The sequence below is a fragment of the Marinobacterium marisflavi genome (assembly GCF_982447095.1).
Map to the genome: position 1 here is coordinate 1,198,860 of NZ_OZ457898.1, position 56,568 is coordinate 1,255,427.

General features: G+C 52.9%; 55 protein-coding genes and 1 tRNA gene (1 of these 56 cut by a window edge). 38 read left to right on the forward strand and 18 right to left on the reverse strand.

Annotated features, from left to right (window positions below; all coding sequences use genetic code 11):
* Window positions 1–391 carry the 3' portion of a homoprotocatechuate degradation operon regulator HpaR gene (gene hpaR, locus AC1WNR_RS05930; RefSeq protein ID WP_481643602.1) on the forward strand. 38 nt of this gene lie to the left of the window's left edge, so only the last 391 of its 429 coding nucleotides appear in the window; the start codon falls outside the window, past its left edge; its stop codon occupies window positions 389–391.
* An 89-nt stretch (window positions 392–480) separates the two neighbouring features.
* Complete coding sequence (gene hpaD, locus AC1WNR_RS05935; RefSeq protein ID WP_481643603.1) at window positions 481–1,404, forward strand: 3,4-dihydroxyphenylacetate 2,3-dioxygenase; 924 nt, start codon at window positions 481–483, stop codon at window positions 1,402–1,404.
* Between the two features lie 90 nt (window positions 1,405–1,494).
* Here the strand turns inward: hpaD and pfkA are convergent, their stop codons facing one another.
* The 3 genes from pfkA to AC1WNR_RS05950 are packed head-to-tail and all read right to left on the reverse strand — an operon-like array spanning window position 1,495 to window position 4,781.
* Entirely contained in the window at window positions 1,495–2,505 is a 1,011-nt protein-coding gene (pfkA, locus tag AC1WNR_RS05940; protein ID WP_481643604.1) for a 6-phosphofructokinase, read from the reverse strand.
* Between the two features lies 1 nt (window position 2,506).
* On the reverse strand, window positions 2,507–3,220 hold the full coding sequence (locus tag AC1WNR_RS05945; RefSeq protein ID WP_481643605.1) for a response regulator: 714 nt from the start codon (window positions 3,218–3,220) through the stop codon (window positions 2,507–2,509).
* A complete protein-coding gene (locus AC1WNR_RS05950; RefSeq protein WP_481643606.1) occupies window positions 3,213–4,781 on the reverse strand; it encodes an ATP-binding protein in 1,569 nt (522 codons plus the stop codon). Before AC1WNR_RS05950 ends, AC1WNR_RS05945 begins: the two co-directional genes overlap by 8 nt.
* 253 nt (window positions 4,782–5,034) lie before the next feature.
* On the opposite strand from AC1WNR_RS05950, the gene AC1WNR_RS05955 reads away from it, so the two are divergent.
* From AC1WNR_RS05955 to AC1WNR_RS06020, 14 genes are all read left to right on the forward strand, one after another.
* A complete protein-coding gene (locus AC1WNR_RS05955; protein ID WP_481643607.1) occupies window positions 5,035–6,309 on the forward strand; it encodes a flavin-dependent oxidoreductase in 1,275 nt (424 codons plus the stop codon).
* A gap of 1 nt (window position 6,310) precedes the next feature.
* Window positions 6,311–6,610, forward strand: coding sequence for a Dabb family protein (locus AC1WNR_RS05960; RefSeq protein WP_481643608.1), 300 nt, complete (start codon window positions 6,311–6,313; stop codon window positions 6,608–6,610).
* Between the two features lie 335 nt (window positions 6,611–6,945).
* Window positions 6,946–8,862: a threonine--tRNA ligase gene (gene thrS / locus AC1WNR_RS05965; protein ID WP_481643609.1), complete on the forward strand. Its 1,917-nt coding sequence runs from the start codon at window positions 6,946–6,948 to the stop codon at window positions 8,860–8,862.
* A gap of 67 nt (window positions 8,863–8,929) precedes the next feature.
* Window positions 8,930–9,421, forward strand: coding sequence for a translation initiation factor IF-3 (infC, locus tag AC1WNR_RS05970; RefSeq protein ID WP_481645366.1), 492 nt, complete (start codon window positions 8,930–8,932; stop codon window positions 9,419–9,421).
* Window positions 9,422–9,516: 95 nt separating this feature from the next.
* The gene (gene rpmI, locus AC1WNR_RS05975; protein ID WP_169450407.1) at window positions 9,517–9,711 is read left to right on the forward strand and encodes a 50S ribosomal protein L35; all 195 of its coding nucleotides are present in this window, start codon (window positions 9,517–9,519) and stop codon (window positions 9,709–9,711) included.
* 35 nt (window positions 9,712–9,746) lie between these two features.
* The gene (gene rplT, locus AC1WNR_RS05980) at window positions 9,747–10,103 is read left to right on the forward strand and encodes a 50S ribosomal protein L20 (protein WP_481643610.1); all 357 of its coding nucleotides are present in this window, start codon (window positions 9,747–9,749) and stop codon (window positions 10,101–10,103) included.
* Window positions 10,104–10,230: 127 nt separating this feature from the next.
* On the forward strand, window positions 10,231–11,214 hold the full coding sequence (pheS, locus tag AC1WNR_RS05985) for a phenylalanine--tRNA ligase subunit alpha (protein ID WP_481643611.1): 984 nt from the start codon (window positions 10,231–10,233) through the stop codon (window positions 11,212–11,214).
* A gap of 19 nt (window positions 11,215–11,233) precedes the next feature.
* Window positions 11,234–13,612: a phenylalanine--tRNA ligase subunit beta gene (gene pheT / locus AC1WNR_RS05990; protein WP_481643612.1), complete on the forward strand. Its 2,379-nt coding sequence runs from the start codon at window positions 11,234–11,236 to the stop codon at window positions 13,610–13,612.
* Window positions 13,613–13,626: 14 nt separating this feature from the next.
* Complete coding sequence (gene ihfA, locus AC1WNR_RS05995; protein ID WP_481643613.1) at window positions 13,627–13,938, forward strand: integration host factor subunit alpha; 312 nt, start codon at window positions 13,627–13,629, stop codon at window positions 13,936–13,938.
* On the forward strand, window positions 13,910–14,269 hold the full coding sequence (locus tag AC1WNR_RS06000; RefSeq protein WP_481643614.1) for a MerR family transcriptional regulator: 360 nt from the start codon (window positions 13,910–13,912) through the stop codon (window positions 14,267–14,269). The genes ihfA and AC1WNR_RS06000 overlap by 29 nt, the downstream gene beginning before the upstream one ends.
* A gap of 73 nt (window positions 14,270–14,342) precedes the next feature.
* Window positions 14,343–14,419, forward strand: a tRNA-Pro gene (locus tag AC1WNR_RS06005).
* Window positions 14,420–14,655: 236 nt separating this feature from the next.
* Window positions 14,656–15,273, forward strand: a complete 618-nt coding sequence (locus AC1WNR_RS06010) for a LysE family translocator (RefSeq protein ID WP_481643615.1) — start codon at window positions 14,656–14,658, stop codon at window positions 15,271–15,273.
* A gap of 522 nt (window positions 15,274–15,795) precedes the next feature.
* Complete coding sequence (locus AC1WNR_RS06015) at window positions 15,796–16,026, forward strand: hypothetical protein (RefSeq protein WP_481643616.1); 231 nt, start codon at window positions 15,796–15,798, stop codon at window positions 16,024–16,026.
* Window positions 16,026–16,916, forward strand: a complete 891-nt coding sequence (locus AC1WNR_RS06020; RefSeq protein WP_481643617.1) for a DMT family transporter — start codon at window positions 16,026–16,028, stop codon at window positions 16,914–16,916. The genes AC1WNR_RS06015 and AC1WNR_RS06020 overlap by 1 nt, the downstream gene beginning before the upstream one ends.
* Before the next feature lie 254 nt (window positions 16,917–17,170).
* Here AC1WNR_RS06020 and AC1WNR_RS06025 read toward each other — a convergent pair whose 3' ends face one another.
* Together AC1WNR_RS06025 and AC1WNR_RS06030 are read right to left on the reverse strand one after the other, a co-directional pair.
* A complete protein-coding gene (locus tag AC1WNR_RS06025; protein ID WP_481643618.1) occupies window positions 17,171–17,974 on the reverse strand; it encodes a DODA-type extradiol aromatic ring-opening family dioxygenase in 804 nt (267 codons plus the stop codon).
* 15 nt (window positions 17,975–17,989) lie between these two features.
* Window positions 17,990–18,433 (reverse strand): DoxX family protein, encoded by a 444-nt coding sequence (locus AC1WNR_RS06030; protein ID WP_481643619.1) that lies wholly within the window; start codon window positions 18,431–18,433, stop codon window positions 17,990–17,992.
* Window positions 18,434–18,564: 131 nt separating this feature from the next.
* Here AC1WNR_RS06030 and AC1WNR_RS06035 point away from each other — a divergent pair, with 131 nt between their 5' ends.
* Window positions 18,565–19,425, forward strand: a complete 861-nt coding sequence (locus tag AC1WNR_RS06035; RefSeq protein ID WP_481643620.1) for a LysR family transcriptional regulator — start codon at window positions 18,565–18,567, stop codon at window positions 19,423–19,425.
* A gap of 6 nt (window positions 19,426–19,431) precedes the next feature.
* Here AC1WNR_RS06035 and AC1WNR_RS06040 read toward each other — a convergent pair whose 3' ends face one another.
* Window positions 19,432–19,812 (reverse strand): rhodanese-like domain-containing protein, encoded by a 381-nt coding sequence (locus AC1WNR_RS06040; protein WP_481643621.1) that lies wholly within the window; start codon window positions 19,810–19,812, stop codon window positions 19,432–19,434.
* An 82-nt stretch (window positions 19,813–19,894) separates the two neighbouring features.
* Here AC1WNR_RS06040 and AC1WNR_RS06045 point away from each other — a divergent pair, with 82 nt between their 5' ends.
* From AC1WNR_RS06045 to AC1WNR_RS06055, 3 genes are read left to right on the forward strand one after another with little or no spacing between them, the layout of a single operon-like run.
* The gene (locus AC1WNR_RS06045) at window positions 19,895–20,845 is read left to right on the forward strand and encodes an SLAC1 anion channel family protein (protein WP_481643622.1); all 951 of its coding nucleotides are present in this window, start codon (window positions 19,895–19,897) and stop codon (window positions 20,843–20,845) included.
* Between the two features lie 12 nt (window positions 20,846–20,857).
* The gene (locus AC1WNR_RS06050; protein WP_481643623.1) at window positions 20,858–21,451 is read left to right on the forward strand and encodes a YhgN family NAAT transporter; all 594 of its coding nucleotides are present in this window, start codon (window positions 20,858–20,860) and stop codon (window positions 21,449–21,451) included.
* A 19-nt stretch (window positions 21,452–21,470) separates the two neighbouring features.
* The gene (locus AC1WNR_RS06055; RefSeq protein ID WP_481643624.1) at window positions 21,471–21,632 is read left to right on the forward strand and encodes a hypothetical protein; all 162 of its coding nucleotides are present in this window, start codon (window positions 21,471–21,473) and stop codon (window positions 21,630–21,632) included.
* Window positions 21,633–21,643: 11 nt separating this feature from the next.
* Here AC1WNR_RS06055 and AC1WNR_RS06060 read toward each other — a convergent pair whose 3' ends face one another.
* The gene (locus AC1WNR_RS06060; RefSeq protein WP_481643625.1) at window positions 21,644–22,873 is read right to left on the reverse strand and encodes an EAL and HDOD domain-containing protein; all 1,230 of its coding nucleotides are present in this window, start codon (window positions 22,871–22,873) and stop codon (window positions 21,644–21,646) included.
* 303 nt (window positions 22,874–23,176) lie between these two features.
* Window positions 23,177–23,317, reverse strand: a complete 141-nt coding sequence (locus AC1WNR_RS06065; protein ID WP_481643626.1) for a hypothetical protein — start codon at window positions 23,315–23,317, stop codon at window positions 23,177–23,179.
* A 408-nt stretch (window positions 23,318–23,725) separates the two neighbouring features.
* Here AC1WNR_RS06065 and AC1WNR_RS06070 point away from each other — a divergent pair, with 408 nt between their 5' ends.
* Window positions 23,726–24,049, forward strand: a complete 324-nt coding sequence (locus tag AC1WNR_RS06070) for a hypothetical protein (protein ID WP_481643627.1) — start codon at window positions 23,726–23,728, stop codon at window positions 24,047–24,049.
* Window positions 24,050–24,123: 74 nt separating this feature from the next.
* On the opposite strand, the gene AC1WNR_RS06075 is transcribed toward AC1WNR_RS06070, so the two are convergent.
* Complete coding sequence (locus AC1WNR_RS06075) at window positions 24,124–26,118, reverse strand: putative bifunctional diguanylate cyclase/phosphodiesterase (RefSeq protein WP_481643628.1); 1,995 nt, start codon at window positions 26,116–26,118, stop codon at window positions 24,124–24,126.
* 240 nt (window positions 26,119–26,358) lie between these two features.
* Between AC1WNR_RS06075 and AC1WNR_RS06080 the strand changes: the two genes are divergently transcribed.
* The 4 genes from AC1WNR_RS06080 to AC1WNR_RS06095 are packed head-to-tail and all read left to right on the forward strand — an operon-like array spanning window position 26,359 to window position 28,757.
* Window positions 26,359–26,652 carry a BufA1 family periplasmic bufferin-type metallophore gene (locus AC1WNR_RS06080; RefSeq protein ID WP_481643629.1) on the forward strand — a complete coding sequence of 98 codons (294 nt, stop codon included), beginning with the start codon at window positions 26,359–26,361 and terminating at the stop codon, window positions 26,650–26,652.
* 38 nt (window positions 26,653–26,690) lie between these two features.
* A complete protein-coding gene (gene bufB, locus AC1WNR_RS06085) occupies window positions 26,691–27,557 on the forward strand; it encodes an MNIO family bufferin maturase (RefSeq protein ID WP_481643630.1) in 867 nt (288 codons plus the stop codon).
* Window positions 27,547–28,299 (forward strand): HvfC/BufC family peptide modification chaperone, encoded by a 753-nt coding sequence (locus AC1WNR_RS06090; protein ID WP_481643631.1) that lies wholly within the window; start codon window positions 27,547–27,549, stop codon window positions 28,297–28,299. The genes bufB and AC1WNR_RS06090 overlap by 11 nt, the downstream gene beginning before the upstream one ends.
* Complete coding sequence (locus AC1WNR_RS06095) at window positions 28,293–28,757, forward strand: DoxX family protein (protein WP_481643632.1); 465 nt, start codon at window positions 28,293–28,295, stop codon at window positions 28,755–28,757. The genes AC1WNR_RS06090 and AC1WNR_RS06095 overlap by 7 nt, the downstream gene beginning before the upstream one ends.
* Window positions 28,758–28,776: 19 nt before the next feature.
* Here the strand turns inward: AC1WNR_RS06095 and AC1WNR_RS06100 are convergent, their stop codons facing one another.
* Both AC1WNR_RS06100 and AC1WNR_RS06105 read right to left on the reverse strand, forming a co-directional pair.
* Window positions 28,777–29,184 carry a hypothetical protein gene (locus tag AC1WNR_RS06100; protein WP_481643633.1) on the reverse strand — a complete coding sequence of 136 codons (408 nt, stop codon included), beginning with the start codon at window positions 29,182–29,184 and terminating at the stop codon, window positions 28,777–28,779.
* Window positions 29,185–29,554: 370 nt separating this feature from the next.
* Entirely contained in the window at window positions 29,555–30,421 is an 867-nt protein-coding gene (locus tag AC1WNR_RS06105) for a prephenate dehydratase (protein WP_481643634.1), read from the reverse strand.
* Between the two features lie 125 nt (window positions 30,422–30,546).
* On the opposite strand from AC1WNR_RS06105, the gene trmH reads away from it, so the two are divergent.
* From trmH to AC1WNR_RS06125, 4 genes are all read left to right on the forward strand, one after another.
* Window positions 30,547–31,284, forward strand: a complete 738-nt coding sequence (gene trmH, locus AC1WNR_RS06110) for a tRNA (guanosine(18)-2'-O)-methyltransferase TrmH (RefSeq protein ID WP_481643635.1) — start codon at window positions 30,547–30,549, stop codon at window positions 31,282–31,284.
* 1 nt (window position 31,285) lies between these two features.
* Complete coding sequence (gene rapA, locus AC1WNR_RS06115) at window positions 31,286–34,132, forward strand: RNA polymerase-associated protein RapA (RefSeq protein ID WP_481643636.1); 2,847 nt, start codon at window positions 31,286–31,288, stop codon at window positions 34,130–34,132.
* Window positions 34,125–34,586 carry a paraquat-inducible protein A gene (locus AC1WNR_RS06120; RefSeq protein WP_481643637.1) on the forward strand — a complete coding sequence of 154 codons (462 nt, stop codon included), beginning with the start codon at window positions 34,125–34,127 and terminating at the stop codon, window positions 34,584–34,586. The genes rapA and AC1WNR_RS06120 overlap by 8 nt, the downstream gene beginning before the upstream one ends.
* A 65-nt stretch (window positions 34,587–34,651) precedes the next feature.
* Window positions 34,652–36,745, forward strand: a complete 2,094-nt coding sequence (locus AC1WNR_RS06125) for a putative bifunctional diguanylate cyclase/phosphodiesterase (RefSeq protein WP_481643638.1) — start codon at window positions 34,652–34,654, stop codon at window positions 36,743–36,745.
* On the opposite strand, the gene nhaB is transcribed toward AC1WNR_RS06125, so the two are convergent.
* Window positions 36,742–38,244, reverse strand: coding sequence for a sodium/proton antiporter NhaB (nhaB, locus tag AC1WNR_RS06130; protein ID WP_481643639.1), 1,503 nt, complete (start codon window positions 38,242–38,244; stop codon window positions 36,742–36,744). The two genes, AC1WNR_RS06125 and nhaB, sit on opposite strands and share 4 nt — an antisense overlap.
* A gap of 124 nt (window positions 38,245–38,368) precedes the next feature.
* Between nhaB and nudC the strand changes: the two genes are divergently transcribed.
* Complete coding sequence (gene nudC, locus AC1WNR_RS06135) at window positions 38,369–39,139, forward strand: NAD(+) diphosphatase (RefSeq protein ID WP_481643640.1); 771 nt, start codon at window positions 38,369–38,371, stop codon at window positions 39,137–39,139.
* Here the strand turns inward: nudC and AC1WNR_RS06140 are convergent.
* Window positions 39,129–39,452: an SCP2 sterol-binding domain-containing protein gene (locus tag AC1WNR_RS06140; protein ID WP_481643641.1), complete on the reverse strand. Its 324-nt coding sequence runs from the start codon at window positions 39,450–39,452 to the stop codon at window positions 39,129–39,131. The two genes, nudC and AC1WNR_RS06140, sit on opposite strands and share 11 nt — an antisense overlap.
* A gap of 84 nt (window positions 39,453–39,536) precedes the next feature.
* Between AC1WNR_RS06140 and sohB the strand changes: the two genes are divergently transcribed.
* The 5 genes from sohB (at window position 39,537) to AC1WNR_RS06165 (ending at window position 43,769) form a co-directional block, all read left to right on the forward strand.
* On the forward strand, window positions 39,537–40,598 hold the full coding sequence (sohB, locus tag AC1WNR_RS06145) for a protease SohB (protein WP_481643642.1): 1,062 nt from the start codon (window positions 39,537–39,539) through the stop codon (window positions 40,596–40,598).
* Window positions 40,598–41,083, forward strand: a complete 486-nt coding sequence (locus AC1WNR_RS06150; RefSeq protein ID WP_481643643.1) for a L,D-transpeptidase family protein — start codon at window positions 40,598–40,600, stop codon at window positions 41,081–41,083. The genes sohB and AC1WNR_RS06150 overlap by 1 nt, the downstream gene beginning before the upstream one ends.
* Window positions 41,080–42,102, forward strand: coding sequence for a beta-N-acetylhexosaminidase (gene nagZ / locus AC1WNR_RS06155; protein ID WP_481643644.1), 1,023 nt, complete (start codon window positions 41,080–41,082; stop codon window positions 42,100–42,102). The genes AC1WNR_RS06150 and nagZ overlap by 4 nt, the downstream gene beginning before the upstream one ends.
* The gene (locus tag AC1WNR_RS06160; RefSeq protein WP_481643645.1) at window positions 42,099–43,205 is read left to right on the forward strand and encodes a mechanosensitive ion channel family protein; all 1,107 of its coding nucleotides are present in this window, start codon (window positions 42,099–42,101) and stop codon (window positions 43,203–43,205) included. Before nagZ ends, AC1WNR_RS06160 begins: the two co-directional genes overlap by 4 nt.
* Window positions 43,206–43,271: 66 nt before the next feature.
* The gene (locus tag AC1WNR_RS06165; RefSeq protein ID WP_481643646.1) at window positions 43,272–43,769 is read left to right on the forward strand and encodes a M48 metallopeptidase family protein; all 498 of its coding nucleotides are present in this window, start codon (window positions 43,272–43,274) and stop codon (window positions 43,767–43,769) included.
* A 195-nt stretch (window positions 43,770–43,964) separates the two neighbouring features.
* On the opposite strand, the gene AC1WNR_RS06170 is transcribed toward AC1WNR_RS06165, so the two are convergent.
* The 4 genes from AC1WNR_RS06170 to AC1WNR_RS06185 form a co-directional block, all read right to left on the reverse strand.
* Entirely contained in the window at window positions 43,965–44,591 is a 627-nt protein-coding gene (locus AC1WNR_RS06170; protein WP_481643647.1) for a CsiV family protein, read from the reverse strand.
* An 80-nt stretch (window positions 44,592–44,671) separates the two neighbouring features.
* Entirely contained in the window at window positions 44,672–48,127 is a 3,456-nt protein-coding gene (gene mfd, locus AC1WNR_RS06175) for a transcription-repair coupling factor (protein ID WP_481645367.1), read from the reverse strand.
* A gap of 42 nt (window positions 48,128–48,169) precedes the next feature.
* On the reverse strand, window positions 48,170–49,387 hold the full coding sequence (gene arsJ / locus AC1WNR_RS06180; RefSeq protein ID WP_481643648.1) for an organoarsenical effux MFS transporter ArsJ: 1,218 nt from the start codon (window positions 49,385–49,387) through the stop codon (window positions 48,170–48,172).
* A 2-nt stretch (window positions 49,388–49,389) separates the two neighbouring features.
* Window positions 49,390–50,397: an ArsJ-associated glyceraldehyde-3-phosphate dehydrogenase gene (locus tag AC1WNR_RS06185; RefSeq protein WP_481643649.1), complete on the reverse strand. Its 1,008-nt coding sequence runs from the start codon at window positions 50,395–50,397 to the stop codon at window positions 49,390–49,392.
* A 212-nt stretch (window positions 50,398–50,609) separates the two neighbouring features.
* Between AC1WNR_RS06185 and AC1WNR_RS06190 the strand changes: the two genes are divergently transcribed.
* The 3 genes from AC1WNR_RS06190 to AC1WNR_RS06200 all read left to right on the forward strand — a co-directional run bounded on the left by AC1WNR_RS06190 (window position 50,610) and on the right by AC1WNR_RS06200 (window position 55,764).
* Window positions 50,610–51,377: a hypothetical protein gene (locus AC1WNR_RS06190; RefSeq protein WP_481643650.1), complete on the forward strand. Its 768-nt coding sequence runs from the start codon at window positions 50,610–50,612 to the stop codon at window positions 51,375–51,377.
* Window positions 51,374–54,022, forward strand: coding sequence for a response regulator (locus AC1WNR_RS06195; protein WP_481643651.1), 2,649 nt, complete (start codon window positions 51,374–51,376; stop codon window positions 54,020–54,022). Before AC1WNR_RS06190 ends, AC1WNR_RS06195 begins: the two co-directional genes overlap by 4 nt.
* Window positions 54,023–54,333: 311 nt before the next feature.
* A complete protein-coding gene (locus AC1WNR_RS06200) occupies window positions 54,334–55,764 on the forward strand; it encodes a glyceraldehyde-3-phosphate dehydrogenase (RefSeq protein WP_481643652.1) in 1,431 nt (476 codons plus the stop codon).
* On the opposite strand, the gene AC1WNR_RS06205 is transcribed toward AC1WNR_RS06200, so the two are convergent.
* Complete coding sequence (locus AC1WNR_RS06205; RefSeq protein WP_481643653.1) at window positions 55,765–56,553, reverse strand: response regulator; 789 nt, start codon at window positions 56,551–56,553, stop codon at window positions 55,765–55,767.
* Between the last annotated feature and the right edge of the window lie 15 nt (window positions 56,554–56,568).

The following is a 56,568-nucleotide window of genomic DNA, read 5'->3' on the forward strand; positions in this document are numbered from 1 at the left end:
AAAGGCCCGCGAAGTAACCATGAGTTACTTTCGGCCAGTGCTGCAGCAGGTGGCGTTGACGGAGCAACAGTGGCGGGTGATCCGTGCGCTGCGTCAGTACCCGGACTCGGAGGCCAAGGAGCTGGCGAAACGCTGCGCCATTCTCAGCCCAAGTCTGACTGGGATACTGAGTCGTCTGGAGCAGCAGGAGCTGATATCACGCCGTAAATCGACAGAGGACCAGCGAGTTGTGCTGATCTCTCTGACCGATAAAGCGCAGCAGATGTTTGCTGAGGTGGCGCCGCTAGTAGACGAGCGCTACCGCCATCTCACCAAACAATTAAGCGCCAGTGATATGAAAAAGCTGGATCAGCTGCTCGACAAAATTCTGCAGCTCAAACCTGATCAGTAGATTCAACGAGCGTTTGAGACAGAGCAACACTTGTGCTGCTCCAGAGGTTTAAGCTGGACGGCATGAACAGAAAAATGAGTGAGTAAATCATGGGAAAACTAGCCCTCGCAGCAAAGATTACGCACGTACCTTCGATGTATCTATCGGAGTTCCCGGGGCCGCGTAAGGATACGCGCAAAGCAGCCATTGATGGTCACAAAGAGATCGGTCGTCGCTGTCGCGAACTGGGTGTGGATACGATAGTGGTATTTGATACTCACTGGCTGGTTAACGCTGGGTACCATGTGCTCTGTACAGATCACTTTAAAGGCGACTACACCAGTAACGAGCTGCCGCACTTCATTAATCACATGGAGTATGATTTCCCGGGTAACCCGGAGCTTGGTCATATCATCGCTAAAGAGTGCAATCTGCAGGGTGTTGATACGTTGGCGCATGATAAAACCTCTCTGGCACCAGAGTACGGCGCGCTAGTACCCATGCGCTATATGAACGAGGACCAGCACTTCAAAGTGGTTTCGATCTCGGCGCTCTGCATGGTGCACTACCTCAACGACAGCGCGCGCCTGGGTTGGGCGCTGCGTAAAGCGATTGAGGAGCACTATGACGGTACTGTAGCAATTCTGGCGAGTGGCTCTCTGTCACACCGCTTTGCGCAGAATGGCCGTGCGCCTGAGTTTGCGCACAAAATCTGGAGCCCATTCTTAGAAAATCTCGACCATATGGTTGTGGATATGTGGGAGAACGCCCAGTGGCCAGAGTTCTGTGAGATGCTGCCTGAGTATGCCGTGAAAGGGCATGGTGAGGGCTTGATGCACGACACGGCGATGCTGCTTGGGGCGCTGGGGTGGAGCGAGTACGATCAGCCGGCGGAGGTGGTGACGCCTTACTTCGGCGCTTCGGGTACCGGCCAGATCAACGCGATCTTCCCGGTGACGCGGGTTAGCGGTGATCAGGTGCCCGCGCCAATGGCTGTGGATGGTGCCGCGACTGAGCCGACCGGACGGCTGTAAATATCGCGAACCTGCGCTGCGCGCAGATCGCTCGTACAGATTCTTGTGAAGGAGGGATCTCGGCGCAGCCGAGGTCGCGACCGCTTTCGGTTAAAACCAGGGCTTCAGCTCCGAAACCAGTTTCAACGTCGAATCATTTAAGGACTGCCGGTGGCTGATTACGTCGGCAAGGTCCGAGGTGATTGTACGGCCGCGTGCAACCCCAACCATCACATTCGAGTAGCCCGCCATTAGGTAGTGTATGGCGGCATTACCCAGCGCTGATGCCAACAACCGATCGTTAGGGGAGGGTGTGCCGCCGCGTTGAATGTGCCCCAAAATCGTAACTAAAGAGTCAACACCAAGCTCGCTGAGTTGGTGTTGAATCTCGTACGACACCCCGGTGTTACCGCCTTCTGCCACAACGATGATGCCGCTAGTGGCACGGTCTGACTTGCGCAGTTGGTAGAGGCGATGACACACCTCCTCCATATCCCAGGGAGCTTCGGGTATCAGGATTAACTCAGCACTAGTGGCAATGCCAGTATGTACGGCCAAAGCGCCAGAGTTGCGCCCCATACACTCAACAATGTGAAAATACTCGTTTGAGTTGGCGCAGTCGCGAATACGGTCAACTGCCGTCACGGCCGTGTTCAAAGCGGTATCGAAACCGATACAGACTTCGGTGCCATAGATATCATTATCGATGGTACCTGGCAGGCAAATGACCGGAAAACCGAACTCTTTCTCCATCAGGCGCGCACCGGTGAGCGAACCATCACCGCCAATCACGATTAGCGCTTCGATGCCGGCTTCACGGAGGTTGTTAACTGCCTGCTCTCGCGTTTCGCGCTGATGGAACTCCAGACAACGCGCGCTCATCAGCGTCGTTCCGCCACGTTGAATGAGGTTGCAAACGTTCTCAGCGTTTAGTGGCATGTAGGCGCGCTCAAGCAGGCCAGAATAGCCTCGCTGAATACCAGTCACTTCGATATTGAAGTGGTTGGCGGTTCGCACAATCGCACGAATAGCAGCGTTCATTCCGGGTGAATCGCCACCGCTCGTTAGCACTGCGATCGACTTATAGGACTCAATCTGTTTTAGATCGGGAATTAGGTACATCTCAAGCTCGCTTGCGATAGAAACGTTCGGGTCGTCCTACTGTACCGTAGTTGATATCGGCGCTCAGCTCCTGCTCGCCAACCAGATATTCCAGATAACGACGTGCCGTGGTGCGGCTGGAACCAATCTGTTCGCCCACCTGCTCAGCACTGAGGCTGGTAACTGGATCTGAGAATACCGAGCCAATCTTCTCCAGCGTCAGGGGGTCGATACCTTTGGGAAGGTTTCTTGTGGGCGCTGTCCCCGCCGGCGCCGCGGTGCCGTTTTGGTTGCGGTTGCGCGGTAAGAGCTGGTCCACCATATCTTGTGATAGTTCAGGGCCTGTCGACTGCATGGTAGAGCGGTGCTCAGAGTACTGCAGCAGTGACTGTTGCAAACGGTCAAATACGAGCGGTTTCAAAACGTAGTCGAATACGCCCAGTCGCAGCGCCTCAGACAGAGACTCGGTCTCTTTAGCGGCGGTAACCATGATGACGTCGCAGGGGGAGTCCCCCTGACGCAGCTGGCGCAGTAGCGCTAAACCGCTGCCATCGGGGAAGTGGATATCCAGCAGCACCAGATCAGGCTGGAGTACCTCAAGCATCTCGTTTGCGTCACGCGTAGTGTGGCTGATACCCACCACCTCGAAACCGTCTATCCGTTCGACAAAACGACGTTGTATCTCAGCGATCTGCGGATCGTCTTCGGCGATCAGTATTCGACAATTTTTAGACATCCTTGCTCCTAGCTGCAGTGCTGCGCGGTATGTAGAGCGTAAAACGGCTTCCCTGCGTCGTCAGCGTCTCAACAGTGATATTGGCATTGAGCTGTCTACAGATCTCGCTAACCAGGTGTAGCCCAATGCCGCGGTTCTCCCCTTTGGTGGAGTAGCCTTGACGGAAAATAGCTTCGCGTTGTTCGTTGTCGATACCCGGGCCTTGGTCCTCGACTTCGATGACGATCTCCTCGCCCAGATCAGTAAACGAGAGACTAACCTGCTCACCATTATTACCCAGCGTTGCCTCAAGCGCATTATCGATAAGATTACCGACCAGCGTCACAAGTTGCTGAGAGTCAATGTGTTTTGGCAGCTTGGAGAGGTTGGAGTCCTCATCAATGTCGAGACGTAAGCCGAGCTCGCTGGCGCGGTTGTATTTGCCCAGCAGGAGACCAGCGAACAGATGATCGTCGACTGAATCTTTAATCCAGCTCAGCAGTGCTTGATGGCCCGCAGTCTCCTGACCGATCAACTCAAGCGCCTCATCTTTCGCATCAATCGAGATTAGGCCCGCTATCGTGTGAAGCTTATTGGCATACTCATGGGCTTGGGAGCGAAGTGCATCAGCATACTGACGTATACGCGTCAGCTGGCGGCTAACCTCCGCCAGTTCATCCTTAGGCCGGAAGCTAGCCACAACGCCGACTAAGTCGTCGCCACGCATGATCGGTAGGCGGTTGATGATCAGCGTGCGGCCATTGATGAACGTCTCGCGGTCATACTCCGGTGAGCCGGTTTCGAGCATCGCCGGTAGGCGTGATTCGGGTAGAACCTGGTTCAGAGGTTGTCCTGTAAGGATCTGATCTTCGGGGAGATTGAGCGCCTTGAGTGCGGCACGGTTAAAGGTGGTGATCTTACCGTCGGCATTAATCGCAATAATACCCTCGCGCACCGACTCGAGTGTGGCGTTACGCTCAAGGAAGAGGGCGGCGATCTCGTGAGGCTCTAGATCAAAAATCGCCGCACGGAACCGCCGACCAATGTAGTAGGCGATCAGAATCGACAGCGCCAAGAGTACCCAGGTCACTATGATGATCGTCTCTTGGTAGTTGGAGACCGTCTGTTCGATCGTGGTTGTCAGGTAGCCTACAGATACTACGCCGACCACTTTGCCGAGATCATCAAATACCGGTGTTTTGCCGCGGATTGATTCGCCGAGGCTGCCGACCGCTTTAGAGATGTAACTCTCACCCAGTTCGAGCGCGCGGTAGTTGTCGCCTCCCACCATCGGTTTGCCAATTCGTTCAGGTACCGGGTGTACGAGACGAATACCGGCCGCATCGCCAATGGAGATAAAGCTGGCATCGGTTGCAAGTCGCAGATCGGCCACAATACTCTGAACGGTCGGGCTATCGCCACGAGCAACGGCATCACGTATCGAGGGGGTCTGAGAGATCATAGAGGCGAGCTGCAGAGCCCGTTGCCCCATCTGTTCCTCGAGCGAGTCGCCGAGGTATCGGAGTGTGAATACACCGAGGATCACGGCCTGTAGAAGAATTAACAGGCTCAAAGCGATCATCAATCGAGTGCTAATTTTAAGTCGAGCGGTGCGCATATGCGTTATGAACTGGCTGTTTTTATTTTGGTTAAATGATGCCAGATCTACTCAGTGAAGGGTATAAAAAACCGGGAGCCGCTGCTGCTAGCACTTAGGTTGTATACCCCGTTGATAGCCGATCGACCTGGTCTTGTGATACTTTTCGCGCGTTAGATTTTTAATTGATAGACGCTTTTTCTCGCTATCGAGAACAGAAAAATAAAGAGAAGTACCCATGGACGAAAAACCGATCATTATCGCTGGTGCTGGTATCGGTGGTTTAGCTCTCGCGCTAACACTCCAGCAGCTCAACATCCCCTGTGTTGTATTGGAATCAGTGTCTGAGCTCAAGCCTCTGGGCGTGGGTATAAACCTGCAGCCAAACGCAGTGCGCGAGCTGTACGAAATGGGTATCGGTGAGGAGCAGCTTGATAAGGTAGGTGTCAAGACGCAAGAGTGGGCCTTGGTTGGTCGTAATGGCCGCGAAATCTACTCAGAGACCCGTGGTATTCTTGCGGGTTACAACTGGCCGCAGTATTCGGTGCATCGGGGTCAGTTGCAGATGCTTCTGCATGACACCTTTATCGAGCGCGGTGGTGCTGACTCTCTGATCCTCGGCTACAAAGTGGCCAGTTACACCAATGAAGCTGAGGGCGTGCGTGTAGTCGCGCAGGCCAAAGACGGCTCTACTCGCGAGTTCGAGGGCGCGCTTTTAGTTGGCGCCGATGGTCTGCACTCAAATGTCCGTGCTCAGATGTACCCGGACCAACCGGTGCCACACTGGAGCGGCGCAATTATGTGGCGTGGAGTCACTCGCGCTAAACCGCTGCGCACCGATGCCTCCTTTGTGGGGCTAGGCCATCACGACCACCGCCTAGTTCTATATCCCATCTCTCAGCCCGATGCTGAGGGCTACTGCATGATGAACTGGATCGCAGAGATCACCGTTGATACCAAGGATGGCCTTCCTAGTGGGGACTGGAACCGTAAGGTTGAACTCAGTGATTTTGCGCACCACTTTGCTGACTGGAGCTTTGACTGGCTCGACGTGCCAGCGATGCTCGAGCAGGCAGGCGATATCTACGAATACCCGATGATAGACCGAGACCCTGTGCCAACATGGATTGACGGCCGAGTCGTGTTGATGGGTGACGCTGCGCACGTGATGTACCCAGTGGGTTCAAACGGTGCCAGTCAGGCAATTGTTGATGCCCGCGAGCTGGGTGCTGCGTTTATTGAGCACGGTGTTGGCACTGCAGCGACTAACGCGTATGACAAAAAATTGTGCGAGCCGATCTCGGCACTGGTCCTGCGTAATCGTGGCTCGGGGCCTTTTGGCTTGCTGCGTGAGGTAGAGGACCGCTGTGGTGGTGAGTTTACCGATATTCGCGATGTGATGAGCCAGCAAGAGATGGATGAGTTCATGCACAACTACAAGGCTGCAGCGGGTTTCGCTATGGAAGCACTCAATAGCGCGCCGTCTATTATCCCAGAAGAGGCCTGTGCCTGAGATGTTACAACACTTCATTACCATCAAATATGTCGCTGATACGCCAGCCGAACACCGCGATGAATTCTGTCGACGCATGTTGGCACTGAAACAGTCGATTGCAGAGATTGAGCAGATTGAGATCGGCGTAGATATTGTGGGTGAGGCACGCTCGTGGAGCTTGCTGATTAAACTGGTAGTGGCTGATGTTGATGCGTTAGTGCGCTACCAGCAGCATCCAGATCATCAGGCGGTCATCAAATTTAACGCCCCATATGTTGCCGATGTGGGTGTGATCGACTTTGAACAGCTCCTCGCCTAATCCGTAAAATTCTACACGAGAACAGAAGAGGTCTAGCAGCACCCTCGAGAATTACAAAGTAAATGTTGAAACCTATGGTGAAGGTGAGCGCAAGGTTATCGCTTTGAACTGGACCCCAGGAAGCAGATATCCATATGTTTATTGAGGCATGGTGCTGAAGAGACAGAGCATCTGCAAGTGACTTGGGCTCAATGATCTACCATCTATGTGCCTAGGTGGGTATAATCTGCGGCTTCAATTTTTAGGGCTTCTGGCATCTGCCTGCGCAGGTGGTACCAGTAGCAAAACTTATGTGGCCTGTCGTAGGGGTCACCACTGAGATTTAGGACTCTGTAATGCCTGTTATTACCCTCCCTGATTCAAGCAAGCGCGAATTTGCCAATCCTGTTACTGTTTTTGATGTTGCTATGGATATCGGTCCTGGTTTGGCGAAAGCTGCATTGGCTGGCCGCGTCGATGGCGAACTGGTTGATACCTCGTTTCTGATTAGCGAAGACGCTAACCTCGCGCTCATTACAGCCCGCGACGAAGAGGGCGTTGACGTTATTCGCCACTCCTGTGCTCACCTGATGGCGATGGCTGTGCAGGAGCTGTTCCCGGGCGCGCAGGTAACTATCGGTCCGGTTATTGAAGACGGCTTCTACTACGATTTCGCTTACGAACGTCCATTCACGCCAGAAGATCTTGAGAAGATTGAGACGCGCATGAATGAGCTCTCAAAACAGAATCTACCGGTGGAGCGCTCGGTGATGGAGCGTCCAGATGCGATCAAGCTGTTTGAGCAGATGGGTGAGAAGTACAAGGTCGAGATTATCGACTCGATCCCGGGTGAAGAGCCGTTGTCGTTCTACAAACAGGGCGACTTTATCGACCTCTGTCGTGGTCCGCACGTACCCTCTACCGGTCACATTAAAGCGTTTAAACTTATGAAAGTTGCTGGTGCATACTGGCGCGGTGACGTTAAGAATGAGCAGCTGACGCGTGTATACGGTACTGCCTGGGGTGACAAGAAAGAGCTAAAAGCCTACCTGCATCGTCTCGAAGAGGCGGAGAAGCGTGACCACCGTAAACTGGGCAAGCAGTTGAATCTGTTCCACCTGCAGGAAGAGGCGCCAGGTATGGTGTTCTGGCATCCAAATGGCTGGACACTCTGGCAGGCGGTTGAGCAGTACATGCGTAACCAGCAGCGCGCGCGCGGTTACCAAGAGATCAAAACACCTCAGGTTGTTGAACGTACCCTGTGGGAAAAATCGGGTCACTGGGACAAGTTCCAAGAGCAGATGTTTACCACTCACTCTGAGAGCCGTGACTTTGCTGTTAAGCCGATGAACTGCCCGTGTCACATTCAGGTGTTCAACCAGGGTCTGCGCTCATACCGCGACCTGCCGCTGCGCATGGCTGAGTTTGGCTCGTGTCACCGTAATGAACCGAGCGGTGCACTGCACGGCATTATGCGTGTACGTGGCTTTGTTCAGGACGATGGCCACACCTTCTGTGCTGAAGATTCGATCCAGCCAGAAGTGGCTGAGTTCATCGACTTCCTGCATGAGGTCTATGCTGATTTTGGTTTCAGCGACATTATCTACAAACTCTCTACGCGCCCAGAACAGCGTGTAGGTTCAGATGAGGTTTGGGATAAGGCTGAGAAAGCACTGGCTGACGCGCTGGATGCAGCCGGTTTGGATTGGGAAGAGTTACCTGGGGAAGGTGCGTTCTACGGTCCGAAGATTGAGTTCTCGCTACGTGACTGCCTTGGGCGTGTCTGGCAGTGCGGCACGATTCAGGTCGACTTCTCGATGCCAGGCCGTCTAGATGCACAGTTTGTGAACGAAAAAGGTGAGCGCGAAACGCCAGTTATGCTGCACCGTGCTATCCTTGGATCGTTCGAACGATTTATCGGCATTTTGATTGAGCACTACGCTGGAGCACTGCCTGCTTGGCTGGCGCCAGTACAGGTTGCAGTGATGAATATCACCGATAATCAGGCCGAACATGTACAAAATGTGAAGAAACGCCTTGAAAAAGCGGGTATTCGTGTGGTTGCGGACTTGAGAAACGAGAAGATCGGCTTTAAAATCCGCGAGCGAACAATTCAGAAGATTCCATACCTCCTCGTTGTCGGTGACAAAGAAGTCGAGGCAGACGCTGTCGCAGTGCGCACGCGTACCGGCGAAGATCTAGGAACTCTGAGCGTTGACGCCTTTGCTGAATTGATCACTAACGAAGTGGCGCGCAAAGGGCGCAGCGAATAATTAATCACTAGGAGATAGTGCTATCAGACGTGATAATCGTCGTGGCGGTCGTGCAAACCTGCCGCCAATTAACGAAAATATTAAAGCGCGTGAGTGCCGCCTAATCGGCGCTGACGGTCAACAGGTCGGAGTAGTCTCTATGCCAGAGGCACTTCGCATTGCACAGGAATCGGAGCTGGATCTGGTACAGATCTCAGACGCTGATCCAATAGTCTGTAAGGTTATGGACTACGGCAAGCACCTGTATGAGCAGAAAAAACGTGCCTCTGAGGCGAAGAAGAAACAGACTCAGATGCAGGTTAAAGAGATTAAGTTCCGTCCAGGGACTGAAGAGGGGGATTATCAGGTAAAACTACGCAACCTGATACGTTTCCTAGAAGGTGGAGATAAAACCAAGATCACTATCCGCTTCCGCGGACGTGAGATGGCTCACCAGGAGCTCGGAATGGAGCTGCTGAATCGAGTTGAGGAGGATCTTGCTGAACTGGGTACAGTTGAGCAGCGTCCGAAGCTTGAGGGTCGTCAAATGGTGATGGTTCTAGCTCCAAAGAAAAAGTAGTCGGAATCTCTTCCAAACCCGCCTTGGCATCCTCGGGTGACAGTGCGGGTTTTGTACGTTCCGATTGATAACTAACGAATGCGTGGAGTAGTGAAATGCCAAAGATTAAATCTGTCCGCGGTGCGGCCAAACGTTTCAAAAGAACTGCTAATGGCTTCAAGCACAAGCAGGCCTTCAAAAGCCACATTTTGACCAAGAAGACCACTAAGCGTAAGCGTCAGCTTCGCCCAATGCTTCAGGTACACGCAGCTGATCAGGCTCTGATCAAGCGCATGCTACCTTACATCTAATTGGTTACGAATTAAGCGAATAGGAAGGACTAAATATGCCTCGCGTAAAACGTGGTGTACAAGCTCGTGCACGTCATAAGAAAGTATTGAAACAGGCTAAAGGTTACTACGGCGCTCGTAGCCGTGTATTCCGAGTTGCCAAACAGGCTGTCATCAAAGCAGGTCAGTACGCTTACCGCGACCGTCGTCAGCGTAAGCGTCAATTCCGTGCTCTGTGGATTGCGCGTATCAACGCCGCAGCTCGCATCAACGGTCTGTCATACAGCCGTCTGATCTCTGGTCTGAAAAAGGCTAACGTAGAGATCGACCGTAAAGTACTGGCTGATCTGGCCGTTCATCAGCAGGCAGCGTTTAGCGCTGTTGTTGAGAAAGCCAAAGCAGCACTGGCCTAAGACCACTTAGCCTCATCCTTTGGATGCGGTTAATTGATCGACTCAGATAGGGGAAGGGTGCATGCTCTTCCCCTATTTTTGTTTCAGGCACTTTTGAATAACTCTCCAACCCAAAGTGGAGCCACAAATGGAAAATCTTGACGCCCTAATGGCGGAAGGAAAAGCCGCTGCATTGGCAGCGACTGATGTAAAAACGCTTGATGAAGTACGTGTTCAATATCTGGGTAAGAAGGGGCACCTTACCCAGCTGTTGAAAGGCTTGGGTAAGCTATCCAATGAAGAGCGCCCAGCGGCCGGTGCACGTATCAACGAGGCCAAAGAGGCGGTCTCTGAGGTTCTTAACGCTCGCAAAGCAGAGCTCGAGAATGCTGCACTGGAAGCCAAGTTGGCAGCCGAGACTGTTGATGTAACCCTGCCAGGCCGTCAGGCTGAGGTGGGTGGTCTGCATCCAGTAACCAAAGTGATGGAGCGTATCGAAGCCTTCTTTAGCCGTATTGGCTACTCTGTGGAAGAGGGTCCTGAGATCGAAGATGACTACCACAACTTCGAAGCACTCAACATTCCATCGCACCACCCAGCGCGTGCGATGCACGACACCTTCTACTTCGACGCACATCGTCTACTGCGTACCCACACCTCGCCGGTGCAGGTGCGTACGATGGAAGCGCAGAAACCACCTATCCGTATTATCTGTCCGGGTCGCGTCTATCGTTGCGACTACGACCAGACGCACTCACCGATGTTCCACCAGGTAGAGGGTCTGATTATCGATAAGGGCATCAGCTTTGCAGACCTTAAGGGTACGCTAGAGCAGTTCTTGAAGGAGTTCTTTGAGGAGGAGGTGAAAGTTCGCTTCCGTCCGTCATATTTCCCATTCACTGAGCCGTCAATTGAGGTCGATATTGACCGTGGTGATGGCAAGTGGTTGGAGGTTCTCGGTTGCGGCATGGTGCACCCCAAGGTGCTGAAGATGTCGGGTATCGATCCTGAAGAGTACACCGGTTTTGCTTTCGGTATGGGTGTAGAGCGCTTTGCGATGCTGCGTTATGGCGTCGATGATCTGCGTCTCTTCTTCGAAAATGATCTGCGCTTCCTCGGCCAGTTCAACTAAGCGCCGGGAGTAGGAACTTATGAAATTTAGTGAACAGTGGTTACGTGAACTGGTGCAGCCCGAGCTTGATGCTCAGGCACTGGCAGATCAGTTGAGCCTTGCGGGCCTTGAGGTCGATGATGTCGAATCGGTCGCAAGTGATTTTAGCGGTGTTGTGGTCGGCGAGATTCTCTCGGCTGAACAGCACCCAGATGCTGACAAGCTGCGCGTTTGTCAGGTAAGCAACGGTACAGAGACTTTCCAGGTGGTGTGTGGTGCCCCCAACGCCCGTGCTGGAATCAAAACCGCCTTTGCGATGGTCGGTGCAACGCTGCCCGGTGACTTCAAGATCAAGAAAGCCAAACTGCGTGGTGTAGAGTCTATGGGTATGCTCTGTGCTGAAGATGAGTTGGGTCTCTCGGATGATCACGACGGCATCATGGAGCTGTCTGCCAATGCACCGGTAGGGCAGGATGTGCGCGAGTACCTCAACCTCAATGACATGATCATCGATGTTGACCTGACCCCTAACCGCGGCGACTGTCTTGGCATGGTAGGTATGGCGCGTGAAGTCGGAGTACTAAACAAAGTACCCGTGGCAGAGATCGACTGCTCGCCAGTGGCAGCGTCTATCGACGATCAGATCAGTATCGAGCTGCAAGCACCGGCTGCGTGCCCTCGTTACCTGGGCCGTATCATCCGTAACATCAATATCAACACTGAAACCCCGCGCTGGATGGTTGAGCGCTTGGAGCGCTCAGGCGTACGCTCTATCGATCCTGTCGTAGACGTCACTAACTACGTGCTGCTTGAGCTGGGCCAGCCGATGCACGCTTTCGATCTGAATAAGCTTGAGGGTGGTATTCGTGTACGTATGGCAGAGCAGGGAGAACCCCTGAAACTGCTGGATGGCTCCGAAGTTAAACTCAATGCGGATACGCTGGTAATCGCTGACCACAACAAGGCGGTAGCGATGGCGGGCATCATGGGTGGTGGCAACTCAGAGGTCTCTGAAGAGACCACCGATATCATGCTGGAGTGTGCTTACTTTGATCCTATCGCTATTGCGGGTCGCGCACGTAACTACGGCATGCACACTGACGCTTCGCATCGCTACGAGCGCGGTGTCGACTGGCAGTTGCAGGCGCGTGCAACAGAACGTGCAACCGCGCTACTGCTGGATATCGTGGGTGGTGAAGCGGGCCCCGTGGTTGAGGCTGAATCTAAAGCCGATCTGCCTGAATCAGTCACAGTAAGCCTGCGTCATGAGCGCGTTACCTCACTGTTGGCTCTGGAGATTCCAGCGGCTGAGATTGAAGAGATCCTCACTCGCCTCGGTATGCAGCTCTCTGCGATGCAGAGCGGTGTATGGACCATTGCGGTTCCTAGCTACCGCTTCGATATCAGCATCGAAGAGGATCTGATTGAAGAGATCGCTCGCGTTTACGGCTACAACAAACTGCCATCTAAAACGCCGCGTGCAGAGCTACCTCTGCCGAGCATCAAAGAGTCGCAGGTTGGTGTGGGGCAGGTGCGTCGTCATCTGGTTGCGCGTGGCTATCAGGAAGCGATCACCTACTCATTCATTGAATCGGGTCTGGCGAAACTCTTTGATGATCAGCATGATGCAGTTGCACTGGCTAACCCAATCTCGGCTGAGATGGCTGTAATGCGTACTACTCTGTGGGCGGGTTTGAGCAAAGCTGTTGCTTACAATCAGGCGCGTCAACAGAGCCGCGTGCGTCTATTTGAGATCGGTCAGCGCTTCGTTGAAGAGGGGGGTGAACTGTCACAGGCAAACTCTCTAGCCGGCATCATTACCGGTAACCGTCAGCCCGAGAGCTGGATGGGTAAGAGCGATAAGGTCGACTTCTTCGATATCAAAGGTGATCTGGAGTCGCTGCTAGAGATGGCTGGTGATGCTGAGTCGTACGCCCTAGTTGCCGATAAGCACGTTGCTTTGCATCCGGGGCAGTCAGCACGTATCGAACGCAACGGCAAAACTGTCGGCTGGATCGGTGCAATGCACCCATCGCTGCAGAAGCAGTTGGACCTTAATGGCCCCGTTTACCTGTTCGAGCTTGAGCTAGCTGAGCTGCTGGAAGGCACACTGCCGCGCTTCAGCTCGTTGTCAAAATTCCCAGAGTCACGTCGTGACCTCGCGATGGTGATCGACCAGCAGGTCGGCTTTGACGCGGTACGTCAGATCGCTAAAGAGAAGGGCGGAGAGTTCCTTAAAGATGTCATCCTGTTTGACGTATATACTGGCCAAGGTATTGAAGCAGGACGAAAAAGTTTGGCTCTCGGCTTGACGTGGCAGCACCCATCGCGCACTCTTAATGAAGAAGAGATCAACGCATCGGTTGCTGCGGTTGTTGAGTGTTTAACCAACGACCTCGGTGCCGTACTCCGAGACTAAGCGAGGGTGGTAGCATGGCATCGTTGACGAAAGCAGATATGGCAGAGCGCCTCTTTGAGGAACTTGGCCTGAATAAGCGTGAAGCGAAGGAGATGGTTGAGTCCTTCTTCGACGAGGTTCGCGAGAGTCTTTCGCACAACGAACATGTGAAGTTGTCGGGCTTCGGCAACTTCGACCTGCGCGACAAACGTCAGCGCCCAGGTCGCAACCCTAAAACAGGTGAAGAGGTGCCTATCTCGGCTCGCCGAGTAGTCACCTTCCGCCCTGGTCAAAAGCTGAAAGAGCGCGTTGAGATCTATGCAAGAACAGCCGCCGATCCAAGCTGAAGCGGATCCAATCCCCTCGAAACGCTACTTTACCATTGGTGAAGCTAGCAAACTCTGTGACCTAAAGCCGCACGTACTGCGTTACTGGGAGCAGGAGTTCGAGCAGATCAAACCGGTAAAACGGAACAACCGTCGCTACTACCAGCGCCAAGACCTGCTGCTAATCCGTCAAATAAAAGGCCTCCTCTACGATCAAGGTCTAACGATCGCCGGTGCACGGCAATGGCTTAAAGGCGATGCGGGCGATGACGACAACACAAGATACAAACAGCTGCTGCGACAAACCATCAGTGAGCTTGAATCGATCCTAGAGACACTTAAGCGTAAATAGCTGTTTTCATCTTTTTTAAGCCAGATAAAAGCTTCACACAATCAACCCGTTAGGCTATTATCTCGCCCTCTTTCGGAACGTAGCGCAGCCTGGTAGCGCACTGTCATGGGGTGTCAGGGGTCGGAGGTTCAAATCCTCTCGTTCCGACCAAATTAAAAGAAAAGGGGCCACTCAAAGAGTGGCCCCTTTTCTTTTAATCCGCCGAAGGCGCAGAGGATTTCCGAGTTATTTATCAAGGTTCACAAAATTGCCGGGAGCAAATTACTCGGGCAATCCTGCCCTCGCCCTCCAAATCTCAAGCCCGAGCCCCAAAAGGTCGCGTAACGCGCTTCGCGTACAACGCTCCTACAATGCTAGACTATTTCGATCTTCGAGGAGCCCAAGCCATGTCCATCGAGAGCGCAATCTCGTTTTTTATTGCAGTACTGATCTTCGGCGTCACCCCAGGTCCAGGGGTTTTTGCCATTCTAGCCCGTGCTCTTGTGTCCGGTGCGCGCTCGTGTTTTTGGCTGGCTCTAGGTATGACCATCAGCGACATGCTATACCTCATCGCAGCTTGCTTGGGCCTGGCAGCCATCGCCACCCACTGGGGTGAACTCTTCACCGCCATCCGTATCCTTGGTGCAATCTACCTCGTCTATCTCGGCTGGAAAATGTGGAATGCTCCACTGGAGCTCAACGAGGCTGATGACAAAGTGGGTCGCAGTGCCGGTATTTTGAGCTTCACACAAGGCTTTCTAATCTCAGCGTCAAATCCGAAAGTAATCCTCTTTTACATCGCATTCCTGCCGACTTTTATGGACCTTAGCGTCTTGAATGCTACGGACATTGCTCTGGCGTCGGTTTTAACGCTGATTGCATTGATGATTGGCTTGATGGGAATTGCTCTCTTTGCCGCGAGAGCACGTAAGTTTTTTCGCTCGCAAGCTGGGGTAAAGCGGCTAAATCGCAGCGCAGGTTCAATTATGATGGGGGCGGGTGCTTACCTGATCTCTCGAGGCTAACTCTGATTTAATCTAATCTAATCTAACCAGCTCTTCCAGGGTGAGCAGATATAAACGATTAAGATCCTGGCTCTCAGCGTTGTAGAGGCATTTCCTGAGCATTCGTTCAAGATATCCGAGCTCACGCACGAGCTTTACACGTGTTCGCATTATCTGCACAGTAGGGCCTCCCGTTCTGCTGATATAGCGCTCGCTATGCGAAAGTAGTTCCGAGTTGCGTTTGAGTCGGTCGATAAGATCCTGTTGGAGTGCAATGCGCCACATCGCATGTTTGATGGCTATGTTGGGGAAATCGTGATCTTGAGAGCTGCGAAGGGACTCTCGCAGAGCACCGTATTCATATGCATGTGCAAAATGGGTGACTAGTGCGTTCACAGCATCCTCGGTACAATCGTGCAAACCCAGTACTGACAGACTCAGAGTAGTTCATTTGGCAGACATGTCACTGTACAAAATTTCAATTTAGGGTTAAGCCTCATCATTATGTCTTCAATAAAGAAAATTCGGCTTGCGATCTCCCTCATGTCGTTTGTCGCAATCGTTGCCCCCTTTATGTATCTGCTGGGGCAGGCGGACACACAATCTGCGTTTGAGGCCAACAGCCGATGGTTGATCTATTACACCCTATTTTGGGTCGCTTTAATGTCCCTGCTGTTAATGCGTAACCGCAGGTTTTTCGGTGATGAGACCCCGTTTGATATTTTAGTGCGCAAAACTAAAGGTCTGATCGACTGGTTGCGAGTTAAAGATTGATGAGCAGCCCCGTGCGCGGCTTTTTGGGTATTGCTGCTGCCAGCATTCTTTGGGGCACTACCGGTACAGCGGCTAGCTTTGCAATCGATCTTAGCCCATTGGCTATCGGTGCCTTCGCGATGGGTGTTGCAGCATTGTTGCTGGGGCTGAACTCGGCCACATTGCTACATCGACACTTCCAGCAGATTGTCCATCGTCCTCTGCTCCTTTGCGCGGGCGGAACCGCTGTCGCAATTTATCCCTTGGCGTTCTATTCGTCGATGCATCTTGCCGGAGTCGCCGTGGGTACTGTGGTGTCTATCGCGAGCGCGCCACTCTTTGCGGCGCTATTGGAGTGGATTTTCGATAAACGTGCGGTTAGCCGGCGTTGGATGGTCAGTTTTGTGTTGGGCGTGATCGGTATTGTGATGCTCTATGCAGGCAAGGTTGTACCGCCGGACTCCGCTAACGAGGCTGGGAGCTCGACGTTCTGGGGCTTGATTCTGGGGCTCGTAGCTGGGCTCACCTATTCACTCTACTCCTGGGTTGCCAAAGTTCATATATCATCCGGTATTGCTTCCCGCGCCTCGATGGCAGCGATGTTTCTACTCTCCAGTCTGGTGCTGCTGCCATCACTAGTTTTTACCGGCGAGAATCTGTTCGCCGGCCCGACAAATACTGGGGTGGTGATCTACATGGCGCTGGTGCCCATGTTTCTTGGTTACCTCTGCTTTGGTTACGGATTAAAAACTATTAGTGCGAGCAGCGCGACGCTGATTACATTGTTGGAGCCAGTGGTGGCTGTGATATTGGCGGTTGGACTACTCGGGGAGCAGTTCCACCTGATTGGCTGGCTTGGTGTGTCTGCGATTCTGCTATCGATGCTGACACAACTAGAGCGCCGATCCTAATCGGGTCTTTTGGTCCCTCTGCGTCACTCAGCCGTGCTACCAAAATACCCGAGAGTCTTATCTGTCCGTTTAAGACTTTTCTATTAGAAATCAGACCTGACAGTTTTCGATTTTTGGTTGATCCTGTAAGCAAGTTAAACAGCTTCAGATTGTCGATATACAGAGTGTTGAGTAAGGGACAGGGTTTTACCAAGGATGGTAGCTACACCGCCACGGCAGGGAGCCAAGGCGGTGTTTTTTTGTTTGCCCTAAGGCTAGAGGCGCCAGTAAAAGTTACTGCACTGCTTGTGAAACACCTCAATGCGACTGTAGCTATCAGCCGAGCGCCCAGCGATGCCCGCACAGATGTGCAGTGGAATTAGATGATCCTCTCGTGGCTGGCAAAAACGCGCGTAGGGAGCCTGTTCCCAGTTCACCAGTGAAGCCCTAATCTCGGTGTACTCTTTTGCTGGGCCGCTCAACGTCGCCTCAAGCCAATCCTCAAAGCCAGCATTGGCTTGGTTTACCTCTTGCGTTGCGGGTGCATAAAAGGCGCGCATGTTGTGAAAGGTGAAGCCCGAACCGATGATCAATAGCCGTTCAGCGTCCAGAGACCGCAGTGCCTCGCCAATCGCTAGGTGCTGCTGCGCATCGAGTGAAGCGTGCATCGACAGTTGCAGCACTGGTATGTCGGCGTCGGGGTAGAGCAGTTTTACCGGTACAAAAACACCGTGGTCCAGCCCTCTCTCCTGTTCGAGTTCCGTCGGAAAACCCTGCGCATACAGCGTAGCTTTAATCTTCTCAGCCAGTTCTGGTGCGCCCGGGCATGGGTACTCAATCTGGTACGCCTCTTCCGGGAAGTTATAGTAGTCGAAATAGAGTTCTGGGCTTGGGCTAGCAGTGACCCTTAATCCCTCGGTCTCCCAGTGTGCACTGAGCACCAGTATTGCATCCGGACGCTCAAAATCGCGGGCATACTGCTGCAGGGCGTCAATCAGTTGCTGATGGTCGGGATCGTTGAACAGCGGCCGAGGGCCGCCGCCATGCGAGACGAACAGAAGATCAGTGTTGCGTAGCATTCTCGGATTTTCCTTTTAGGCCAGACGCTGTGAAATTGCGCGGTCGGCTGACAGTTTACCACCACCGGAAACCATAAGGGCGAGTGACGCAGCGAGCAGTATCAGAGCGTACTCGTAGCCGTTGTTACTCATAAACAGACCATTCTCCAAGTGAACCACAAAGGTGGCTACCGCCATCGCGACTGCATTCACCAGCGCGGCGGGTCGTGTCAGCAGGCCAAGCGCCAGTGCGAGACCGCCGAAAAACTCAGCTGCACCCGCTAAAAATGCCATTAATAGGCCGGGAACCAAACCAATTGAGGCCATCCACTGCCCGGTCGCCTCAAGTCCGTAGCCGCCAAACCAGCCGAAGAGTTTCTGCGCACCATGGGCGGCTAGAATTAGACCTACAGGCACACGCAGGATCAGAGCACCCCAGCCCGCATCAGTGTTTAGAAGTTGAGAGATTAGTTTGTTCATGGTGTTACCTCCAAAGCGATCGCTTTTAATTCAGTTAATGAAGTAAAGAGTAGCGATAAATAAAACGTTTATTAATTAGTCTATTATTGTTTAACTATAAACATTTCGTTTATTAAAAGGGTGGTTTCTAAATGGATAAGTTTCAACAGATACGCACCTATCTAGCGGTGGCAGAGCAGGGGAGTTTTGTTGCGGCCGCTGACACGCTCGGTCTATCTCCGCAGTTAGTTAGCAAATATGTTGCGGCCTTGGAGGCGGACCTAGGTTCTCGACTGCTGAATAGGACGACCCGTCGAGTCAACATGACCGAGGCAGGGGCCCAGTATTTTGCTGAAGCGAGTGAATTGATTGAGGCGCTTGAACGCCTTGAGTCTCGTATCACTTTAACCCAGCAGAGCGTGCGGGGTGTTTTGCGCGTGAGCGCGCCGGTATCTCTGGGAAGTCGGTTTTTGGGCGAGGCGGTACAGCGCTTTCAGCAAGAGTATCCAGAGGTGAGCGTTGATCTGCAGCTTAACGACCGTAAAGTCGATATCGTCGAGGAGGGGTTTGATATTGCGCTGCGCATCGCGCGTTTGAAAGACTCCTCTCTGGTGGCGCGTAAGCTCTCTGAAGTACCCATTAGCTACTGCGCTGCACCCTCATACCTTAAACTACGAGGGACGCCGAGGGTAAAGGCGGAACTCAAAGAGCATCGCCTGTTGCGCTATTCCTATCTGGATGGGCCGCCACCGAGCGGGAGTGAGGCTTGGCTGGGTAGTAATTCCGGTGATTTTCTTGTTGATGCCGCGCGAGCGGGTGCTGGTGTCGTCTCTGTGCCTAGGTTCATGGTTAGACACCGGCTAGAGCTGGGTCAGTTAGCAGAGGTGTTATGTGATGAGCCGCGCGAGGTGCTTGGGCTCTATGCGGTCTACCCGCATAGAGCACTGTTGCCGCTTAAGGTGCGCAGCTTTAGCGATCACCTTGTACAGCACTTCAACCGCAACCCGCTTTGATCGCTGTTATCCGAACTCAGGTAGGTTGGGTTTAACGGTCTCCATACCGGCTGCAACCCAAGCGTCGTAGCCTCCGGCAATGGAGGTGATATTGACGTAGCCCATCTGCTGCAGCGAGGCTGCCGCGAGTGCTGCGCGTCCACTGGTTTTACAGTAGAGCACAATTGCCTGATCACGCGCTTCAAACTCAGGTGCGCTGCCTATTTTGAACTCCAACAGACCGCGAGGAATATTGATGGCACCGGGGAGATGGCCCTGTTGATATTCGGCAGGCTCACGTACATCGAGCAGAAGTTGAGCCTGCTGAATCGCTGGGCCGGCTTCGCTGACGCTGATTTCATTGATCTGTTTTTTTGCTTCTGCGACAAGGTCTTGCGCTGTTTTCACAGGTATACTCCCGAACGTGTTAGGTTTGCTTTAAGCAGAATAGCAGCATATATTCGGATTGTCTTATATACAGGAGAGAAAGGTGTCAGCGATTCGTTATCTACCAGTAGCCATCTTCGCTACGCTGATGGGATGCGCTGGGCTTACGCTGGCTTGGGAGAAGGCTGCTGAGATTTTTGGTTTGCCGGCGCTGGTAAGCCAGTTACTGCTGGGATTTACATTAGTGCTATTAGCCGTACTCGCTTCCAGCTACCTGCTAAAGTTTTTCAAGCACCGCGATGCTGTTTGTGAAGAGTTTAATCATCCGATCAAGATCAGTTTCTTTCCGGCACTCTCAATCGGTTTGATGCTTATAGCGACGGCGCTGCATCAGTATCAAACGCATCTAGCGCTGATCCTCTGGGCGGTCGGTGCGGCACTACAACTGGTACTTACGCTGACCTTAATGAATATCTGGATTCATCAGTCACGGACCCAGGTAAATCACACAACCCCGGCATGGTTTATCCCAATCGTTGGAAATATTATTGCGCCTATTGAAGGGGTATCGTTAGGGTTTTTGGATTTGAGCTGGTTCTACTTTTCGGTAGGGTTCGTTTATTGGATCGTGCTTAAGGTCTTGGTGTTTAACCGCATGCTCTACCATGATCCGCTACCCCAAAACCTGCTGCCCACGCTGTTTATCATGGTGGCGCCGCCAGCGGTTGGTTTTATCGCCTATCAGCAGCTAAGTGGCGGTGCATTTGATGTCTTTGCACACATACTCTATTATACGGCGCTGTTCTTGGTTATTTTGCTGCTGACGCAAATCGCCCGATTTGCGCGCCTGCCTTTCTTCATCTCTTGGTGGGCTTACTCATTCCCGCTGGCCGCGTTTACTGTGGCTACGATGCTTATGTATCAACATCATCAGACGCTATTCTTTCAAGCGCTTAGTCTGATTATGTTGGTGGTAGTGACCGTACTTATTGCAATGCTCGCATGGCGTACTGCGCGTGCTGCCATCAGTGGCAACCTTTTTAAACCCGACTAGCGGAGAGGTCAGATGGATACCTATGCAGCAGCTGTAACACTCTTTCTGATTATGGATCCGTTAGGCAATATACCTCTGTTCCTGTCGATTCTCTCCCAGGTACCTGAGAGCCGCCGGCGTCTGGTACTGGTGCGCGAGCTGTTAATTGCGCTGGGGCTGATGTTGATATTTCTATTCAGCGGACCGAGCCTGCTAAAGGTGCTCGGGCTCTCCACTGAAGCAGTCTCCATCAGTGGCGGTATCATTCTGATGATCATCGCGATTCGGATGATCTTTCCGTCGCGAGGCGGCCCTATGGGGGATGATATGGATGACTCTGAACCGTTAATTGTGCCCTTGGCTACCCCGATGATCGCCGGCCCATCTATCTTGGCTACCCTAGTGCTGTTGGCTGAGAGCCAGCCCGAACGCTCGGTAGAGTGGCTCTATGCCCTGCTAACAGCCTGGGGTATTTCGGCTGTGATTCTACTTAGCTCCCAATCCTTCTATCGCATTCTCGGCAAACGCGGACTGAAAGCGATTGAGCGATTAATGGGGATGATTCTAATCTCTATTTCGGTGCAGATGCTGATTAACGGCATCGGCCAGCTCGATCTGATCCATTAATTTGACGGGGAGCGAGCCTGTGTCTTTTCCTATTAGCCGTTTTGAACCACCTGTACTCGCTGAACTTCCCGAGGATATTCGTACCCAGATAGAAGCTGTGCATGAGAAGTCGGGTTTCATTCCTAATGTATTTCTGACTTTGGCTCGCCGCCCTGCAGAGCTTCGTGCGTTTATGACCTAGCTAGGACGAGGCTAAACCAGCACTTTGACGATCTGGTTTGCCCACTCAATTGAGTGCCGGTAGGCGACGTCGAAGAACTGTTTGGGAAGCGCGGCGCTGATTCGTTCGAATTTTCCTTGTTCAAACAGGCAGACATCATCGAGCAGTTGGCCTTGCTCACCCTGACGTTCGGTCAGTGCAAGTTTAAGCTCTTGTTCAAGTGGGACTTGTTGGATCAGCTCAGGAAGCGGAATTCCCAGCAGCGCATCGAGTTGTGACAGCAAGCCGACAAAGAAGTAATTCATCGGCTGGTCGCGTTCGAGTAACTCAGCTAAAACTTCGCACATGCGGCCGCGCTGCAGCATCATCCGAGTCAACTCCATCGGCTTTTCGCCATCTGAACTGCTCAGAAACAGCATTACCCAGCGTTTCACCTGCTCCATTCCTAACAGGGCTATGGCGTGGGAGAGACTGCTCACTTCGCGATTTAAGTTAAGTGAAGCGGAGTTGACCAAGCGCAGTATTTTAAAGGTGAGTTCAGGATCTTTGAGGGCTAGCGCTTCAATCGACTTAGCACCGGCACCAGGCTTGTCGAACTCCTGTAAGAGCTCCAACAGTACCAGCTTATTACCCTTCACCTTGCGGCCGTGTACCAGTTCGGGTCGACTCAAGAAGTACCCCATGAAGTACTCGAATCCTAGCTCAACACACTGTCGAAACTCACTATCGGTCTCTACTTTATCCGCCAGCAAGTCGACACCGTAGGTACGCAAACGTTTCACTAGATCAGCTAGAAGATCGAACCCTAGCTTCTGCACGTCGAGTTTGATGATGTGCACAATCGATAAGAGCGGGGTGAAACGTGGATCATCAGGATCGTAGTCCGCTAGGGCAACAGCAAAGCCGTCGGCGACGAGCTGATGAATCCGCTCAATGACATGTTCGCTAATCTGACTGGAGCCGAGAATCTCGATAATAAAACGGTCTTTAGGTAGGTCAGGAATCTCATGCTGTAGCAGGAAAGCGTCGGTAACCTTGAGGTAAACCGGTGCGGGTCGGTCAGTGCGTTCGTCGATTACGCTGGCAAAGGTGTTAAGCAATACGTTTACAGTAGTCTCGTCCTCATTGAGGCCCGCAACGAATTCGCCTGTGTCGTCACGAAACAGCAACTCATAGGCGGCGACATCCCGGTTCTTAGTGAAGATAGGTTGTCGCGCAAGAAGAATCTGTAGAGGTTGTTCAAGTTCTGCTGTAGCTGTCATTACTGCCTTTCCAACAACGGCCCTTGACTCAACTATAGCAGTTGAACAGCAGATGCGAGCGGGGTAGATCAGCTCAGACGAAGATCTCTATTGCTAACCCATAGCATCAAGAGCGCAGAAACGATAAAGAGGCCCCAGAAGAGGAGGGTAGAGTCCATAGCGCTAGGTTATTCTATGTGGTTATTATACGACTGGTCTTTAGACTAACATTGCTTTTGATATAATCAAACAGCTTTTTATAACTCGTGGGGGTGCGCGGAATTTATGAGCCCCACTCGGGCTGAGTGGGGCTCTTGGTGCGCGCTAGCGCTGGTTGATTAGGGGCTCATCCCGTACTAGCGGCTCGCGCTTAGGCTGATCGATCTGCGACCAGCGTATGCACAGGTAGCTCAGTAGCGCTACCAGCATAGGAATGCCGAGATCGGCAATCGTCTCTAGGCTCATTGTGGTACCTCCATCTGATGGCGGTCGTACTATCCTAGTCCTAATTTTCACCTTCTGCTTGCCGGCTCTTGGCGTCAACTTGAGCCCGGTTAATCTCTGCTAAGTTATTGTATTTACGAAGGACTATTTACCAGTCGATTATAAAGTCCAGATTAGGTATCCAAAGTAAAACATTGATTTTACGATTCAAGACTCGAATTCTAGAGTATGGAATTGACAGAGGCGACTGCGATTGCGGTAGCTAATTTGGCTCGAAATCGGGAGCTAAAATGAAGATCTTTCAATTTCGCCGATCTGCAACTGTTCGCTTCAGTGCCCGATGTTGCAAAATGCGATTTGACTTAGCTCTCTGAAGCTCTAGTATGAAGATGAGGGTAAGATCTACCCGCCAACCGAAGGAGGTGTCAGATGGAAAGTCGTACCACCAAGCTCGAAGTTGTAATTCCCCCTGATGTCGCATTCAGCGACCTCAATCTGCAGCACGACCCCAACTCGGGTGGGATTGTGTTTGAGTACCAACCTATAGAACGTATCTGTGAGGCCTCAGGTATCGATGTTGATCACCTAGCGGAGGAGTGTGAGGACGATCTGGGGGACTTCTTAATGTCCTGGTATTTGAAACATCGCGCCTATGGTGGCGAGCCTGACTACGTTGCTGACTCGATCATTGAGGAGATGAAGCTGATCGAGGCGGCAGGGCAGCGTTTCACACTGCCCGCCGGTCACGCCTAACCGGGGCTACAGTAGGGGCAGGTAGACGTCGGTCTCTTGCTCCTCACTCGCCTATCTGACTTCCATACATCCATTCATGAGGCGCGCGCTTGTGTCACCATCTCGAGCAGATCAGCCTCCGCTAGCGGTTTACTGATTAGATAACCCTGAATCATGGAGCAGTGCTCCTGTCGCAGCCAATTGAGCTCCTCTTTGGTCTCCACGCCCTCCGCAACCTGAGAAATACCGAGCTCTTGGCAGAGTTTCAGAGTCGAGCGGACGATCGCTGCGGTGCGTGGTTCAGAGTCGACATGAGTGATGAAAGATCGGTCGATCTTCAACTCCTGTACAGGAAGGTCACGCACATATGCCAGAGAAGCCTGTCCAGTTCCATAGTCATCAATAGCGAGCTTGAATCCCATTGATCTGAGTCTCTCTAGATAGGCCTGCGCTGAGTCAGGATCAGACATCAGAGCGCTCTCGGTCACTTCCAAACAGATACTACCCGGAGCAATACCTGTGCGCTGTAGTTCAGCCCTCAGATGCGCCTCCAAGGCTGGATTATCGAGGTCGAGCGTAGAGAGATTGACCGCTACTACTAGATCGACACCGGTCTGTTGCCAGCGTTTAGCTGCATTCATCGCCTCTGTGACAACCCAAGGGGTAATTTGACGTATAAAGCCGGTCTGTTCGCAGAAAGGGATGAATTTATCTGGGCGCACATAGCCGCGCTCGGGATGGTGCCAACGTATCAGAGCCTCGACTGCAGTCACACGCTCGTTCGCGCTACACCATTTAGGTTGGTAAACAAGCTCGAATTGCCCCTCCTGAAGTGCAGTGCGCAGCTCCCCCAATAGCGTTAGCGACTCGGTTTCGCTCGGAGGTGGGACCTCTTTGACTTCGATACAACTTTTGAAGTGTTGCCTCGCTGCTTCCAAGGCCTGCTCTGCTGAGCGCAAAAGGGCTTCTGGTGATTGGTCGGATAGGCCTGCCTCAACAATTGCGGCACGCAGATCGATGTAAATCTTCTGATTCGATACATCTATCGGTTGCTCAAAGGCCGCTAATATGGCGTTAACGACCGCTCGGGTCTCATCAGACGATTCATTGGTCAGAACCATCCCGAAACGGTTCGATTCGACCCGACAGAGACTGAAGCGTTCGGCGCTGAGAGTTTCCAGGCGGCGAGCTACTTTAGTCAGCGCCTCATCCCCTAAATGGTGGCCCAAAGCTTTATTGATCTGAGCGAATCGGTTGATATCAACTAGTACTAAGTTGGCGACGGGGGCCGTGACGGCGGATTCCAGCTCCTGCATAAACTTAAGGCGACTACCCAAACCGGTTAAGCGATCCTCAAATGCTAGACGTTTGATATGGCGCTCTCTTCCTAAAATACCGGCGCGCATGTGTTCCAGCGCTCTCAACAGGCGGCCGAGTTCGGGGCTGCGAGCGCTGGGTATCTCAGTGGTATAGTCACCTGATGCGATGCGGTCTGCTACGCGTACGGGCTCTTCAAGTAGTGCCGCGATACTGCGGGCGAAGAGATAGGAGAAGGCCAATGCCAAACAGACAATAATCAGTTCAATCAGCAAAATCATTGAGCTTAGTGCTGCAGATTTTTCCCGGTACACTTGTTCGCTGGCGGCCATAGCATCCTGCTGAGTGATACTCACTGCCTCCGCCTCTTCCAGCAGTTGATTCAAAACAGGCTGGGTATGTTCAGCAAAATGCGCGCGCGCAGCAGCTAATCCATTAAACTCGATCTCCTCAACAGTTGCCTGAAATCGATCCGCGTACATGTTGCGCAGTTCGATAAAGCGACTGATTGCAGGCGTGTTTAACTCTTTAGATAGGGTGCGCACTGCTGCATCGGCACCTCTGAGTGCCTCATCCATCGCGCGATATAGGGGTATACGATTGCTACGCTCCTCTGTCTGCAGCAACGTTAGCAGCTGCACTGTGGCAATCTGAACCCGCTTCGCAGCGCGCTGAGCAAGAAGGGCTCTGCGTGTCTGATCTTCGACGATTACCCGCATCTCTTGCGACGCATTTTGTGAGAAGTTAATCGAAAGATAGGTGCTCGTACTCATAACGATCACTAGCGCCAAAAAAGCCAGGATGAGACGAGTTCTCAGGGATGTATCGGAGAGTATTGGCATAACTACTGCATCGCTTTTATTGCATTCGAGATATCTATTTGTCGGTGTATCAGCGAATTCCTTACATTGTTTGTGCCAAGTTTTTTTATAAATTTTTTTGTAAGGAGTTTGAAACGGGGCCGTCTAAAAGCTGTAACACAAAAAATTGAACTAAAAATCTTGAGGTGTGACATGGAAAATAAAATTTCAAAATCTGGCGTAGCATTGGCACTAAGCACTGCACTGGCACTCTCAGCGACAAGCGGCACTGTGGCAGCTTCAGATAAAGAGAAGTGCTACGGCGTGGCCCTCGCCGGCGAGAATGACTGTAAAGCGGGCCCGGGTACATCCTGTGCTGGCAGCTCCACACGCGATTATCAAGGTAATGCCTGGTCAATTGTTGCAAAAGGTACCTGTGAAACACTCAACTCACCAACGTCGCCCACCGGTAAGGGGCAGTTGATGAAGTTTGAAGAGAAGATGTAAACCCGTTTGCCTTTGGCAAATATGAGGAGCTTGGATCGATGACCGCACTAGCCCAACAGAAAAGTCTACCGAGCCGTGCCGGTATCGGTCTGAAGTTCCGTCATATTGATCAGTTCTTGCGTGAGATGCCCGACATCGGTTTTGTTGAGGTGCATGCAGAGAACTACTTGGTTGAGGGTGGAATCCGCCTAGCGCAGCTAGAAGCAGTGCGCGAGAACTATCCTCTCTCTATTCACGGCGTTGCTGCATCCTTGGGCTCTGAAGCGGAGCTCAATGATGATCATCTACGCCGTCTCAAACGACTGGTTGATCGCTACCAACCCCAGAGTTTCTCCGAGCATCTCGCTTGGTCCTCTCACGCGGGTGTTTACTATAACGACCTGCTCCCACTGACCTATACCCAAGAGCGGCTGCAGCGAGTGGTCGAGCATATCGATCAGCTACAGAGCTATCTTGGTCGCAGAATCCTGCTTGAAAACCCGTCGACCTATGTCAGCTTTGAGGCGTCAGAGATACCAGAGACGGTTTTTATCGCTGAGATCGTGAAGCGTTCCGGCTGTGGCTTGCTAATGGACGTGAACAATATCTATGTAACCTGCATCAATCAGGGATGGAGTCCAGATGAGTATATGGCTGCCTTGCCTCTTGGCGCTGTGGGTGAGGTACACCTTGCTGGATACACAGAAGAGTTGGATGCGCAGGGCAATAGGGTATTGATCGATAGCCACAGTGCCGAGGTGGCTGACGAAGTTTGGCAGCTCTATCAGCGACTATTGGATCAGATTGGGCCGCAGCCGACACTGCTAGAGCGTGATGGTGCACTGCCAGAATTGAGTGTTCTGCTAGCCGAGGCCCGCGGTGCAGATTCACTCATGCAGCTTGAAGAGGTGCGCTATGCAGTCTGAGTTAGCAACGGCGCTGCTGGGTTCGAATGAGGGTTTGTTACCGCTGTTGTCCGAGCCGCTCAGTTTTGATCGACAACGTCGTTTTGATATCTACCGCAATAATGTTCAGCAGTCGCTGATCGAAGCGCTGGAGGCAAGTTTTCCTGTCATACACGAGCTTATCGGCGCTGAGGCATTCGTAACGCTGGCGAACCTGTTTATCCGCAGCCAGCCGCCGAAGTCACCCTATCTCGTCGAGTACGGAGATCGCTTTTCCAATTTTATCGAAACCCGCGTTGAACTCTCTGACTACCCCTTCCTTGCAGAGGTAGCCAAGGTTGAGTATCAGCTATTGCGAAGTACCCATGCGGCGGATGAGGTAGCGATTAACGATCAACTCGTCGCGCTGGCGAGTGATCCCGACCGTTTACTTGCGAGCCGTTTTAAATTTGCCGCTGCAACGGCGTTGATGCCGTTACGCTATGCCGCTGCCAGTATTTGGTTGGCACATCAGAAGTCGGCTCCGAATCTTTCGGGTATGGAGGTGAATCGCTCCGAATGGTTGTTGATCTCGAGACCCAGTTTTCGGGCGGAAATAGATCTATTGGATTTTGATGAATTTCAATTCGTCGCGCAGTTGATCAGTGGGGCAACGATTGCCAAGGCATTGGACGTGGTGGCTGAGGGTTTTGATCTCACGGGATGTTTGCATCGCCTGCTGATTCGTCAGGTTTTAACCGGTGTTGAGGAGGACGAATGTTGAGTCTGTTGCAGGGTATTGAGCGGGTCTGGTCTAAGTTGCCTGAGGATATCGGACTGCTGTTCGCGCGCTTTATACTGGCAACCATATTCTGGCGTTCGGGACAGACCAAAATAGAGGGCTTTCAGCTAGACCTAATCGATATGAAGTTTCAGTGGGGTTGGCCTGTGATGGCAGAGTCGACACGGTTTCTATTCGAGTACGAATATGACTTGCCGCTGTTATCACCGGGTTTTGCCGCGCTACTAGCGACCTTGGCCGAACACTTCCTACCTTTACTGTTATTACTCGGGTTTTTGACGCGCAGTTCGGCTTTGATGCTGTTGGTGATGACACTGGTGATACAGATTTTCGTCTACCCAGATGCCTGGGTTACGCACGGGTTGTGGGGCGCTCTGTTGTTGGTGCTGATAAGTCGTGGAGCAGGGCGTCTATCTCTGGATGCGCTGATGCAGCGTTAGAGGGGGGTGAAACAATCCTCTACTGCTGCCTTCCCTGTTTGTCATTCTCAATTATCGGGGTGTGCGCATCGATCAAGGCTTGCAGCTTCTCGCCGGCCAGATCCTGAGTGACCTTAGCCTCTTTATCGGTTGCTCTGCGACCTCCACTGAACAGCTGAGAGACATTACCGCGGCCTTGGTGCATGTCGCGTTTGTGCAGATAGCGGCGGCGATCAATGCTAGAGGTTCGGCGCTGACGACCTTCGTAGGCTTCGTGTAGATATTGCGTGCGCCATTCATCTGCTAGAGGAATGGATGCGAGTAGTGGGCTGATCTGCTGATGCTGCTTGTCCGTCCAGTAATAGACGATACGATCGTTCTGCATATCTTTGACTAGCGTCATATCTGCGCTCCGCTTGGCGCCTCGGGCACTCTGTCGCTCATCCATTACGCTCACCTTTTCCCTTTGGAGTCGACGTTGGTGCGCTGAACATCCGGTGTAACTCCGTTAACGCACCCTCTAAATCTTGTCTCTAACTAGAGATCTGTCAAATTTTGATGCGAAAAAAGAGTGGCAAATTGCGAATTTTTTTCGCCTTAGCTCCTAAGTTATTGAATTAAAAAACCCCACCAGGGGTGGGGTAAGGATTCAACTCACTGGGAGTTGCAAGATGGGATGCGAACGAGGGACGTTCGCTGTCTAATCCGTAGACAATCTAACCTTATCAGATATTGTGCAATGCACAATATTGCTTGCAATAAATGTTTATACCTTATTGATATAAAACAATATCGGTTTATTGTGCGGCGCAGTATTTCTAGTCTTCGATCTTCAGCTTAGAGTGTCTGAATGGGTGAGCGAGGTAGGTGCCCATGACACGCACATCTTTGGCGAAGAAGTGCAGTTCCTGCAGCGCTAGTTGCATCGCGCTCTCGTGTGGGTGCGCCTCGACATCTAGGTGGAAGCTGGTTGCTTGCATGGTATCTGATGCCATATAGCTTTCGAGTTTCAGCATGTTGACACCATTGGTAGCAAAGCCACCGAGCGCTTTGTAGAGTGAGGCCGGAATGTTACGCACCGTAAACATGATTGACGTCATGTAGGTGAGTTCTGGCTCTAGATGCGGCATGCTGCTTTCGCGCGCCAGTATCAAAAAGCGTGTCGTGTTGCCTTCAACATCCTGAAAGTTCTCTTTGATCACCTCCAAACCGTACAACTCGGCCGCCAGCGAACTCGCTATCGCTCCCATACTGAGGTCGCCACTCTCAGCGAGCGCTGCCGCAGCGCCGGCTGTATCAAGTGCGGCGATCGGTTCCATGCCCAGCTCTCGCAAGTGCGTATCGCACTGCGCTAGCGCTTGCGGGTGCGAGGAGACCTTCTTGATGGACTCGGCCGTGCTTCCGGGCAGGCCCAAAAGACAGTGATTCACCGGCTCGAAATGCTCAGCAATGATGTGCAGCTGTGTTTTTGGCATGAGGCGGTAGATCTCCTCCACACGCCCAGCGGTGCTGTTCTCTAATGGAATCATCGCCAGCCGCGCATCGCCGCGCTCCACCATAAACATCGCTTCGGCAAAGCTCTCACAGGCGTGAGCACGCATCTCTGGGTGAACATGAGTACAGGATTTGTGAGAGTAAGCGCCAGGTACACCCTGGTACGCGATGATATCTTGGTATTCAGACATGACTACACTTCTAATGGAGGTTCTGTGGCGGGCTAGTATCGCACAGCCGGGGAGCTGTGCGAACAATCAAAGCGTGAGATTTCGCGCCTGCTTTGGTAAGGTTCGCGCACTTTAAGGAGATTCGTATGACACCCGAGCGCGAAGCGCGCCTGATGGAGGTGTTTCGGCGCCGTCAAACTGATCTGACGCTGATCACCGACAAGGTTCACAAAACCCGTAACATATCAGCGCTGGTGCGCAACTGCGATGCCGTCGGAATCTCTGATCTGCACTATGTCGAACCTAAAGAGGGCTATCGTACCTACCGTGGCACAGCCATGGGTAGCGAGCGTTGGGTGGAACAGCATCATCACGTGACCACTGAAGCCGCCATTGAACAGGTCAAGGCACAGGGGATGAAGGTCTATGCAGCGCATCTGAGTGCTTCAGCGGTCGAGTTTCATGAGGTGGATTACACCCAGCCCTGTGCCATTCTGATGGGAGCAGAGAAGGCGGGAGTCAGTGAATCCGGAGCTCGCCTTGCCGATCAGCACATCATGATTCCGATGCTCGGTATGGTGGAGTCACTTAATGTGGCGACGGCGAGTGGCATCATCCTCGTAGAGGCGCAGCGCCAACGCCAGTTAGCTGGCATGTACAATAGAGAGGGGCTCGATGCCGTGCGGGTCGCCCGTTACCTGTTTGAAGCGCGTTATCCGCGTCTTGTTAAATTTTGTCTGCTCTGCGATGAGCCTTATCCGGCCTATAATGAACGCGGCGAGCTATTAGAGCCGCAAAACGTGCAGTCTCTGGTGAGTCGTGGTTTGGCTCTGGAGGCGGCGCAGCCGAAGAAGTGTCCGCGCAATCGATTCAAGGTAAGTTAGTTTGTCACAACTCGAATTTGTACCTGGCCAGCGCTGGGTTAGTAGTACTGAAGCTGAACTCGGTCTGGGTATTGTAGAGAGCTGCGCCAATCGGCGAGTAGAGATCTACTTTCCAGCTGCGGACGAGGCGCGCACCTATGCCGTCAATAACGCGCCTCTGAGCCGTGTACTCTTTGTTGCTGGTGATAAGGTTGAGGTGGAGTCGGGTGAGACCGTTACCATTCTCGACAGCGTGGACCACCAGGGTAATCAGATCTATCACTGCGAAGATCAGCAGGGTGAGGAGTTTGTGCTGCCTGAGCGTCTATTGGCGGCTGATATCCACTTTACTAAGCCGTCACAGCGCCTGTTCGCTGGCCAGATTGAACGCCACGCATTTTACAAACTGAGAATTCAGACCCAAGAGTCACTGGCGCGTCTTAACGCCTCCTCTGTCCGAGGGCTTTTGGGTGCGCGGGTTCAATTGCTGCCTCACCAGTTTCATATCGCTACTCAACTCTCAGCACCCGAGCATGCACGTGCACTGCTGGCTGATGAGGTTGGACTGGGTAAGACGATTGAGGCGGGTCTGGTGTTACATCAGCGTCTGATTACCGGACGTGCTCGTCGAGCGCTGGTCGTTGTACCGGATAATCTGTTGCATCAGTGGTTGGTAGAGTTACTGCGCCGCTTTAATTTGAGTTTTAGTCTGTTCGATTCAGAGCGTTTGACCGCAGCCCTTGCCGATGGTGAAGCCAATCCGTTTGAAGCGGTGCAATTGGTACTGCTTCCGCTGTCACTGTTGACTCATGATGAGCGTGCACTAGCGCTGGTAGAGCAGGCGGGTTGGGATCTATTGATTGTTGATGAGGCGCACCATCTGGGTTGGAGTCCTGAACAGGCGAGCCACGCATACACAGTCGTTGAGACGCTGTGCCGAGCCATTCCAAGTCTACTGCTGCTGAGCGCGACGCCAGAACATCTCGGGGCTGCCGGCCACTTTGCGCGTCTGCGATTGCTCGATCCACAGCGTTTCTCGGATCTTGAGACCTATCTTGAACAGCGCAAGCACTTTGTCTCAATCTCTCAGTTAGTCGAGCGCTTAGAGAACGAGGGAGTAAGCACTGTTTCTGAGATTGAACCTCAGCTCGCGCAGCTTTTGCCGGTTGGTAAGTTGGAGGCGCTAAAGAGGGCCGATAGCACCGAACAACAGGCGTTGTTGGCAGATATTATTGAACTCATTGTTGCCACTCAGGGGCCGGGTCGCTCGCTGTTCCGCAATACTCGTGCTGCAGTGCCAGGATTCCCTGAGCGCCGTCTCAATCCTCATCCCCTCGCTGTCGATCTCGAGATTTTGGAGTTGGAGCAGTCACTGCCTCTGCATGAGCAACTCTACCCAGAAAACTGGGTCGGTGCGGATTGGATTGATGCTGATCCTCGGGTTGAGTGGTTGCTGGGGTGGCTTAAGGCGAACGCCAAGCGTAAAACACTCCTTATCTGTGGTCAGGCTGAGACAGCGATCGCCCTTGAGGAGCACTTGAATCTGCGCCAAGGTGTGCGCTGTGCCGCTTTTCATGAAGGTATGTCGCTGGTCAATCGCGATCGCGCTGCTGCCTACTTTGCGGACCCGGATCAAGGCGCACAGATACTGATCTGTTCCGAGATCGGCTCTGAGGGGCGTAACTTCCAGTTCGCTTCGGATCTGATTCTGTTTGATCTGCCGCCTAACCCGGACCTGCTAGAGCAGCGTATTGGTCGACTCGACCGCATAGGACAACGCCAGGACGTACAGATCCATGTGCCTTACATTGAGGGTAGCGCCACCGAAGTGTTGTACCACTGGTTTGACAAGGGTTTGGCGGCCTTTACACAGATCTCCACTGTTGGCGATAAACTCTACCGCGAGCATGCGGGGGAGCTAGCCGATTTAATGCACAGGCCTGATGCTGCCGCGCAGGCGTTGCTTATTGAGAAAACGGCTGCAGAGCGTCTGGAACTGGAACAGAGCTTAGCCCGCGGGCGTGATCGTCTGCTAGAGCTAAATTCTCAACCGAGCACGAATACCCCAGACGTCGTCTATGCAGTGCAACAGGCAGAGAGCCCAGAAGAGCTGCAGGCCTACGCAGAACATCTATTTGATCGCTTCGGTCTAGAGATGCAACCGCGGGGCGCAAAAGGTTGGGTGGTGCGTCCGGGTGAGGAGATGGTCGCACCGCTTACCACGCTAAGTGATGAAGGGCTAACTCTGACCTTCGATAGGGCCGAGGCGTTGCAGCGCGACGATGTAGCCTATCTCAGTTGGGAGCATCCACTGCTGATCGAGTTGATGGAGCTGATTCACAGTTCAGAGTTTGGTAACGCATCGGTCTGTACGCTCAAGCTCCCCGCACTTCCCCCCGGAACGGTACTGCTGGAGACCTACTATCGAGCACATTGTGTTGCGCCGAAATCGCTGCAACTTGAACGTCTCTACGAACAGCCGCTGCTGCGTTATCTGATCGACCCCAACGGTCGAGATCTGGCTGCACATCTCGCCCATGAACCGTTGAATAAACTGGCACAGCCACTCTCTTTGAGTGCATCGCAGAAGATGGTTCGTATGCTCAGGGAAGCGCTACAGCAGCAGCTGGACGCCGCAGATCAGTTGGCACAGCAGGCGCAGCAAGTCTTTGTTGACGCTGCTAAAGCGAGCCATCACCAAGAGCAGGAGCAAAAGCGCGAGCGACTTGAGCTACTGGCCGAGCATGGTTCTGTTGATGCTGCTCTGGAGTTAGAGAACTTGCATCAGCAAGCCACGCAGATTGAGGAGGCTCTAGAGCGGCTCGAGTTGGTGCCGGACGCACTTAGAGTGATCGTTATTGGTGAATAACGCAGCGGCTCTCAAACTAACCTTGTCTTTATTGACACTGGCGCTACTGTTAGTGAGTTGGTGGGCGCCGCTTTTTACCATGACTCAACTCTGGTTGTTTGAAGATCGGGTCTCGATGCTGTCGGTTGTGGCAACGCTGTTTGAGTCGGCAAACTACTTTCTACTGCTGCTGGTCGCGAGTGCGAGTATGTTGCTGCCACTGCTCAAAGCGCTGTTAATCCTCTTCAAAGCACTGCCTAACGGGCAGCTTTCACTCTCATCACGCGCCAACGCACTCATTAAACAACTTTCGCGCTGGGCGATGCTCGATATCTGGGTGGTGGCGCTGATGATCGTTGTCATCAAGCTGAGCGCTTGGGCTGATGCCCAGGTTGAGTGGGGGCTCTACCTGCATCTGCTTGTTGTTGCTCTGCTGTGGTGGCAAAACCGCCCGATTAATCAGCCTAAAAGCTAAAGAGCGCCGACAATCTGCCGATCCTCAACTAAACTTTTTTTAACAAGTTTAAATGAGGAAAGGTTGTGGCCTTTGCACTCTCCCAATACTCAATGCAGCCGCTGTACGCTGATCTGCTGCCGACTGCGCTGAGTAGACTCCCTATCGCTGTTAGTATCTATGACAACGATGAGAATCTTGCCTTTGCTAACGATGCTTACCTTAGGCTTTGGAATTTTCCGTCAGAGATGCTGGAGCCAGAGAATAACGCACAGCGTTTAGCGCTCCAGCTTCAGCTGTTGGAGGCGGGGTATGCCGATATTCTCTGCGGCTCTGATTCGATCGCGACAGAGGTGCATCAGGTCCGCTTTAAAGATGGACGTCTCTACGAACTGCTTGCAATGCGTTTTGTGCCCGATATTGGCCAGCCCTTTACCCTGAAGCTCTGGATTGATCAGACAGAGCGAGAGGGCGAGCAACGCGATGTTGAGCAGCATCTAAACCTACTCAAAACTCTGACCGATCTGCTGCCTGATCAACTTTTTTTTAAAGATACCTCTCTTTGCTACACCGAGGTGAATGAGAGTTTTGTTGTACATCATAAACTTGAATCCAGTGATGCCATTCTCGGGCTCTCCGACAGCACGCTGCTGACAAAAGCCTACGCCCAACGCACCGCCGAGGAGGATCGCTACATCCTTGAGACCGGCAAGCCGATGATCAGTGAACTGCGTGAAGAGGTACGACTCAACGGCGATCACGTCTGGAATCAGACCACCAAGTTGCCTTTTTACGACAGTGTTGGCGAGGTTGCGGGGATTTTCGGTTTCTCGCTAGATGTGACCGATCAGCGTCGTAACGAGCAGCTCATCTGGCGTCAAGCCAACTATGATCATCTAACACAGCTCCCCAATCGTCGCCTACTCGCGGAGCGTTGGCACAGTGCTTGGCAAGCGCACCTGCGTGACCCTAAGGGTATCGGCCTGATATTGGTTAATCTAGACCAGTTCAAATTGATAAACGATAGCCTAGGCTTTCAGACCGGTGAGCAATTATTAGTCAGTGTTGCTGAGCGGCTGCGCCGTTGCACCCGAGGTAAGGACTCGATCGCACGCCTGAGCGGCGATGAATTTGCCATTCTGGCAACAGATATTAAAACGGATGAGGATCTTGAGGTGGTTGTACACAAGGTTCTCAAGCAGTTTAGTGAGCCGTTTATGCTGGCTGGTCATCCGGTAACGGTGCACGCAAGTGTTGGGGTGACGCTGGCACCCGAGGATGGTAGCGACTTGGATGAGATCACCATGCATGCTGACCAGGCGCTGCATGAGGCCAAGCGTAATGGCGGTAAAGCTTGGGTACGCTATTCAGAGGCTTTACATACGAGTGTCTCTAAACAGTTCAATCTCGCCAATGACCTGCGTTACGCGGTCAAAAATCAGGAGTTCTCGATCAATTTCCAACCTATAGTCGATCTGCAGAGCGATCTGGAGTGGGTTAAGGTTGAGACGCTTATCCGTTGGCATCATCAGCACCGTGGTTGGGTATCGCCGGCTGAATTCATACCTGTGGCAGAGCAGACCGGGCTGATTGTAGAGATAGGTGAGTGGGTATTCCAGGAGTCGATTGAACGGTTGGCTGAGATTCAGGCCGCGACAGGCCTGCACTTGCGAGTTTCGATTAACGTCTCACCTTTGCAACTCAAGGCGGACGGGTTCAACCCCGACGCTTGGGTTGAGAAGGCCAAATCGCTGGGCATCGCACCCAACGCGTTAATTGTAGAGATCACCGAAGGGATGTTCCTAGATCCTGATGAGAAAGTGCTCGGCCATCTGGATCGTTTGTCTCAGCTAGGTGTGCTGATCTCACTGGATGACTTTGGTACCGGTTATGCGTCGGTCTCCTTTCTGGAGAACTTCTCAGTGGATGTTTTGAAGCTTGATCGCGCCTTTGTGAACGACGCGGAGAAGACACCTAAACGTCGAATTCTCGCCGAAGCGATCATCAATATGGCGCATGCGTTAGAGCTAGAGGTGGTTGCAGAGGGAATAGAGACCGAGGCGCAGAGCGAGTGGCTACGCGCCACCGGTTGTGAGTACGGTCAGGGGTACTTCTACTCCAAACCGCTAACGCCCGGGAAGCTACAAGCGCAGCTTCTCGAACGTAAAGTCCAGCATTAATGGTTGATCATCACCATGGCTAGGCCGGTGATAGACATCAACACAGTGTATGGCAGTGCCATCCAAACCATCGTGCCGTATGACAAGCGGATCAGAGGTGCGATAGCCGAAGTTAGCAGGAACAAGAAGGCTGCCTGCCCGTTTGGCGTCGCGACTGATGGGATGTTGGTGCCGGTATTGATCGCTACAGCCAGTGAATCGAAGTGCTCACGGGTGATTTCGCCCGCATTCAAGGCTGCAACGATTTCGTTGATGTAAACAGTCGCTACAAAGACGTTATCGCTGATCGCAGAAAGTATGCCGTTCGCAACAAAGAATACCGCTGGCTGGGCCGAGACGTCTAGCGACAGAGCATAAGCAATAATCGGTTCGAACAGATGCTGTTCGTGGATCACGGAAACAACAGCGAAGAACACTACTAGGAGAGCTGTGAACGGCAGCGCCTCTTCAAAGGCTTTACCGATCTGATGCTCTTCGGTGATGCCGTTAAATGAGGTCAGCAGAATAATAACTGTCAGGCCGATCAGACCCACCTCTGCTAGATGCAGCGCTAGAGCAAAGATCAAGAACACACCCACCAACGCTTGGATAAGTAGCGCAGCGCGGTCGTTTTTCGATTTCTTTGCCGATTGAGACTGAGCGTAATCGACTAGAATCGCGCGAACGGTTTTGGGCAGACGTGCGCCGTAACCAAACTTGCGGGTCTTCTCCAGCATCCAACAAGTCGCCAAGCCTACAAATAACACCGGGATAGTGATCGGAGCCATACGGGTAAAGAACTCCACAAAGTCCCAACCAGCGCGCTGTGCGATTAGCAAGTTCTGTGGCTCGCCAACCAGGGTACATACACCACCTAGCGCAGTACCCACAGCACCGTGCATTAGCAGTGAGCGCAGGAAGGCGCGGAAATCTTCAAGATCCTGGCGGCGCTCCTCTTTTACAGCCTTGTCAGATGAGTGGTCGTGTGAGTCGTAGAAGTGCTTACCTGAGGCAACCTTGTGATAGACCGAAAAGAAGCCGACACCGACGGTAATGAGTACAGCAGTTACCGTTAGTGCATCAAGGAAGGCTGACAGAAAAGCAGCAAAAAGCGAGAAGAGCATCGACAGTGCTGATTTAGAGCGTACTTTTACCAGTATCTTCGAGAAGATCCAAAGCAGCAGATCTTTCATAAAAAAGATGCCGGCTACCATGAACATCAGCAGCAGGATGACCTCTAGGTTGGCTTCAACCTCGTGGTAGACCGAATCGGGGCTGGTCATGCCGATCAGGATGGCTTCGAGTGCCAACAGGCCACCCGGTTGAAGTGGGTAACACTTCAGTGCCATTGCGAGCGTAAAGATAAACTCGAAGATGAGGATCCAGCCAGTGACAGCCGGGCCGACCACTTGCAAGAGAATCGGGTTGATGAAGAGGAACAGAATAATAAGCTGTTTGTACCACTTAGGTGAATTACCCAAGAAGTTGCGCCACAGCCCAGACATGGTTTGCTGGCCCATAGGTTTCCTTACTCTAAAAAATTGTAGTTTTAGCGGGTGGTCGGACGTGTAATTTTGTTAGAGTAGGAGTAACCGTCTAAGGCCCGCCTCTGGAAGGCGCGCGGATTATAGCATAGGAAAAGGTTTGATTTATCTTCTCGCTTATAACAATCGTTTATTGATTGATAACAACCAACGTCTGTTTCATGGGCTCGAGAGTGTCGAGAGTCATGTCGGTTATCAATCGCCTTTGGAGACGTTAGTCGTTGAACCGAGCGTCAAGCTGATGCGGTTGAGTCGTATGCCGGCCAAGCTGGAGCAGGTTGACCTGAGATCGGCCCTTGAGCTGCTAAGCGAGGATGAGTATCGCTGGGTGTCGCGCGCACAACAGCTGCTCAGTTGGCGCTTGCAGCATCAACATTGCGGCCGCTGCGGTGACAGGATGGAGCAGGCTGACAATGAGATGGCCTTGGTCTGTAGTTCAGATCACTGCCGCAACCGGGTCTACCCGCGCATCTCGCCGTGCATCATTGTTTTAGTTGAACATGAGAACAGAGCGATTTTGGCCCACAACTCTCGCTTTACGCCCAACCGCTTCAGTACGCTGGCGGGTTTTGTTGAGGCAGGTGAGACGGTGGAACGAGCCGTTGCTCGTGAAATTCGTGAAGAGGTCGGGGTAGAGGTAAAGGGTCTGCGCTACTTCAAATCGCAAGCCTGGCCCTTCCCTGATTCACTGATGCTCGCCTTTCATGTTGAGTACGCCGGTGGCGAGCTACAACCAGATGGTATTGAGATCAGTGAAGCGCGCTGGTTTACCGTTGAGGATCTGGACACTGTGGATCTTCCACCACCCTTCTCAATCTCACGCCAGCTTATCGACGACTGGGTTGCTCGCCAAAAAGCGGCTAAGACTTGAACAGTTTGCCGAGGCGTGTCGCCAGCATGACGTTACCTTCAGCGCGCAGTAGACCCTTCATATAAGCGCTCATACCATCCTGCTCACCCATGATCACTTTGACCAGCGTCTCCTCATTGAGACGCAAGGTGATGTCAGGGTCTTTGTGGTCACCCCAGTCAGCTGTTAACTGCTGCTGGCGTACGTCGAGATAGAAAGAGTCGGCATCTTCAAGCGCAAATTGGAACACCGCCTCGAGGCCCGCGGCGTTATCGGCATTGAATCGCTCAGTTAACTTAGCGAAGATACGCTGAACATTGATCTCGTTTGACATCTTTTACCTGTTGAGTTGGCGGCAAATCGTTGGCGCTATGGTAACCTACCCCAAAGTGTATCTACAGCATTGACTGAGGATTGAATGACCGAATTTCTGACTGAATATGGAATCTTTTTAGCGGAGACAATCACTATTGTGGTTGCTATAGCGATAGTGATTGCCCTGATTGCTGGTGCTGCAGCGCGACGCAAGCAGGATCGCGATGGAGAGATTCTGGTGCACTCTCTCAACGAGCACTTTGAAGATATGCAGCATGCGCTGGAAGATTCGGTACTCGATGAGTTTCGCCTCAAGCAGATGGCCAAAGAGGAGAAGAAGCGGGACAAGGCCGAAGCTAAAGAGCGCAAAAAAGCGGCAAAGAGAGGTGAGGATGAGCCAGATCGTAAACGTATTTATGTTCTCGATTTTGATGGTGATATTCACGCCTCAGATGCTGAATCCATGCGTCAGGAGGTGAGCGCCATACTGAGCCTGGCCCGTGAAGAGGATGAAGTTGTAGTGCGCCTAGAGAGCCCTGGGGGGCTGGTGCACAGCTACGGCTTTGCGGCCTCTCAGTTGGAGCGTATCCGTCGTCGCAATATTCCTTTGACCATTTGTGTCGATAAGGTCGCTGCGAGCGGTGGCTACATGATGGCCTGTATCGCCAATAAACTGCTTGCCGCGCCCTTTGCACTGATTGGTTCGATCGGTGTAGTCGCGCAGATCCCGAACTTCCATCGGCTGCTACAGCGCAATGATGTTGATTACGAGGTCCTCACTGCGGGTGAGTACAAACGCACCTTGACGATGTTTGGTGAAAACACCGAAGCGGGTCGCAAAAAGTTTGTTGAAGAGCTCGAAGACACCCACGATCTGTTCAAACAGTTTGTCAGTGAGTACCGCCCGAATCTCGATATCGAAAAAGTCGCGACCGGTGAGGTTTGGTTTGGCCGACGTGCGGTTGAGAACGGCCTAATAGATGGTATTGAGACCTCTGATGACTACCTCTTCAACGCTGTCGAAGAGGCTGATATCTATAAAGTAACCTATGAAGAGAAACGCTCTTTGCAGGAGAAGCTTCAAGGTATGGGCGCTAATGTGGTCGACGCCAGTATCGGTAAACTCTGGTCGCGCCTGACACAGAGCCGTTTCTGGGCGCGCTAATGGCGCAACAGCGAATCGAAGTCTCAATCACTGAGCAGACGTTGACGCTGCTGCGTGACGACCGCCCCGCTGCGCATTGGTCGATCTCTACGGCCAGTGCTGGGGCAGGGCAGCAAGAGGGGAGCGGGTGTACGCCGACCGGCCTGCATCGCATTCGTCTGAAGATAGGTGAGGGCGCACCCGAGAATGCGGTGTTTGTGGGTCGCAGAGCAACGGGAGAGGTCTACTCGCCAGAGCTAGCCGCTCGCCATCCAGAGCGCGATTGGATACTCACTCGAATACTTTGGCTTCAGGGTCAGGAGTGGGGACACAACCGCGGCGGTTGCGTCGATAGTCTCCGGCGCTATATTTATATTCACGGCACACCTGATACCGAACCTATGGGCCAGCCGGCATCGCATGGCTGTATCCGCATGAGAAATGAGAACCTGCTGGAGCTCTTTGAGCAGGTCGATACCAACACACTGGTAAGGATTGAAGAATGACGACTGGCGCGTTGATGCTTGATATCGCAGGCACAGAATTGACGAAAGTGGAGGCTGAGCAGCTCAAACGTCTCGAGGTGGGTGGTCTGATTCTTTTTGCGCGCAACTACGAGTCGCCAGCTCAGTTACGTACCCTGATGGTTGAGATCCGCGCGGTGCGTCCAGATCTGCTGGTTGCGGTCGATCAAGAGGGTGGTCGTGTCCAACGCTTCAAAGAGGGCTTTACCCGTCTGCCGCCAATGGCGGTGCTGGGGCAGCGTTGGCAGCAGGATGCCGGCAGCGCTATCGCACAGGCGCATGAGATGGGTTGGCTATTGGCTACCGAGCTGCGTGAGTATGATATCGATCTCAGTTTTGCCCCTGTTTTGGACTTAGACTACGGCGTCTCTACCGTTATTGGCGATCGTTCTTTTGCTGCGTCGCCCGAGTGTGTAGAGCAGTTGGCTGGTGCGCTGATGTCCGGTATGCATGAAGCGGGCATGGCGGCCACCGGAAAACACTTCCCCGGACATGGCGCAGTTGAGGTTGATTCGCATCATGGTTTGCCGGTTGATGAGCGCAGCTTTGCGCAAATTGAAGCCCAGGATCTTAAGCCTTTCAGCGCGCTTATTCGCCGTGGTTTAGATGCAATTATGCCGGCCCATATTCAGTACACCCAGGTCTGCTCGCAACCGGCCGGTTTTTCAGAATTCTGGCTGCGGCGGCAACTGCGTGAGGCGTTGCGCTTCGACGGTGTCATCTTTAGTGATGATCTGAGTATGGAGGGCGCTGCTGGAATGGGGTCTTATGCCCAGCGCGCAGAGGCCGCTCTCGCTGCCGGTTGTGACATGGTATTGGTATGTAACGCGCCCGAGGCTGCGAGCGAAGTACTCGGCTACTTGGCTGCGCGCACGGAACCGGCATCGCACCGCATCGCCCGCATGCGTGCACGTCCCAAGCGCCAAGCTGATCCGGAACGCTTAGCGCGAGCCCGCACGTTGGCGGCCTCGCTCGTCGCGCTGGCGGAGAGTGCTGTATGAATGTGTTATTGAGCTGGATGCTCGACCCGCTGTTCCTGCTGATCCCTTCGCTACAGGTCTACTCCTGGGCACTGCAGGGTCTATTGATTCTTCTGTTCACCGGTATCGTTGGGTTTATGGTGAATGCTTTGCTGGCGCGGATTGTCCGTCGACTTGGTCAGGGACACCCGCGTTGGAGCGAGCTCATTCTCGATGGTGTACGCAGACCGCTATCAGTTCTGGTTTGGGTGGTGGGGATTACGCTGTCGCTGCAGATTGCCGCTAAGGCGCTCGATGACATTACACTCGACGCAGCCGAGCACTTCCGTAGCGTCGCCTATATTCTACTGATTGCTTGGGCGCTTATTCGACTGGTAACGCGTATAGAAGCGCGGTTAGTGCAGGGTGAGGCCGGCAAGCCTGGGATGGATCGTACCACCGCAGATGCTATCGCTAAGCTGATTCGTCTCAGTGTGCTGGTGATGTCGGGTCTGGCCCTGTTGCAGAATCTGGGGGTTAGTATCTCCGGTATCCTCGCCTTTGGTGGTGTCGGTGGTTTGGCTGTCGGTTTCGCAGCTAAAGACCTATTGGCTAACTTCTTCGGTGGGCTGATGATCTACATGGATCGTCCATTTAAAGTGGGCGACTGGATCCGCTCACCCGATAAGGAGATAGAGGGCACCGTTGAAGAGATCGGCTGGCGTCTGACGCGTATCCGTACCTTCGATAAGCGCCCACTCTATGTGCCCAACTCGACGTTCGCCAATATCGCGGTTGAGAACCCTTCTCGTATGACCAACCGTCGGATTTACGAGACCATTGGTGTTCGCTACGACGATGCCGCTCAGGTTGAGTCGATCGTTGCAGGCATCAAGTCGATGCTTGAGCAACATGCGGATATAGATCAGACCCAAACAATGATCGTTAACTTGAATCGTTTTGGTCCCTCATCGCTCGATATCCTGATCTACACCTTTACCAAGACCACGGTTTGGGTGGAGTTTCATGAGATCAAACAGGACGTGCTGCTAAAGATTATGGAAGTCATCACGTTACATGGCGCGGAGGTCGCATTCCCGACTCAGACCCTGCATCTTGCATCAACGCCCGAGGCGGAGGTGTAGGAAGGATCTTCGGCGTAGCCGAAGGTCGCGACCTTCGCTACGCTCAGGTCCCTCCTACACAAAACCATGCCTAACTATCTAAGCCCCTATTCTCCGGAAGTGCAGCAGCAGGCCATCGCCATGCTTGATGCAAATCGAGCGGGCGTATGGCTGCTAAAACGCTATCCAGAGCCGCATCAGCTCAGCTCAGAGCGGGCGCTTTATGACTATGCGCAAACGATGAAAAATCAGTTTATGCGCAGTTCGTCGCCGATCTCCAAAGTGATCTATGACGATAAGATTCATGTGATCAAAAATGCGTTGGGGTTACACACGTTTGTATCACGGGTGCAGGGGAAAAAACTCAAGGCGAAGAATGAGATCAGGATCAGTGCGCTGTTCCGTGCGGTGCCGGAGCCCTTCTTGCGCATGATTCTGGCGCATGAGTTAGCGCATCTGCGTGAGAAAGAGCACAACAAGGCCTTCTACAAACTCTGCGCTTACATGGAGCCTGATTATCATCAGTTAGAGTTTGAGGTGCGTCTCTATCTTGCGCACCTGGAGCGCTATGGTGCGATTTGGTGATGAGAGTAGGAGGGAGGCAGCAGAAGGCTATTTCCTGATCCTGCACCGATCCGATGTGGATTTAAGTCGGGAAATACGCTTCGCGTAAGTCCCTCCTACAAAAGCCTCAGTAGATCGGGTCTTGGCCCGACAACTCGCGATCGGTAATTCGGCTGTCGCGACCTCGGCTGCGCCGAGATCCCTCATACAAAAACCTTAAGACTCGGCGTCTTTAACGGGGCGAAATAGTACCAACATCCCTAACACCGGATGATCGATGTAGTGTGTCTCTTTTGAGCGCATGCGACGACTCTCCTGCATGCGGATGACGCTGCCGGCCTGTTCCGCGCCAGTAGCAGTGTAGAGGTTCACCTCAGGGTAGACGTGCAGGTAGCGCAGACGTTCGATGCGTACAGTTCCTTCGAATGCACCAAAGGGGTCGACCAGCATCAGTGTGGTCTCTGTATTGGGGTTGAACTGTTCTAGCCAAGAGTTGTGGTAGAGCACTTCATAGCCCTGGCTTGTCAGGCGAGCCGCCTCATCAGTCAGCGCATAGTCACTCTTCTCGAGCTCCTCATTTGCACTCAGCGGCATGCCATCGTTGGGAAGTGGCAGGCGAGCGTTAGTGAAGTCAATCGCTGGTAGATCAGTTGGCCAGCTCTCTTCGGTGTAGGCGGGAATCTTCTGTTTGAACAGAACCATCTCAACGGTGTAGAGATTCTCCTGCTCTTTGAGTTCAGGGGCTAGCGGCAGGACAGTTTCATCCTCGGCCTGCACCTGCACGGCTGCCGTGCTCAGGCTCAGACCCATTAAGAGCGCAGCAGTGGCCTGCTTCAACTTCATCCTCACTCTACTCCTTAGTTGCTTCTCTCTAACTGTTTAGTCAGTTCTCTACCTGGCTTTCTATCCAGCTATCTATCTAGCTAGGCTGCCTTGGGTTCTAACATTGACAACAGCGCTTCCAAAGTCTGGAAGCGGGTCTCCGGCTGCGCCATCGAGTTGTTAAAACGCAACGCCGTTGCTCCATCCAGTTTATAGACTGTTGGCTTGCTCTGCACCAGTTTAACCAGCGTCAACGGATCGACCTCAGTCTCCTCACCGAACTCAAGGCGACCCGACTCAGCACCCACATCAATCTTATCGATACCCAAGCGCTCAGCATTGAGCTTAATACTAGTCTGACGTATCAGGTTTTGCAGTGATGGTGGTAACAGACCAAAGCGATCGATCATCTCTACCTGCAACTCCCGCAGCGCTTCATCCGATTTCGCCGCGGAGATGCGTTTGTAAAGAATCAGTCGGTTATGTACGTCTGGCAGATAGTCATCGGGAATCAATGCAGGCAAGCGCATATTGATCTCGCAGCCGCCGCGCAGCGGCTTATCGAGGTTCGGTGTTTTGCCATCCTGAATCGCTTTAACAGCCTGATCGAGCATCTCCATGTAGAGACTGAAGCCGATCGTCTGCATCTGACCGCTCTGTTCATCACCCAACAACTCCCCGGCACCGCGGATTTCGAGGTCATGGGTCGCCAGCGTAAAGCCAGCACCGAGGGTGCTTGCCTCTTCAATCGCTTCGAGCCGCTTCAAGGCGTCTTTGGTCATCGCTTTGGGGTGTGGCGTCAGCAGATAGGCGTAGGCCTGGTGGTGCGAACGACCCACACGACCGCGCAGCTGGTGCAGTTGAGCCAGACCGAACTTATCTGCCCGGTCAATGATAATGGTATTGGCGTTGGGAACGTCGATACCGGTTTCGATAATGGTGGTACAGACCAGGACATTGAAACGCTTGTGGTAGAAGTCGCTCATCACCTGCTCGAGCTCGCGCTCGCGCATCTGTCCATGTCCCACGCCGACGCGAGCCTCAGGAATCATCTCCGTCAGCTTACGTGCGGTCTCTTCAATCGTTTTCACTTCGTTATGCAGCAGATAGACCTGACCACCACGCAACAGCTCACGCAGGATGGCCTCTTTGATAAGGGGTGCATCGTACTGACGTACAAAGGTTTTCACTGACAGGCGTCGCGCCGGCGGAGTCGCGATGATCGACAGATCTCGCATACCAGACATAGCCATGTTGAGGGTTCGCGGAATTGGCGTTGCAGTCAGCGTGAGTATATCGACCTCAGAACGCAGAGATTTGAGGCGCTCTTTCTGCTGCACACCGAAGCGGTGCTCCTCATCGATAATCAGTAGGCCAAGGTTGGCGAACTCGATATCACCCTGAATCAGCTTATGCGTGCCAATCAGGATATCTACCTGCCCCTTCTGGACCTGATCGATGATAGCATCCTGCTGCTTGCTGGTACGGAAGCGCGAGATCAGCTCCACTTTAACTGGCCAGTCAGCGAAGCGGTCGCGGAAGTTCTCGAAGTGCTGTTGTGCCAGCAGTGTCGTTGGTACTAGCACGGCGACCTGTTTGCCAGCCTGTGCAGCGATAAAGGCGGCACGCATCGCTACCTCGGTTTTACCGAAGCCAACATCACCACAGACTAAGCGGTCCATAGGTTGTGGAGCCTGCATATCGCGGCGAACTGCTTCGATCGCCATCGCCTGGTCGGCGGTCTCCTCAAATGGGAATCCACGCGAGAACTGCTCGTACATCTGATCATCTAGACTGTACTGGAAGCCCTCGCGAGCGGCGCGTCGAGCGTAGATATCCAGCAGCTCTGCTGCGGCATCACGTACCTTCTCTGCGGCTTTACGTCGTGCTTTGCTCCACTGTTCAGTACCCAGTTTGTGGAGTGGTGCGCTCTCATCGCCTGCGCCTGAGTAGCGGCTGATCAGATGGAGTGAACCCACCGGCACGTAGAGCTTCGAGCCCTGAGCATACTCCAACGTGAGGAATTCGGTTGGTGAGTTGTCTATATCGATCGTCTGCAGGCCCAGATAACGGCCCACGCCGTGATCCAGGTGCACTACGGGACTACCGATGGTGAGCTCTGACAGGTGGTTGATCGCTTGATCAGCGTCGACCTTTGCTTTGTCGCGTCGGCGGCGTTGGAATACCTGATTACCGAACAGTTGCGCTTCGGTTATCAGCTGCACGGAACCGGGAATATAGAGGCCACGTTCGATCGGAGCAACACAGATCGAGACCTTCTCTGGTGCTTTCAGGAAGGCTGCCCAGGAGTCGAAAAGCTTGGGTTTGATCTCCATGGCACCGAGCTGGGTAAGAAGTGCTTCACGCCGGCCTGCGGATTCAGCACAGATCAACACCGGCTCAGCCGCAGTACTGATCAAATTAGCCAGTGGCCGCAGTGGCTCTGCTGCGGTTGGCGCCGCACTCAGGCTGGGTGGCTCACAGCTCTCCAGATTATCACGCCCCGGCTTAATCTCTTCGGGTGTCAGACTCAGTCTAACCATCGGCCAGTTTTTCAGCTGACTGGCAAGTGTATCGGCCGTCAGAAACAGCTCATCAGGTGACAAAATCGGACGCGTCAGGTCGCCCTGACGCTCTTCAAATCGGTTGCGTACGCTGGTTTCAAAAGCTTTTGCGGCATCATGTCCGCCCGCATGTTGAACAATAAGCGTTTTTGAAGGTAAGTAGTCGAATAGCGTTGCACACTGTTCGAAGAAGAGTGGCAGATAGTACTCAATACCGGCCGGTGCAAGACCTGAAGAGACATCCTGATAGATCGGGCAGTTGCCGTAGTCCACATCGAAGCGCTGGCGCCAGCGCGCTTTGAATTGATCAATCGCCTCTTTGTGGAAGGGGTGCTCGCGTGCTGGCAATATGCGCACCCGCTCGACCTGCTCTACGGAGCGCTGAGTCTCTGGATCAAAGGTGCGAAGTGTATCAATCTCATCATCAAACAGGTCGATACGCAGTGGTTCACTGCTACCCATTGGGTAGAGATCAATGATGGCACCGCGCACGGCAAACTCACCATGCTCGTATACGGTATCAACCAGCGAATAGCCCGCATCAATTAACTGAGTGCGCATCTGATCGGGGTCGAGCTGTTGGCCCGCCTCCAACCAGAAAACATTGCCGCCTACATACTCTTTAGGTGCAATACGTTGCATAGCAGTTGCTACCGGCACCACCAAGACGCCGCGGCGCATCGCCTGTAGCCGGTACAGGGCCTCTAAACGCTGAGAGACGATATCCTGATGCGGAGAGAAGTTGTCATAGGCCAGCGTCTCCCAATCGGGAAAGAGCAGCACAGGAAGCTGTTCGCCAGCGAAGAAGCGGATCTCACGGCGCAGTCGACTAGCACTCTCGGAGTCGTTGCAGAGGATTAGGATCGGACGCTCTTCAGCCTGACTAAGCTGCTCTACTAACCAACCTGCCGCGGCGCCTTGCACCGAACCGACCCGTCTGAGGTCGCCAGCTCTAGTGGGGGGCGTAAAGGGGAGGGGGACGCTCAATGTCAGGCTCCTGCAGCTCGAAAAATAGAGCGCACAGTTTAACGATCATTACTGCTTTGCAAAACCGTCAAATTTCAATTGGCTAGATAGGAATGTACAGCTGAGGATGAAGAGTGCAGCGCCCCATAGGCAGGTCTCAAGTCCATAAGCCTGGTAAAGGTATCCGGATAGCAGCGTACCGATTAGTCGCCCAGCAGCATTAGCCATGTAGTAGAAGCCAACATCGAGTGAAACTGCATCACGATCAGCAAGGTTCACAATCAGATAGGAGTGTAGTGAGGAGTTGATCGCAAATAGGGCTCCAAAGACGAGCAGGCCAATGACTAACCAACTGCCGGGGTCTGAGCTAGTGGGTAATAGTGTTGCGAGGGTTAACAGGGGCACGAGCAGCACCAGCGACCAGAGCACAGGTTGGGCTCGGTTGGGCTGCGCGTTACTGCGCTTGCCGGTGATGTAGGGGGCCAAGGATTGTACAACACCATAGCCGATAACCCAGAGCGCCAGAAAACTGCTTACCTCGGTGTGCGCCCATCCTAGCTCTGCGCTCAGATAAACCGGTAGGGCCACGACAAACCAGAGATCCCGCGCACCAAATAGAAACAGGCGTGCGGCTGACAAAATATTGATATTGCCGCTTTTCGAGAAGATTTGAGAGAACTTAGGTTTACTTTTAGCAACGCCTAAATCCCTTCCCAAATTTACGAGGCTTAAGAACAGAGTAAAACTGAGCAATGTTGCCATTACCAGCACAGCGCCCTGAAAACCGAGCCACCAAAGCAGGAACCCGCCCAAGAAGAAGCCCGCACCTTTAAGGCTGTTCTTAGAGCCGGTAAGAAACGCAACCCAACGATAGAGCGACTGATTGGCCCCGTCAGGAATCAACAGTTTAATCGCGCTTTTTGCGCTCATTTTGTTGAGGTCTTTAGCAATGCCTGAGAGTGCTTGAGCCGCCATCACCCAGGGAACTGTAAGCATTGCTGCGGGTACCAGAAGCATCGCGAGCGCGACCACCTGAAGACCCAGTCCGATATTCATCGTTCGGTTCAGGCCGATACGCGCACCGAGCCATCCGCCCACCAGATTGGTGACCACACCGAAGAACTCATAGAAGAGAAACAGCAGAGCGATCTCGAGCGGCGAATAGCCGAGCGTATGAAAGTGCAACACCACCAACATACGCAGGGCGCCGTCGGTGAGTGTGAATGCCCAGTAGTTGCCTGTTACAAGCAGATACTGGCGTACACCTGGCGAGAACTGGCTGAGCAAGCTTATTGCTCGAGTAGCGCTACGTAGCGGGCCAGATCAGCGGTGCGGTTAACGTAGCCCCACTCGTTGTCATACCAAGCGTAGATCTTCGCCTGGGTGCCGTTTATCACCATCGTGGATAGTGCGTCGATGATGCTCGAGCGCGGATCGGTTTTGTAGTCGATAGAGACGAGTGGGCGCTCTTCGTAGCCGAGGATATCCTTCAGCTCACCTTCGGCAGCCTCTTTAAACCAGCCGTTTAACTCCTCTGCCGAGGTTGCGCGAGAGAGCTCAAACACGCAGTCGGTGAGTGAGGCGTTAGCGAGCGGCACACGAATGGCATGGCCGTTCAGTCTGCCAGTAAGCTCTGGGAAGATCTTAGTGATCGCCTTGGCTGAGCCTGTTGTAGTCGGAATCAGGCTAGTGCCACAAGCACGTGCCCGACGCAGATCCTTATGCGGTGCATCCAGAATCGTTTGGGTGTTGGTAAGATCGTGTACGGTGGTCATTGAACCGTGCACTATACCTATTTTCTCTTGTAGCACCTTGACCACGGGCGCCAGGCAGTTAGTTGTGCACGAGGCTGCAGTCACAATACGGTGCTGAGCAGGATTGTAGAGGTTATGGTTAACGCCATACACGATATTCAGTGCGCCCTCATCGGCAACCGGAGCTGTCACGACGACGCGTTTTACACCCTGGTCTAGGTAGGCCTGCAGCGCATCCAGACTTTTGAACTTACCGCTCGCCTCAATAACTAGGTCACAGTTGCTCCAGTCCGTCTCGGCGATAGATCGGTTATTAGTCACTTGGATCGCACGTCCATTAATCATGATGCAATCGGCTTCGCTGATCGCTTCAGATGCCCAGCGACCATGAACGGAATCGAAATTGAGCAGGTGGGCATGGGTTGCAGCATCACCGGCAGGATCGTTGATCTGTACAAATTCAAACTCTGGCCAGTCAAATGCTGTGCGCAGCACCAGACGACCCATACGACCAAAACCATTAATACCAACACGAACAGCCACAGACTTATCCTCTTGAGACGGGCATATGCAGAACTACGCCAAATAATAAGTCAGAATTGTGACACATTTTTTAAATCCAATGGAGAGGAGCAGTAGGTCTGTAAGAAAAGTCTTTTACGACATTCAAGACAATAATTGGCGCAATCTCAGATGCCGGTCTATCTTTCTCTACATAAACACAAAGATATGGATGTCTCTACACTCGAATCCCTATGACAGCGTCCGGTAAATCATCACTTTCTCTGCTAGCGACCCTAGCGTCAGTTGTACTCGCGGGTATCTTGGTTCATCAACTTGCCAGCCGCCTCGTTGCGCAGCGGCTGGAGAGTGCGGTAGTGACCGCGAGTGAAGCAGCCAATCAGGATCTGACGCTACTATTCATCAACGATCTGTATGATGCGATTGAGCCCGCCATTAGGCTCAGTTCCGATATTACTCAGCAGAATAACGCGCTTAGCCCCGAGGAGTACGCTCGGATTAACGGTCGTATTCGCGAGTTCATGCTGGGCACCGATTTTCTCAAGATAAAGCTGTATAACCTGCGTGGCACAACGCTCTACTCATCTGATTCTAACCAGCTCGGCGCGGACTACTCTGCCAACCCGGGCTTTAAAGCTGCGATGCGTGGCGGTTCCTACTCAGTCTCTGAACTGCGCTCAGAGTTTGGCGGCTACAGCGGTGTGGTATACGACCGTGATGTGGTCTCCAGTTACGTACCGGTAAGGCGTTCCGTTGATGGGGCAAACGCTGCCGGGCGGATTATTGGCGTGGCAGAGATCTATGCTGATCGAACTGAAGAGATGAACGCAGTGCGCGCTTCCGCTAGTGAACTGAGCTTTATGTTGGCCTTAGCGATGTTTCTGGTGTTGGTGCTGATAGTAGGGGCCGTGTGGTACCTATCCCTCAGCATGACTGAACGTTACATTCGTGATGCTGAGGAGAGTAAGATGACGGACCGAAAAGGTGGGTTGAACGAATGATCGCGTCCCAGTCGAGTCGCAGACTGTTAGTGATAATGGTTGTGGCTACTTTGATGGTTACGACCGGTCTACTTGCAATTACCTACTGGCATACGCGCAATGTTGAACGCTCTTCTCTGGTCTACACTGCGCGGCAATATGCCAGCCTGATCTCCTATCTGCGCAACTTCTACGCTGAAGAGATCCTACCGAGCGTCAGCGGCTCCAATATAGAGATTACTCACGACTATCATCAGCGAGACAACGCCCTGCCAGTCCCGGCGACCCTGTCAAAAGATTTTGCCGATTACGCTAACTCGTTCAGCGGTGACATACGCTTTGATATTGTTAGCAACTACCCCTTCCCCTGGCGCGAGCAGAAGCGTCTGGAAGGGTTCGAAGCGCGTGCGTTAAACGAGCTCTCGGTGCTGCGAGGCGAGAAAGATTATTTGGAGTACATTCCGGAGAATGGTCGGGACATCCTCAACCTCGCACTGCCTCTGCGTATGACCGCAGGCTGCGTTGCTTGCCACAACTCCCATCCGGACTCACCGAAAAAAGATTGGGTGGTCGGTGATGTGCGCGGTATACAGGTGGTTCAAGTACCGATTATCCACCTCGCAGAAGAGCAGCGCTCAAGCGTTTTGTTGCTGATCGCTTTCATAGTGACCTCTTTTGTTGTCACCTTCTTTGTTATCGCGAGCCTGTCCAACCGTAACCTTGTGATCATGAACAACCTGCGCTTGAGCAACCGCAAGCTAGGCTCTGCGATGAATGACCTGGTTCAGGCTCGCGACGCGGCCGAAACTGCGAGTCGAGCTAAATCCGAGTTTGTTGCCAACATTTCACACGAAATCCGCACGCCAATGAACGCTATTATCGGCATGTCGGAGCTTGCGATAGATGATGACCGAGCGGTCGGTGGGCGCAGTTACTTTGAGCGTATCCATGAAGCCTCGACCAGCCTGCTGAACGTGATCAACGATCTGCTTGATTTTGCCAAAATTGAAGCGGGTAAGGTGGAGCTGGAGCGTATCGACTTTGAGCTCCGCCATCTAGCAGAGTCGGCGCTGGATTCGATTCGTATTCAGGCACGCCGCGAGAACGTCGCTGTGCGTCTGGAACTGGATAGAGATTTGCCGCGCTATCTGCGTGGCGACCCAACACGTTTGCGCCAGGTGTTGGTCAACCTGCTCTCTAATGCGGCTAAGTTTACTGCCAAGGGGGAGATAGCGCTTCGAATTGACTACGTTAAACGCCCCGTTGGCGACAGAGTCGCCTTTAGTGTGCGCGACACCGGTATTGGGATCAGTTCTGAGCTCAGAGAGCGATTATTCAAACCCTTTGAGCAGGCAGATGGCAGCACGACGCGTCGCTTTGGCGGTACCGGTTTGGGGCTGACTATCTCCGTGGATCTAGTGCATCTGATGCAGGGCGAGCTTTGCGTTGAGAGTGAGTTAGGTCAGGGTAGCTGTTTTAGCTTTGATATCCCGCTTGAACCCGGCGAGAAACCGTTGATAGATCCCGCCTCGGCGGTGAAGCTGCCGTCTGAGTCCGACGCTCCCGACACCAAACCGCTGCATGGCAAAGAGGTACTGCTGGTTGAAGATAATGAGATGAATCAGCGCGTTGCGACGGCATTCCTTGAGCGCTTCGGTTTAATCGTCCATCTGGCAGTTGACGGTATCGAGGCTATCGAGCGGGTTGAGATGCAACACTTTGACCTGGTGTTGATGGACGTGCAGATGCCCCGCATGGATGGTTTAACTGCGACGCGCGAGCTACGCAAATCCGGCTTTGCCAAACTACCGATTATCGCAATGACCGCTCATGCGAGCTCTGAAGCGAGGGCTGAAAGTCTGGCTGCAGGTATGGACGAGCACATATCCAAGCCTATCGACAGTCGTGAACTCTATCGAACCTTAGTGAGTGCGCTCGCTCCCGAGGTTGCTCAGTCTGCCGATCAGGCGGAAGCGGCCGTCGCTGAAGTGATTCCCGAAGTGGACCACCTTGATCCTGAGGTTGCACAGCTAGCCAAACAGCTGGCGCCTGAGATTGATCCTATCGTTGGCATGAAGCGCTCATGCGCCAATCTGGAAGAGTACATCGAAGAGGTGTTAGAGGATTATCGCGATCGCTTCCATGAAACCGTCGAGAAAATCAGTGAGGCTGTAGCTGCAGAGGAGTGGCAGGTAGGGGCAGATCTGGCGCATAACGTTAAGTCGGTTAGCGCAATGCTCGGGGCCCAAAGCCTCTCTGAGGCGTTTGCCGCCGTAGAGCAGAGCCTGCGCAAAGAGGAACTTGATGATCTAGATGCCCAGCTGCAAACGCTGCGCTACCGCGACGCAGCGGTACATCAACGAATTCATGCCTATTTTGAGCAGGATGCTGAGGGTTCGGGCTCTTCGCGCCAAGCTCAACACACTATCGAAACCGTCGAGCAAGAGCCTCAGATCGATCCACTGGAGCTGAAGCTGGCGCAGTTGGTGGATGAATTGTCATCGGGTAAGGCGAAGACCGCTGCTCTAACGCTGAATGAGCTCAAGCCTGCTCTAAAAGGGGCGAAACTCAGTGCACTGCACCTTGAACTCGAAGAGTTAATCGAAGAGCAGGATTTTGATGAGGCAGAGCGTACTCTGCGCAAGATTATGCTGCGTCTCGGCTGATATATAGGTTCTTGTAGTCTAGTTGAGAATGATTCTTATCTAACCGTTGTATCTCAATAAAATCGGCAATTTTGCCTACTTTGGTATAAATAATTTTTCGTCCATTCTGGCCTACTTATTGCTGAGTTTGGTAAGAGATACGTAATTTACTTACGCACCGTCGTCGAGCGGTCAGCGTTTTTATATTTGATGCGTATTTTTACAACAAAAACAGGAATTTGGGTGTTTGTGAGGGTTGTGGCCGGAGTTGTCAAGGCTGTGGCAATCTGCCTCTAAACCCAACCAACATAGACTTGTATTTGGAGCCTGACGTGACTCAAGAACTGATGCTAGCAGAGTGGAATGCCCGTGAATCAATTGCTGAGGCGATGATCCCATTGATCGGACGCCTCTACCGCGAATCTAATGTAGAGACCTCTATCTTTGGTCGTCTCTGTGTAAAGAATTCAGTAATCAATCTGCTCAAATCACATCGCTATGTACGTCAGATCGAGGGTGAAGAGCTCTCTGTCGTTGATACTTTTCCGGTACTTGAACGCGTCGCACAGATGGGTGTCAGCAACGCCCATGTGGATCTGGGCAAGCTTGCAGTTAACTTCCGTAAACAGGGCGGTGGTGATCTCGGTGCCTACTTAGCTAAAGAGCTTGCTCCAGCAATGGAAAGCGACGAGAACGATGGCCAGGATGTTGTGCTCTACGGTTTCGGTCGCATCGGTCGCCTGCTAGCGCGTCTGATGATCAACCGCTCGGGTGCAGATCACTCCCTCAAACTACGCGCTATTGTGGTACGCAAAGGGAAGGCGGAGAACGACCTAGAGAAACGCGCCAGCTTGTTGCGCCGTGACTCAGTGCATGGTTCATTCAACGGCACCATTCAGGTTGATGCAGCCAACGAAGCGCTGATCGTTAACGGCAACCTGATTAAGGTAATTTTCGCGAGCGCACCTGAAGAGGTGGATTACACCGCCTACGGTATCAACAATGCGCTGGTGATCGATAATACCGGCATGTTCCGTGACAAAGAGGCGCTGTCTCGCCACCTACAATCCAAAGGGGCATCACGCGTGATCCTTACCGCGCCAGGTAAGGGCGTGAAGAACATCGTAATGGGTGTAAACCAGTCCGATATCACCGCTGAAGACACAATTTTGTCAGCAGCTTCTTGTACAACCAACGCCATCACTCCTGTGCTTAAGGCGATGGATGACGAGTATGGCGTCGTGAATGGTCACGTCGAGACGGTACACTCTTACACTAACGATCAGAACCTGATCGACAACTACCACAAAGGTGATCGCCGTGGCCGCGCTGCTGCGCTGAACATGGTGATCACCGAAACGGGCGCCGCTAAAGCTGTCTCTAAAGCGTTGCCACAGCTTGAAGGTAAACTTACAGGTAATGCGATTCGCGTTCCGACACCGAATGTTTCAATGGCGATTCTGAATCTCAACCTCGGGAAAGAGTCGGATCGTGAGTCACTCAATGACTACCTGCGCAACGTAGCGGTGCACTCTAAGTTGCAGAAGCAGGTGGGGTACTCTAATTCGCCTGAAGCGGTATCAACGGACTTTGTCGGTTCGCGCTCTGCAGGGGTTGTGGATGCGTTGGCAACCATCTCGAGCGGTAAGAGCTGCGTGCTCTACGTATGGTATGACAATGAATTTGGTTACAGCTGTCAGGTGCTGCGTCTCGCGCGTCAGATCAGCGGTTGTACACTGCCAGCGTTCCCAATCGAAGGCTAATCAATGCTCCGCAATAAGATTGCGGATCAAACCTCTGAGCCCCTCAAACGCGAGGGGCTTATTACAGAGTGCCGAGACCCCAGCATTCTGAATAGCCGCCAAGTTTGCCTCATTCTGCTCCGACGTAATCATCAAAATCGGCAGAGTCGCCTGGGTTGAGTCCTGGCGTATATGCTCCACTAACTCACGACCGTCCACCTCGGGCATGTTGTAGTCCGAGATGATCAGGTCAAACTCTCGATCGTTGAGCAACTGCAGGGCCTCTGCTCCGTTCTCTGCCTCAGCGACCTCGTTGATGCCGATGGAAGTGAGTATTTGGTGCACATAGCGGCGCGACATTCGGCTGTCATCAACAATTAGAACGCGCAGGAATTCAAACTCCTCATCTCCCTCCTCATGCTGAGCATCAAGGTAGGCGAGGGTGCTGGCGAGAGCGCGTGCCAAGTCCTCCTCTTTGAAGGGTTTTGGCAGAATTGCAATAGAGCCGGACTGACGAATTGGTTCTAGATAGCGGTAATGAGTCTCGGATGAGACCAGCAGGAAAGTCACCTCGGCCAGACGCTCTGTCTCGCGCATCTCGTGTAGCAGTTCCGAGCCAGTCATATCACTTAGATGCATCGACGAGAGCACCAGATCAGGCATGACGGTTTTCATACGCTCGAGCGCTGGAAGAGCCGCATCAAACTCCTCAATATCGTTTACGCCTTGGCGCTCTAATGCGGCAACAATCAGTTTACGCTGCATATTTGAGGGCTCGATTACGATCGCTAGAAGGTCACTAACATTCATCTGAAGATCCTGAGC

What these genes read in the sequence shown, in the direction of transcription:
- hpaD (WP_481643603.1), top strand. Translation starts at nt 481, where the DNA reads ATGGGAAAACTAGCCCTCGCAGCAAAGATTACGCACGTACCTTCGATG.
- pfkA (WP_481643604.1), bottom strand. Translation starts at nt 2,505, where the DNA reads ATGTACCTAATTCCCGATCTAAAACAGATTGAGTCCTATAAGTCGATC.
- AC1WNR_RS05945 (WP_481643605.1), bottom strand. Translation starts at nt 3,220, where the DNA reads ATGTCTAAAAATTGTCGAATACTGATCGCCGAAGACGATCCGCAGATC.
- AC1WNR_RS05950 (WP_481643606.1), bottom strand. Translation starts at nt 4,781, where the DNA reads ATGATCGCTTTGAGCCTGTTAATTCTTCTACAGGCCGTGATCCTCGGT.
- AC1WNR_RS05955 (WP_481643607.1), top strand. Translation starts at nt 5,035, where the DNA reads ATGGACGAAAAACCGATCATTATCGCTGGTGCTGGTATCGGTGGTTTA.
- AC1WNR_RS05960 (WP_481643608.1), top strand. Translation starts at nt 6,311, where the DNA reads ATGTTACAACACTTCATTACCATCAAATATGTCGCTGATACGCCAGCC.
- thrS (WP_481643609.1), top strand. Translation starts at nt 6,946, where the DNA reads ATGCCTGTTATTACCCTCCCTGATTCAAGCAAGCGCGAATTTGCCAAT.
- rpmI (WP_169450407.1), top strand. Translation starts at nt 9,517, where the DNA reads ATGCCAAAGATTAAATCTGTCCGCGGTGCGGCCAAACGTTTCAAAAGA.
- rplT (WP_481643610.1), top strand. Translation starts at nt 9,747, where the DNA reads ATGCCTCGCGTAAAACGTGGTGTACAAGCTCGTGCACGTCATAAGAAA.
- pheS (WP_481643611.1), top strand. Translation starts at nt 10,231, where the DNA reads ATGGAAAATCTTGACGCCCTAATGGCGGAAGGAAAAGCCGCTGCATTG.
- pheT (WP_481643612.1), top strand. Translation starts at nt 11,234, where the DNA reads ATGAAATTTAGTGAACAGTGGTTACGTGAACTGGTGCAGCCCGAGCTT.
- ihfA (WP_481643613.1), top strand. Translation starts at nt 13,627, where the DNA reads ATGGCATCGTTGACGAAAGCAGATATGGCAGAGCGCCTCTTTGAGGAA.
- AC1WNR_RS06000 (WP_481643614.1), top strand. Translation starts at nt 13,910, where the DNA reads ATGCAAGAACAGCCGCCGATCCAAGCTGAAGCGGATCCAATCCCCTCG.
- AC1WNR_RS06010 (WP_481643615.1), top strand. Translation starts at nt 14,656, where the DNA reads ATGTCCATCGAGAGCGCAATCTCGTTTTTTATTGCAGTACTGATCTTC.
- AC1WNR_RS06015 (WP_481643616.1), top strand. Translation starts at nt 15,796, where the DNA reads ATGTCGTTTGTCGCAATCGTTGCCCCCTTTATGTATCTGCTGGGGCAG.
- AC1WNR_RS06020 (WP_481643617.1), top strand. Translation starts at nt 16,026, where the DNA reads ATGAGCAGCCCCGTGCGCGGCTTTTTGGGTATTGCTGCTGCCAGCATT.
- AC1WNR_RS06025 (WP_481643618.1), bottom strand. Translation starts at nt 17,974, where the DNA reads ATGCTACGCAACACTGATCTTCTGTTCGTCTCGCATGGCGGCGGCCCT.
- AC1WNR_RS06030 (WP_481643619.1), bottom strand. Translation starts at nt 18,433, where the DNA reads ATGAACAAACTAATCTCTCAACTTCTAAACACTGATGCGGGCTGGGGT.
- AC1WNR_RS06035 (WP_481643620.1), top strand. Translation starts at nt 18,565, where the DNA reads ATGGATAAGTTTCAACAGATACGCACCTATCTAGCGGTGGCAGAGCAG.
- AC1WNR_RS06050 (WP_481643623.1), top strand. Translation starts at nt 20,858, where the DNA reads ATGGATACCTATGCAGCAGCTGTAACACTCTTTCTGATTATGGATCCG.
- AC1WNR_RS06060 (WP_481643625.1), bottom strand. Translation starts at nt 22,873, where the DNA reads ATGACAGCTACAGCAGAACTTGAACAACCTCTACAGATTCTTCTTGCG.
- AC1WNR_RS06065 (WP_481643626.1), bottom strand. Translation starts at nt 23,317, where the DNA reads ATGAGCCTAGAGACGATTGCCGATCTCGGCATTCCTATGCTGGTAGCG.
- AC1WNR_RS06070 (WP_481643627.1), top strand. Translation starts at nt 23,726, where the DNA reads ATGGAAAGTCGTACCACCAAGCTCGAAGTTGTAATTCCCCCTGATGTC.
- AC1WNR_RS06075 (WP_481643628.1), bottom strand. Translation starts at nt 26,118, where the DNA reads ATGAGTACGAGCACCTATCTTTCGATTAACTTCTCACAAAATGCGTCG.
- AC1WNR_RS06080 (WP_481643629.1), top strand. Translation starts at nt 26,359, where the DNA reads ATGGAAAATAAAATTTCAAAATCTGGCGTAGCATTGGCACTAAGCACT.
- bufB (WP_481643630.1), top strand. Translation starts at nt 26,691, where the DNA reads ATGACCGCACTAGCCCAACAGAAAAGTCTACCGAGCCGTGCCGGTATC.
- AC1WNR_RS06090 (WP_481643631.1), top strand. Translation starts at nt 27,547, where the DNA reads ATGCAGTCTGAGTTAGCAACGGCGCTGCTGGGTTCGAATGAGGGTTTG.
- AC1WNR_RS06095 (WP_481643632.1), top strand. Translation starts at nt 28,293, where the DNA reads ATGTTGAGTCTGTTGCAGGGTATTGAGCGGGTCTGGTCTAAGTTGCCT.
- AC1WNR_RS06100 (WP_481643633.1), bottom strand. Translation starts at nt 29,184, where the DNA reads ATGGATGAGCGACAGAGTGCCCGAGGCGCCAAGCGGAGCGCAGATATG.
- AC1WNR_RS06105 (WP_481643634.1), bottom strand. Translation starts at nt 30,421, where the DNA reads ATGTCTGAATACCAAGATATCATCGCGTACCAGGGTGTACCTGGCGCT.
- trmH (WP_481643635.1), top strand. Translation starts at nt 30,547, where the DNA reads ATGACACCCGAGCGCGAAGCGCGCCTGATGGAGGTGTTTCGGCGCCGT.
- nhaB (WP_481643639.1), bottom strand. Translation starts at nt 38,244, where the DNA reads ATGGGCCAGCAAACCATGTCTGGGCTGTGGCGCAACTTCTTGGGTAAT.
- AC1WNR_RS06140 (WP_481643641.1), bottom strand. Translation starts at nt 39,452, where the DNA reads ATGTCAAACGAGATCAATGTTCAGCGTATCTTCGCTAAGTTAACTGAG.
- sohB (WP_481643642.1), top strand. Translation starts at nt 39,537, where the DNA reads ATGACCGAATTTCTGACTGAATATGGAATCTTTTTAGCGGAGACAATC.
- AC1WNR_RS06150 (WP_481643643.1), top strand. Translation starts at nt 40,598, where the DNA reads ATGGCGCAACAGCGAATCGAAGTCTCAATCACTGAGCAGACGTTGACG.
- nagZ (WP_481643644.1), top strand. Translation starts at nt 41,080, where the DNA reads ATGACGACTGGCGCGTTGATGCTTGATATCGCAGGCACAGAATTGACG.
- AC1WNR_RS06160 (WP_481643645.1), top strand. Translation starts at nt 42,099, where the DNA reads ATGAATGTGTTATTGAGCTGGATGCTCGACCCGCTGTTCCTGCTGATC.
- AC1WNR_RS06165 (WP_481643646.1), top strand. Translation starts at nt 43,272, where the DNA reads ATGCCTAACTATCTAAGCCCCTATTCTCCGGAAGTGCAGCAGCAGGCC.
- AC1WNR_RS06170 (WP_481643647.1), bottom strand. Translation starts at nt 44,591, where the DNA reads ATGAAGTTGAAGCAGGCCACTGCTGCGCTCTTAATGGGTCTGAGCCTG.
- AC1WNR_RS06190 (WP_481643650.1), top strand. Translation starts at nt 50,610, where the DNA reads ATGACAGCGTCCGGTAAATCATCACTTTCTCTGCTAGCGACCCTAGCG.
- AC1WNR_RS06195 (WP_481643651.1), top strand. Translation starts at nt 51,374, where the DNA reads ATGATCGCGTCCCAGTCGAGTCGCAGACTGTTAGTGATAATGGTTGTG.
- AC1WNR_RS06205 (WP_481643653.1), bottom strand. Translation starts at nt 56,553, where the DNA reads ATGAATGTTAGTGACCTTCTAGCGATCGTAATCGAGCCCTCAAATATG.